Here is a 57,671-nt window from a genome sequence, read left to right as displayed (position 1 = left end):
GGCATTCGCGATCGCCTGCAACACGCTGGTCTTACCGGCCTTGGGCGGGCTCACGATGAGGGCGCGCTGGCCCTTACCGATGGGCATCACCAGGTCGATGACACGCGTGGTGAGAATGTGCTGCTCGGTCTCGAGGCGCAGACGCTGGTTCGGGTACAGCGGCGTGAGCTTGTTGAACTCGGGGCGCTTCTTCGCGGCCTCGACGTCGCCGCCGTTGACCGTGTCGATACGGACCAGCGGGTTGAACTTCTGACGCTGGCTGCCCTGCTCACCGTCACGCGAGACGCGGACGGCACCGGTGATGGCGTCGCCACGGCGAAGGCCGTTCTTGCGGATCAGGTTCATGGAGACGTAGACGTCGTTGGGACCGGCGAGGTACCCGGACGTACGCACGAAGGCGTAATTGTCGAGGACGTCGAGGATGCCGGCGACCGGCTGCAGGACGTCGTCCTCACGAATCTCGGTCTCGCGTGAATCGTTGGGTGCGCCACCCTCACCGCGATCGCGACCACGGCCACGGCGCTCGCGGAAACGGCGTCCGCGGCGTCCGCGTCCACCCTCTTCGTCGTCGTCCGGTCCGTTGTTGCGGTTGTCCGTACGCGGACCGGCGTTGTTCTGGCCGGCGTTGTTCTGATTGCCGCGATCCTGGCGATCCTGGCGATCCTGGTTGCCCCGGTTGCCCTGGTTCTCGCGCTGGCCCTGGTTGTCCCGCTGGCCCTGGTTGTCCCGGTTTCGCTCGCGGCGGGGACGCTCGTTGCCCTGCTCGGCGGGAGCCTGATCAGCGTCGGACTTGCCCTCGGTGCGCGCAGGACGCTCGGCCGGAGCCTCGGCCTTGGCGGTCTCGGCGACCTTCGAAGAATCGGCGGCCTTCGCGGTGTCCGCGTCGGACTTCGCCGAAGGAGCTTCCTGCTCGATGCTCAGTTCACCCTGGTCGGGTGAACCTGCACGACGAGCGGCGCCACGACGCTGACGTCCGCGACGGGGTGCGCTCTGATCGGAATCCTCGGCGGATTCCGTACGCGCAGGCGCGGCCTCGGCAGGAGCCGACTCAGCTGCCGGAGCTGTTTCGGCTGCGGGGGTTTCGGTGCGTGCGGCGCGAGTGCTCTTGGCACGAGTGCGCGCAACGGGTGCGTCGTCGAGAGTGAGTTCACTCTGTGCGGGTGCAGCCTTCGCGCTGCCGCCCTGGCGCTCCTTGATGGCTGCGATCAGGTCACCCTTGCGCATGCCGGAAGTGCCTTTGATGCCCAGTTCTCCCGCAAGAGTGCGGAGTTCGGTGAGCACCATGCCGGAGAGTCCGGCACCACGGCGCGTTTCGGCACGCTTCGTGGAGGTCGCCACCGCACCGTTCGATGCTGAAGATGACGCCTGAGAATTGTCGCCTGATTCCGACCCGGCGGGTGCAGAAGTGGCGATGAGGTCCGTATCGGTCACGGAGGTCCTTTCCTTCCCTCACTCGCACTGCGCAAAGTCGAGGGTTCGTCCCGCAGTTCGATTGAATACCGAACTCGGTGGTGCCGTACGTGGTTGCTGTCCAGAACTGCCGGCTTGTCCGCCGTCACATGATTGTCGGAAACTCTCGCCTCAAACTTTTCATGCGCTCGCAAACCTGCCCAACGCGCCTTCGTCGACGATTCACTCCCCCGTGTGTTGAACCCCAGAGTGATGGAACCTCTGAGTGTTCGATCCGCGGAGGATTCAAACCTTCGGAGAAGGTACAAGCGTGAGGATCATGCCTGCGAGAATCATGCCAAGGACTGTGGACCCCGATTGGGAAGGAGTTTTGCCCCCTGGTGATGCACCGGCGACTGACGCGCACGATGTACGGACATAGCCCAGGATAGCGCCCAAACCTGAGTCCGGCAAGAATTTGGACGACTGGGTGTGTCAGTTCACTACCGATCGGTAGTGGGCGATCACCTGGACCAAGGCAGGGATCAGACCGTCGTCGTGGATACTTCGACGCCGTCGGCGATGTCCAATTCGAGCACACGTAGTCCGTCTGCCCGCGCCGCTTCCGCGAGTTCGACGGGGAAAGGTTCTGTGCTGAGCGCCAACACGGTGGGGCCGGCTCCGGAAACGGTCGCAGCAATACCCGCCTCGCGCAGGATCCCGATCCATCGCGTCGTGAGCGGAAGCGCGGGTGCGCGCTGTGCCTGATGCAGGCGATCCTCGGTGGCCGCCATCAACAGATCGGGCCGAGCAGTGAGCGCAACGACGGCGAGCGCGCTGCGGCTCGCGTTGAACGAGGCATCCTGGTGCGGAACCAATTCGGGCAGGAGCCCGCGAGTGTGTGCGGTGGACGACCGCTCCTCGGGAACCAGTGCCACAGCACGGATGTCGGGATGGACGTCGAGTTTGGCCGCGGAGTAGATCGGCTCGTCGCCTTCGACGGCCGGTGGGCAACTCCACGAGACGACTGCGCCACCGAGAACACTGGCAGACGCGTTGTCCGGGTGACCTTCGAACTCGGACGAGAGTTGAACCAACTGCTCTTCCGTCAAGCCGATCTCGGCATCGAGAGCGCGCGCCAGACCGTTGGCTGCTGCCAATCCACCGACAGCCGCGGAAGCCGAGGATCCCAACCCGCGCGAATGCGGAATCGCGTTGCGGCACAACACGTCCAGGCCACTGGCCCACACTCCGGCCGCCTCGAGACCACGCTCGATGGCGCGGACCACGAGATGCGAAGGACCCCAGGGCACGTCGGCAGCGCCTTCACCTTCGACGCGAATCTGAAGGCCTGAATCCGTTGTGGTGACCACGATTTCGTCGTACAACCCCAACGCCAGACCGAGGGTGTCGAACCCCGGCCCCAAGTTTGCACTCGAGGCCGGGACGCGAGCAGTCACCGAAAGGCCGATAGGCAGGGTTATAGTCATGTCAGACACCGGATTCCGCGGAGTGGTCGATGAATCCACGGACACTATGCAAGCTCGAGGGCAGCCGCGACGGCAACGGGATCGACACCGATCGGCTCGACGTTCGGCATACCCTTCAAAGCCGTGTCAGGATCCTTGAGACCGTTACCGGTCACCGTGCACACGACGGTCAGGCCCGGCTCGAGCCAGCCCTCTGCACGTGCGGCGAGCAGGCCGGCGACACTGGCTGCCGACGCCGGTTCGACGAAGACGCCCTCGGTGGCGGCGATCAGACGGTAAGCCTCGAGGATCTTCTCGTCGGTGGCGGCACGGAATGCACCGTTCGACTCTTCCTTCGCGGCGACAGCGCCGTTCCAGGACGCGGGAGAACCGATTCGGATTGCGGTGGCGATGGTTTCGGGATCCTTGACGGGTGCACCGTTGACCAGCGGAGCCGCTCCGGCTGCCTGGACACCGAGCATGCGGGGCTTGACCGTGGTCAGACCGTCCGCGTAGTACTCGGAGTATCCGCGCCAGTACGCGGTGATGTTACCGGCGTTTCCGACCGGGAGTGCGTGCACGTCGGGAGCCTTGCCGAGGACGTCCATGATCTCGAATGCCGCGGTCTTCTGGCCTTCGATGCGCACTGGGTTGACCGAGTTGACGAGACCGATGGTGGGGAATTCGGCCGTGGTCTTGCGTGCCAGCTCGAGGCAGTCGTCGAAGTTGCCCTGGACCTGAATGATCTTGGCGCCGTGCATGACTGCCTGCGCAAGCTTGCCCATGGCGATCTTGCCCTGCGGGATGAGCACGGCGCAGGTCATGCCGGCCTTGGCTGCATACGCAGCGGCCGAGGCGGAGGTGTTGCCGGTGGACGCGCACAGAACTGCGCGCTGGCCACGGGCCAAGGCGTCGGTGACGGCCATCGTCATGCCGCGGTCCTTGAAGGAACCGGTGGGGTTGAGGCCCTCGACCTTGAGGTAGACGTCGCAGCCGGTGATCTCGGAGAGGTGGCCGGCCGGCAGGAGCGGGGTGCCGCCTTCGCGCAGGGTGACGGTCTTCCAGTTGTCACCGATCGCGAGACGGTCCCGGTATGCCTCGATGAGACCCGGCCATGCCTTGTGGACGGGGTTGACGATGCCGGTCATTGTTCAGTGCCTTCCAGTCGCAGCACGCTGGTCACAGCGGTGACGAATTCGAGTTCGTTGAGGGCCGCCACGGTCTCGGAGAGAGCCGCGTCGGTTGCTACATGAGTGACGACCACCAGACGCGCGCCGGCGCCGGCGCCCTCCTGGCGGACGACGGAGATGCTCACGCCGTGCTTGGCGAACTCGGCGGCGACTGCGGACAGCACACCTTCCTTGTCCGCGACCTCCATGTTCACGTAGTAGCGCGTGAGGATGTCGCCCATCGGGGCGACCTTCAGCTTGGCGTACTTGGACTCGCGGGGGCCGCGGCCGCCGTGAACCTTGTTGCGCGCAGCCATCACCAGGTCACCCATCACCGCGGAAGCGGTGGGGGCGCCGCCTGCGCCCTGGCCGTAGAACATGAGCCGGCCGGCGTTCTCTGCTTCCACGACAACGGCGTTGAACGCGCCGTTGACCGAGGCCAGCGGATGGCTGAGCGGAACCAGCGCCGGGTACACGCGAGCGGAAATCCGCTCCTTGCCCTTGGGCGTGACGATGCGCTCGCAGATCGAGAGCAACTTGATCGTGCACTCGAGTGCCTTCGCCGACGCCAGGTCGGCGGAGGTGATCGTGGAGATTCCTTCGCGGTACACGTCCGCGGCAGTGACGCGGGTGTGGAACGCGATCGACGCGAGGATCGCTGCCTTCGCCGCGGCGTCGTAGCCTTCGACGTCCGCGGTCGGGTCGGCTTCCGCGTATCCGAGGCGTCCGGCTTCGGCCAAGGTCTCTTCGTAGTCGGCGCCGGTCTCGTCCATCGCCGAAAGGATGAAATTGGTGGTGCCGTTCACGATTCCGGCGACCTTGTTGACACGGTCTCCGGCCAACGACTGTGTGAGCGGGCGGATCACGGGGATCGCGCCGGCAACAGCGGCCTCGAAGTACAGGTCGACAGAGTTGGCCTCTGCAGCCTCCGCCAATTCACCGGTGTGGTCCGCGAGCAGCGCCTTGTTGGCGGTCACGACCGACTTGCCGGAGTTGAGCGAAGAGAGAATCAGCTTGCGAGGGAGCTCGATTCCGCCGATCACCTCGACCACGATGTCGACGTCGTCACGACCGACCAGGGACTCGGCGTCCGTCGTCTGCAGTTCCTCGGGAATTCCGCGGTCCGAGCCGATACGGCGGACGGCAACCCCCCGCAGTTCCAACGGGGCGCCGACGCGAGCTTCGAGTTCCTCGGCCTGCTCACGAATGATCCGGACGACCTCGCTCCCGACGTTGCCGAGGCCGAGAACGGCCACACCGATAGCGCGATGCGCCGATTCGCTCGTCACTGCGATACCTCCAAGCTGAGCAGATCTTCCACTGTTTCCCTCCGCAGAATCACGCGTGAGACTCCGTCACGCACCGCCACCACGGCTGGGCGGGTGAGCAGGTTGTACCTGCTCGACATCGAATAGCAGTATGCACCGGTCGCTGCTACCGCTAGTAAATCACCGGGCCCGACGTCCTCGGGCATCCAGGTGTCCCGAATGACCACGTCACCGGACTCGCAGTGCTTACCGACGATACGTGCAACGACGGGATCAGCCTCGGAAGTTCGCGAAACCAACTTGGCTTCGTACTCCGCACCGTAGAGGGACGTGCGGATGTTGTCGCTCATCCCGCCGTCGACGCTGATGTAGCGGCGTGTCAGCGAGCTACCCACCGTGACGTCCTTGATGGTGCCGACCTCGTAGAGCGTCACCGTGCCAGGTCCGGCGATGGCGCGGCCGGGTTCGACGGCAAGCGTCGGCTCCGGCAATCCGGCCAGTGCGGACTCGTTGCGCACGATGTGGCCGAGCTTCGCTGCCAGTTCGTCGACGGGCGGCGGGTCGTCGGAGGGGATGTACGAGATCCCCATGCCGCCGCCGAGGTCGATGATCGAAATCTGCTTGGTCTTCTCGACTCCGAACTCGGTGACGACGTCGCGGAGCAAACCGATCACGCGGTGCGCTGCCACCTCGAAACCGTCGACGTCGAAGATCTGCGAACCGATGTGGCTGTGCAGGCCGACCAGTCGCAAGTTGTCGGCAGCGAAGACGCGACGGACTGCGTCGATCGCCGCTCCCCCGGCCAGCGAGAAACCGAACTTCTGGTCCTCGTGTGCGGTGGAGATGAATTCGTGGGTATGCGCTTCGACGCCGACGGTCAGTCGGATCAACACGTCCTGAACGACACCGGCCTCACCGGCGACACGATCGAGTCGGTCGATCTCGATCGACGAGTCGAGCACGACGTGTCCGACGCCCGCGGCGACACCAGCGGCCAGTTCGGCGACTGACTTGTTGTTGCCGTGCATGGCAATTCGCTCGGCCGGGAAGTCCGCGTGCAACGCGATCGCCAGTTCGCCGCCGGAGCAGACGTCGAGCGAGAGGCCTTCGTCGGCGACCCAGCGTGCGATCTCGCCACAGAGGAATGCCTTGGATGCGTAGTGCACCTTGGCATCCGGGCCGAAGGCGCGGGCCATGTCACGGCAGCGCGAGCGGAAGTCGTCCTCGTCGATGACGAACAGCGGAGTGCCGTACTTCTCGGCAAGTTCACCGACCTTGACACCCGCGAGGGTCACTTCACCGTCGTCGCCACGAGAAGCGTTGCGCGGCCACACCTGCGGTGAGAGTTCGCCGAAGGCTTCGGGGCTGGTCGGACGGTCGGGCAAGCCGGGGGCCTGCAACTGCTCGGCGTGCTTGGGGCCGGCGGGGTGCGCGTTCACATTTGCTCCGGTGCGGTGACGCCGAGCAGTTCGAGACCGTTGGCCAGGACCTGTCGGGTGGCGGCGCAGAGAGCCAGACGCGCGCGGTGCACGTCGGTGGCGTCTTCGTCGCCTTGCGGAAGGATGCGGCACGCGCCGTAGAAGCGGTGGTACGCACCCGCGAGTTCTTCGAGGTAGCGGGCAATACGGTGCGGCTCACGCAGATTCGCAGCGCTCGACACGACGCGTGGATACTCGCCGATTGTGCGAATGAGGTCACCCTCCTGCTCGACGGTGAGCAGGGCGAGGTTGCTCGCGTCGGCGGACAGACCGAGGTCTGCGGCGTTGCGGGCGATCGCCGAGAGGCGTGCGTGCGCGTACTGCACGTAGTAGACGGGGTTCTCGCTGCTGGTCTTGGTCCACAGGTCGAGGTCGATGTCGATGCTCGAGTCGACCGACGAGCGGATCATGACGTAACGCGAGGCGTCGACGCCGATTGCCTCGACCAGGTCGTCGAGGGTGATGACGGTGCCTGCACGCTTGCTCATCTTGACGGCAGTGCCGTCCTTGACGAGGTTGACCATCTGGCCGATCAGCACCTCGACGGTGTCCGGATCGTCGCCGAATGCGGCAGCGGCAGCCTTGAGACGGCCGATGTAACCGTGATGGTCGGCGCCGAGCATGTAGATACAGAGGTCGAACCCACGGGCGCGCTTGTTCTGGAAGTAGGCGATGTCACCGGCGATGTAGGCGGCGTTGCCATCGCTCTTGATGACGACGCGGTCCTTGTCGTCGCCGTAGTCGGTGCTCTTGAGCCACCACGCACCGTCTTCGTGGAAGAGGTTGCCCGAACCCTTGAGGGATTCGACGGCCTTCTCGACCGCACCGGATTCGAAGAGCGAGTTCTCGTGGAAGTAGACGTCGAAGTCGACGCCGAAGTCGTGCAGGGTCTGCTTGATGTGCGTGAACATCAATTCGACGCCGATGGCGCGGAAGGTTTCCTGCTGCTCGTCGGCAGGCAGATCCATGACGTCGGGACGCTGCTTCAGAACCGAGGCGGCGATGTCGGCGATGTACGCGCCGGCGTAACCGTCTTCGGGAGCAGGTTCACCCTTCGCTGCAGCGATCAGCGAACGCGAGAAGCGGTCGATCTGGGCACCGTGATCGTTGAAGTAGTACTCACGTGTTACCAAACCACCCTGCGCGGACAGAATGCGTCCGAGCGCGTCTCCGACTGCGGCCCAACGGGTTCCACCGAGGTGAATCGGTCCGGTGGGGTTGGCGGAGACGAATTCGAGGTTGATCTTCTTGCCGGCGAGGGAGTCACCCGAGCCGTACGACGCACCGGCTTCGAGAACCGACACGACGATCGCGCCCTGGGCGTCCTTGTCCAACCGAATGTTGAGGAAGCCGGGCCCGGCGATCTCGGCGGATTCGATTCCGTCGGCAGCGGTGAGGGCTTCGGCGATCCAGCCCGCCAGCTCGCCGGGATTCGTGCCGACCTTCTTGGCTACCTGCATGGCAATGTTGGTGGCGTAATCGCCGTGCTCGGGGTTGCGTGGTCGCTCGACGGTGAGGGTTTCGGGTAGCACGGATACGTCGAGGCCACGATCGGCAAGGACGCTCGCTGCGGTTCCGCGGAGCAGTTCGGCAAGGTCAGCTGGAGTCACAGGTATTCATCCTATTGCCTGCACACCGGAAGTGGAGACTCGCCTCACGCCTCGCTCTCCGTGAACGTGCGCGGGGCCGCTGTGGCGTGTCGCACGCCACTCTCAAAGTTTGCCCTCAGACTCGGAAAGTACAGTGGTAATGCCCGAGCTACCACCGCGTACCTTCATGCGCGGGCGCGCCACACCTCAAGCCCACACACCGAAAGAGCCCAATCGATGCCAAGCGGTTCCGATAGTCGCGGTCCCAACAAGAACTCCGGGGCCAAATCAGCCAAGGCCATCAAGGCCGCCAACAAGAACAGTCGGCCGGCCAAGAAGGGCAAGGGCGGCGTCCCCGCTCCCCGCCAGATCCCCTGGCTGTCGATCGGCGCCGGTGTGGCTGTGCTCGCACTCATCGCCGTGCTCGGTATCAATCTGTGGCCCAAGGTCGAGGAGCGGCAGGCCCTCGAGCCGTACAAGTACAGCTCCGAGAACAAGGATCCGTCCGACAAGATCGACGGCGTCCTCAAGATCGAGTACCCGGCCGGCCAGCACGTCGATTCCACTCAGCGCGTGGCGTACGACCAGACCCCGCCGTTCGGTGGCCCACACGACGCCACCTGGGCTAACTGCACCGGAACCGTGTACGCCGACCCGATTCGCACCGAGAACGCCGTCCACTCGCTCGAGCACGGCGCCATCTGGATCACGTACAACCCCGATCTCGTCGACCAGGACCAGATCGACAGTCTCGCCGGACGCGTGAACGGCAAGTCCTACATGCTGATGTCGCCGTACCCCGGTCAGAGCAGCCCCATTTCTCTGCAGTCGTGGGGCCATCGCCTCGAGATCGACAAGGCCGACGACGATCGCATCGATCAGTTCATCACTGCGCTGAACCAGAACCCGAACGTCTACCCCGAGGTCGGCGCGAGCTGCACCAACCCGCTGTTCACTCCGTCGACGTCGCCGTTCGATCCGACACCTCCGGGCACCGACGCCATCCAGATGGACGGCACGGGCGCTACCCCGGCCACCGACGAACAGATTCCCGCCGGTGGATAGTTCGACGAACACCGATCAGTCTTCGAAGCCGAGTCAGCGCACCGCACTGCTGATCATCGGTCTGATCGGCGCGATCGCCGTCGGTTTTGCGCTCGGCGCACTGACCAACCTCCTCGGACCCGATGCGAAGTCGTCACTGACCGTTCCGGCTTCGGATTCGGTGGACGTGGGCTTCGCGCAGGACATGAGCGTGCATCACAGCCAGGCCGTCGACATGGCGTCCATCGCCCTGACGAAGTCCACGGACAACGACGTACGCACGCTGGCGTTCGACATCTTGACCACGCAGCAGAACCAGCTCGGTCAGATGCAGGCGTGGCTGACCATGTGGGATCAGCCGCTGTCCAAGGTGGGCCCGTACATGGAGTGGATGTCGTCGGATTCGGGCTCCGGCCATGGATCGCACGGGACTTCGGCCACGATGGACATGAGTCATTCCGGGCCGGTCGACACCATGCCCGGCATGGCGTCCCCCGAGGACCTTGCGGCTCTCCGCGCAGCGGAAGGTCTGCAACTCGACACCTTGTTCCTGCAGCTGATGCTTCGTCACCACGAAGGTGGGCTTCCGATGATGGAGTACGCAGCAGCCGACGCCACCGAGGGGCCGGTGCGCAGCCTGGCGCAGACGATGGTCAACACGCAGCAGAGCGAGTCCAAGCTGATGACCGACATGTTGGCAGCTCGCGGCGCAATGCCACTGCCCATGAACTGAGCAGAACTGAACTGAGCCGAGAATGTTCAGACCCAACTGGGCCTGGTCCTGAATTTCAGGACCAGGTCCAGTTTTCTACTTCCGGCATGTCTTCGAGGTGCTCGACGATGTAACGCGAGTGCTTTTCGAGTTGTGTGCGGCAGAACTCCGCCAACTCGGACGCCCCGGCCGGCCGACGCTTGGAGCGTCGTAGCGCCTCGATCACCAGGTGGTAGCGGCTCATCTTGTTGAGGACAACCATGTCGAACGGTGTTGTGGTTGTTCCCTGTTCACTGAATCCGCGAACGTGGAAGCGCTCGGGACTCGGACGCCCGTGAATCAGTTCGTGCACGGCACGCGAGTATCCGTGGAATGCGAACACGACGTCGGTCTGCGCAGAGAACAGATCGAGGAAGACCCGCTCCCCGAATCCGTGGGGATGCTCGGTTGGCGTCAGCAAGGCCATCAGATCGACGACGTTGACGACGCGGGTGATCAGTTCGGGTGTGTGATCGCGCAGCAACTGTGCAGCAGCCAGGATCTCCTGCGTCGGCACATCTCCCGCGGCGGCCAGGACCACGTCCGGTTCCTGTCCGCGAGCCTCGGTTCCGGCCCATTCCCAGACCGAAGCGCCCGCCGCGCAGTGCTCGTGCGCTTGCTCGAGCGTGAGGTACTGCAGGTGCGGTTGCTTGTCCACGACTATCAGGTTGACGTGGTCGGTACTACGCAGGCAGTGATCCGAGATCGAGAGCAACGTGTTGGAATCCGGCGGCAGCCACACGCGGATCACACTGGGTGCCAAGGGAATAACGGCGTCGATCATGCCGGGGCCCTGATGACTGAATCCGTTGTGGTCGTTGCGCCAGCACGTACTGGTCAACAGCACGTTGAGCGAAGCAACAGACGCCCGCCACGGCAGGTCGACGGCATGTTGGAGCCACTTGGCGTGCTGGATGAGCATCGACACGCTCACCATCGCAAATGCTTCGTAGCTCGCGAACATCCCGTGTCGGCCCGACAGCAGATAGCCCTCGAGCCATCCCTCGCAGAGGTGCTCGCTGAGGACCTCCATGACACGACCGTCCGCGGACAGCCCGTCGTCGTAGTCGGTGATCGGCAGTTGCCAGCAGCGATCGGTTGTCTCGAATACGGCGCCGAGGCGATTGCTCGACGTCTCGTCCGGACAGAAGAGTCGGAAGATCCCGCCGCTGTCCTCGGTTTCCGTGGCGGCGTAGATGTCGCGCAGAAGCTCGCCGAGAACTCGCGTCGTCTCGTGGAAGGTCGAACCCGGGGATTGGATGGGAAGCGCATACTTTTCGAGCGGCGGCATCGGGAGATCGACGCGAAGTCGTCCACCGTTCGCGTAGGGAGTGCTCCCCATGCGCTTGTCCCCCGTCGGCGACAGCGCCGCCAGTTCCGCGACGAGTGATCCGTTGGCGTCGAACAACTCGTCCGGACGGTACGACCGCATCCACTCTTCGAGTTGCCGCAGATGTGATTCGTTGCTTCGCACGCCGGACAACGGCACCTGGTGCGCACGATGTGTGCCCTCGACCAAGATTCCGTCGACGGTGTGTGGACCGGTCCATCCTTTCGGCGTCCGCAACACGATTGCCGGCCACGAACCCGTCCACTCCTCTCCGCGGCGTGCGGCACCCTGCATCTCGCGGATCTTCTCGTGCGCCTGCGAGATCGCTTGATACAGCTGAGGAAACACCGCGTCGGGGTCGTCACCGGAGACGACGATCGGCGCCCACCCCTGTCCACCAAGATAGGCCTGGATGTCTTCGTCGCTGCTGCGTCCGTAGACCGTCGGCCCGGCGATCTTGGCACCGTTCACGTGCAGGATCGGCAGCACCGCGCCGTCGCGTCGTGGATTCAGGAACGCCGGGAGCTTCCACGAGCCGGACAACGGCCCGGTCTCCGCTTCGCCGTCGCCGATCACACAGGCCACCACGAGGTTCGGATGATCGAAGGCAGCGCCGGCCGCATGGGCAAGGGCGTAGCCGAGCTCGCCGCCTTCGTGGATGCTTCCGGGTGTCTGCACACTCACATGGCTGGGCACTCCGCCGGGAGCGGAGAATCGCCGACACATCCGGTGGATGCCCTCGGCGTCGTCCGAGACTTCCGGATAGATCTCCGAGTACGTTCCCTCGAGATACGTCGACGCGACCAGCGCCGGACCGCCGTGCCCGGGACCGGTCACGTAAAGCCAGTCTGCGCCGGTGGCGACGATGTGCCGATTGAGGAGCGTGTAGATCATCGACAAGCCGGGGCTGGTCCCCCAGTGCCCGAGCAGTCGGGGCTTGATGTGCTCGGCACGCAACGGTTCCCGCAGAAGCGTGTTGTCCTTCAGATAGATCTGCGCGACGGTCAGGTAGTTGGCCGCTGCCCACCACTTCAGGTCGAGCGCGAGCTGGTCTTCGGAATAGTGGTGATCGGTCATCAACGACTCCCGTACCTCACGAGGGTGCCCGAGCAGTCCGCCCGAGCCTGTGCTCAGAGCCGAGCCTAGGCGTAAAAAGCATCCGAGTCAGTCGGTACAGATGATTCGACGACCATGGTCCCCGGCCGCATCCTCGACTACCTCACGCGAGGACGCCATGCCGAGACGGGTGCCGGTTTGGTCTTGTCCCCCCGTGATGCGCTACGCTAACGCAGCCCAATCGGCACACCGAAAGTTCGGTGCGCCCCCGTAGCTCAGGGGATAGAGCGTTCGCCTCCGGAGCGAAAGGTCGCAGGTTCGAATCCTGCCGGGGGCACCACGAAGACGCAGGTCAGCGATTGATCGTCGACCTCTTCACGGTGCCACACCAAAATATTCAGGGCAATCTACCCGACTACTGTCGATCTCATGCCTCGCATCGATCCTGCTCCCACGTACACGATGCGTCAGCTTGCTGCGTTTGTCGCGGTAGCCGAGACCGGAACGATCAGTGCCGCGGCCGAGCGCCTGCACCTCTCTCCTTCCGCCCTGTCCGCGGCGCTCACCGAACTCGAACGCGCGCTCAAAGTTCAACTGTGCGTTCGCCGTCGCTCATTCGGCATTCAACTGACCCGCACCGGTGAATCCGTTCTGGTGCGCGCCCGGGCGCTACTTCAGCAAGCCGGGGAACTCGAATCCGATGCGCTCGGAACCGGCGGAAGCGTGTCGGGGCCCATCGCGATCGGCTGTTATCCCGCTCTGGGGCCGACGGTGTTGCCGTCGATGATCGCCGTGTTCACCCGTGAGAATCCTGACGCGCAGGTGGAGTTCCGCGAGGACACTCAGAATCGGCTCCAGACACATCTCGAGAACGGCGAGTTGGACCTCGCAATCGCTTACGACCTGGACCTGTCTCCACAATTGCGCACAGTTCCGTTGGCCATCCGCGAACCCTTGATCGTCCTGGGTGCAGAACACCCACTCGCGCGGTCCGAGCGACCGATCCATCTTCCGGACCTGGCGGAACACCCGATGGTTCTCCTCGACGCGCCGCCGAGCACCAAACACGCGCTCGACGTCTGTCGCGCAGGCGGATTCGCCCCGAAGGTTGCCTACAGAACTGCGAACTTCGAGACGGCGAGGGCATTTGTCGGCCGTGGCCTCGGCTGGACGCTGCTACTCCAGCGGCCCAAGATCGACGTCACGTACGAGGGGCTCGAGGTGGTCGTCAAGACCATCGCTTCCCCCGCCGTGCCGTCGGTGCACGTAGTTCTCGCTTGGCACCAGAACACTCGCCTCAGCCGCGTCGCACGCGCTTTCATAGAATTCGTTTCACCCTCAGAACCTGCCCAATAGTCCCGCTACCAGGCAGCGGAGCTGGTTCCACGTATTTTCCGTGCAAGAACCTCCAATTCTTTCGCTTTTCAATTGTTGTGGCGCACGTCATTGTTTCTTCAAGCCACATTCATCTCGAAAGGCACTTCATGACCTCCATCGCCTCACCGACCGCAACGCGCGCCGCCGCGACGGTCAAGGCGCGTAAGGCCGCCCTCGGCAGCTTTGTCGGCACCGCCATCGAGTGGTACGACTTCTTCATCTACGGCACCGCCGCCGCACTCGTGCTCGGCAAGCAGTTCTTCCCCGGCACGTCCGATCTGGCCGGCACCCTCGCCGCCTTCGCCACCCTCGCCGTCGGATTCGTCGCGCGTCCCATCGGCGGAATCGTGATGGGCCACTTCGGCGACCGCATCGGACGCAAATCCATGTTGGTCACCTCGTTGATGCTGATGGGCTGCGCCACCGTTGCCATCGGGCTGCTACCCAACTACGCCGCTATCGGCGTCTTTGCCCCCATACTCCTGGTGACCTTGCGATTCGTTCAGGGACTCGGTGTCGGCGGCGAGTGGGGCGGCGCAGTTCTGGTCGCCACCGAAAACGCACCGGAGGGCAGGAAGGGGCTGTACGGCAGCGCACCACAAATCGGTGTTCCCGCAGGCGTACTGGTGGCCAATCTCGTCTATCTCCCCCTCGCCGCCTTCATGGACGACGATGCATTCAACTCCTGGGGATGGCGAATCCCGTTCCTGCTCAGCGCAGTTCTGGTGGGCGTTGCGATGTGGATCCGACTCGGCCTCGAGGAAAGTGACGAGTTCACCGCGTCGAAGTCCGAAGCACCGGCGGAGTCCATGCCGATTCTCGAGGTTCTCACCAGACACTGGAAGACAGTGCTCCTCGCCGGTGGAACCTTCATCGCCACCAACGGAATTGCCTACGCGTACATGGTCTACGTCCTCAAGTACGGCGAGACCGAACTCGGCTTCAGCAAGACCACGATGCTCTTCCTTCTCATCGCATCCTGCCCGTTCTGGATGGCGGGAATGGCTTTCAGCGCTCACAAGTCGGACACTCTCGGACGCCGGACCGTCTACATCCGCAGTTCGATCACCCTGGTAGTGGCGGCAGCGGTGTTCTTTCCGCTGATCGACACAGCGATCGTTCCGGTGATGCTCGTATCGATGATCGCCCTCGGCTTCACGCTCGGCTGCTGCGCCGGCCCACAAGCGGCACTGTTCGCCGAATTGTTTCCCGCACACATCCGCTACAGCGGAGCGTCACTCGGCTACCAGATCGGCGCAATCCTCGGCGGCGGTCTGGCCCCGATGATCGCCACCGCGCTCTACGCCGCCTTCGACACCTCGTTCGCCATCACCGTGTACTTCGTGATCATTGCCGTGATCAGCCTGGTTTCCATCCTGCTGCTCCCGGAACCTCAATTGATCCCGAAAAACACTGCCGCACAGAAAGCCTCGTGACCATGTCGACCTACTTTCATCCGAAGAAGTACGCACCCGAGGACTTCGCTTCCCTGGCGCCTTCGGCCGACGCACTTCCCGTCGTGATCGTCGGAGCCGGCCCCGTCGGCATGGGCGTAGCCATGGGCTTGGCGCAGCGCGGCATTGCCGTCACGATTCTCGAAGCAGCCGATCAGGTCTCGTTCGGCAGTCGCGCGATCTGCGTGTCACGCCACAGCCTCGAAGTTGCCGAACGCCTCGGCTTCGGTGCCGAGCTCGAAGACATCGTTCTGCCGTGGGTGGGTGGTCGGAGTTACTACCGCGATCAGGAAGTACTGCAGTTCCGCATGGCATCCGCCGAGCACGACGCGCGTGGACCCATGGTCAACGTCTCGCAATCCGAGTTCGAGCAGATCATGACCGACAAGCTGCTCGCTTACCCACTGGTGAACTTCCACTGGTCGTCGTCGATCGCCGGCATCTCCGTCGGTGACGACGAGGTGACTCTGACCGTCGACACCGCGTTCGGAACCCGCGAACTGCGCGCGGCGTGGGTCGTTGCCGCCGATGGTGGACGCAGCAAGATGCGCGAACTCAGCGGAATCCGCTTGCAGGGCAACAGCTACGAGGGCAACTACGTCATTGCCGACATTCATTGGGAATCGGAACTCCCGGCCGAGCGTCTGGTGTGGTTCGACGCACCCAGCAACCCGGGGTCCACGATCATCATGCATCGCCAACCACGGGACATCTGGCGCATCGACTACCAGCTCGACGCCTCGGACGATCCGGAAGCGGAGACGCAAGAAGATCGCATCCGTGACCGCATCACGCGTCACCTCGAATGGCTCCAGAGCGACATCCCCTGGACCCTGGAATGGTTCGGCTTCTACCGCGCCCACGCACTCGCTCTGGAAGATTTCACTCACGGCCGTGTGCTTTTTGCCGGCGACGCCGCGCATCTCGTTCCGATCTTCGGTGTGCGCGGCCTGAACTCGGGCATGGAAGACGCCGAGACCCTGGTGTGGCAACTAGCCGCCGTCATCAACGGAGCTGCCGATTCCACCATCCTCGACGCGTATTCGAAGGAACGTCGCAGCGCGTGGCAGCAGAACGTCGACAACGCAGGCAAGTCGACGCTCATCATGTCGCCGGGAAGTCACGGCTACCGGACCACCCGCGATGCCGTACTCGAACTCGCCACCAAGCGAAGCGAATTCGCGCACCTCATCAACCCGCGCCAGTCGAGTGCGACGCACGCCCGGCTCTCCCCGCTGACGTGGCCGACAGCTGCGGGCGCCGAGGGCGTACTACCCGGCGATCCGTTGGAAGACAGGGTCGTCCAGGTCTCGGCGGACGGTTCATCTACCTCCTTGAACAGTCTGCGCGGTACTGGATTCGGCCTGCTGGCTTTCGGACTGTCAGCTGAGCTGGTATCCGAACTCGACACGCAAGCCGAAATCCTTGCTCAGGCCCTTGCACCGGAAACCGTACGCGTGATCACCGTGGGAACTACCGACTCCACGGTTCCCGATGCCGAAGGCAATCTCGCATCTGCCCTCGGCGCTCGTGTCGGCGAAATCTTCGTGATTCGGCCCGACGGATTGGTGCTGTGCCGCATCAGCGATCCCACGCAATTGAACGACGTGGCCAAACACCTCACCGCCGGCACTGCGCCGACGCACTTCGATACGGCACAGTCGGCGACAACTGCGGTGGTCGACGACGAGGGCCACCGCGAACACGTCTGGTTGGCACTGTCGAATGCACTGGATCAGGCTGATCCGTCCGACCGCGAAGCCATGTTGGCGCGCCTTGCCTTGATTCTCGGTTCGCAAGCTACGTCGACGACCTTCGACGTAGCACTGAAAGACGCTGCCCTGAAATCTGCCACGCGATAGTTCAGACACAGCAACTCGGCCGCGCAGGATTGTCCCCTACGCGGCCGAGCGCATTCGCGGATGAAGCGAGTATTCAGTTGACCTCGGCCAATTCCTTTTCTTCCTCAGCGCGCATTTCACGCACGGATCTTCCCCGCTGCGACCTTCCACGTACCAGCGGCGAGACGGTGATCGCCAAGCCCACCAGCGCGACCCCGGTGACCAGGATCAGTCCGGGATGGAACTGCTCGAATCCGGCGGTACCGGCGCCGGACGCGGTGTGCGATCCAGCGGTTACGAGGGCAGTGGTCAGAGCGAGCACGAGCGCCGCACCGACCTGAGCGGAGGTGTTCACCAGCCCGGACGCCAAACCCTGCTCCGAGTCGTCGACACCCGAGGTGGCCTGGGCCATGATCGAGGTGTACCCCAGCGCGAATCCGAGTCCGAGCAGGATGACGCTCGGCAGAATCGCCACGACGTACGACGGTGAATCGCTGCCCGCGAAGAGGAACCAGAGGTACCCGACGCTGAGCGACGTCAGTGCCGCGATGATGAGCTTGGCACTGCCGTACAGGTCGACCAGCCGTCCGACGAACGGTGATCCGAAGGCGACGATGATGCCCGCGGGCAGCAGTGCCATCGCCATCTTCAGGGGCGACCAGCCGAGGGCCGACTGCAGGAAGATCGTCATCATGAACTGGAAGCTCAGGTAGGAACCGAAGAGCGCGATGATGGCCAGATTCGCACGAACGATGGTGCCGACGCGCAGAAGCCCAAGTCGCACAAGCGGATGCGCCACCTTCTTCTCCACGAAGAAGAACGTCGCCAGAAGCACGGCTGCGACGGCGAACGAACCCAGCGTCATCGGGTGTGCCCATCCACGGGTCGGAGCCGAAACCATCGTGTACACCGTGAGAAGCATTCCCGTCACCAGGGTGACGGCGCCGACGAGATCGTGTCCCCCGGTATCTGCGGGACGGTCCCGCGGAATGAGGAAGTACCCACCGATCAGCGCGATGACGGCAAACGGAACCGGCATCAGGAACGTGAATCGCCAACCGGCACTGGTCAACAGCCCACCGAGGATCAGACCGGACGAGTAACCACTGGCGCCGAACACGGAGAACACCGACAGCGCACGGTTACGGGCCGGACCTTCCTTGAACGTCGTGGTGAGAATGGACATTGCGGTCGGAGCGGTGAAGGCCGCGGCCAATCCCTTCACGAATCGTGATGCGATCAGCAGTGTTCCGTTGTCGACAAGGCCACCGACCAGCGAGGCGATTGCGAACACGGTCAGTGCGATCAGGAAGACCTTCCTGCGCCCGAGAAGATCGGCGGTACGTCCACCGAGTAGCAACAGGCCGCCGAATCCGAGGACGTAGCCGTTGATGATCCACTGCAGCGAGGTAGTGGACAGGCCCAGTTCATTGCCGATGGACGGAAGCGCGACGCCCACCATCGACACATCGAGACCGTCGAGGAACAACACGAGGCAGAGCACCGCGAGGATGCCCCACAGCTTGAGGGACCAGCCCTCCCCTGTGGCCGGATCCGAGGATTCCGTAGAAACCGGGGCTTCCGGCGAATCGAATGGTTTGAGTGTCGAGTCTGTGCAAGTCACGTCAGCGAGAATAGATGCACATGCACATAATGCACAAGCATTTAATGCAATTGCACGTAATCGAGTCTTCAACTAGAATGCGGTCGTGACGTCGGAATCCGAATTGCGCAACACCTGGCGCTCGCTGTCGACCAGCTACAACGACATCGCGTGCGAACTCGATCGCCAGATGCAGTCGGCGCATGGGCTGAGCATGAGCGACTTCGAGGCTCTCGACCGACTCATGGACGCCACGTGCGAACGTCCACGCATGCAGGAGCTTGCCTCGGAGATGTACCTGAGCCCCAGCGCGCTCTCCCGTAGCGTGGCCCGTCTCGAGAAGGCCGGACTGGTTCAGCGAGCACTGTGCGAGGCCGACCGGCGCGGAGTCTTCGTCGACGTCACCGACAAAGGACGTCAGGTACACGCGGACGCCAGCAAAATCCAACTGGCCGTACTGGATTCACGCCTGCGCGAGCAGTAGCCACACGTCAGCGGAGCACGACACAGCGCCCGGCCACCGGGCGAGGGCCGTTCCGGACTAGACTGAGCACATACCGACGCGCCTTTCTGTTGTCGTCGGCGATCGACAGCAGCGCAGCCAGCACGCTTTCACGCGGTCCTGGCCGAGGCAATCTGCCAGCGTTCCTGCGGCTTCTGCTAGTCCCTCAGGCTCCTGCCTGACATCTCTACCTGCTCCTATCGAGAGATACACAATTGAACAACGCACGCACCCTTGGAGTCATCGGACAGTCGAGCAAACCGGCAGAACGCCGGTTGCCGATCCATCCTGCGCATTTCGATCGCATCGATGCCGAACTACGTTCTCGGATCTACCTCGAAGAAGGCTACGGCCACCCCTTCGGCTACTCCGACGACTACCTCTCGCGCCTCGTTGCCGGAATCCGCACGCGCAAGCAGATTTTGGCGGAAACCGATGTGGTTCTGCTACCGAAGCCGTTGGTGCGTGACCTCGCCGAACTACGGTCAGGTCAGGTTCTCTGGGGCTGGCCGCACTGTGTCCAGGACACCGAACTGACACAGATCGCGATCGACAAGAAACTGACTCTCATCGCCTTCGAGGCCATGAACTTCTGGCACAGCGACGGATCGTTCAATCTGCATGTGTTCCACAAGAACAACGAGCTCGCCGGTTATTGCTCGGTACTGCACGCCCTGCAGTTGATCGGTTCCACCGGTGATTACGGCCGGCGTCTCACCGCTGCCGTGATCGGTTTCGGAGCCACTGCACGCGGCGCGGTCACAGCACTCAAGGCGCACGGTATCCACGAAGTGGACGTCCTCACCCAGCGTGGAGTCACCGCGGTCAGCTCCCCCATCCACTCGGCGCGCATGGTCTCGTTCGACAACAACAACGGTGACGTCCGTGGCAGCCACGTCATGCTCGACAACCACAGCGTGCCGGTGCCCGGCTTCTTGGCCGAGCACGACATCGTCGTCAACTGCGTACTGCAGAACACGGACGCCCCACTGACGTTCCTGACCGAGGAAGATCTCATGGACTTCCAACCGGGAAGCCTCATCGTCGACGTCTCGTGCGACGAAGGTATGGGGTTCAGCTGGGCTCGTCCCACCTCGTTCGCGGATCCGACCTTCATCGTCGGCGACAACATCACTTACTACGGCGTCGATCACAGCCCGTCGTACCTGTGGAACTCCGCGTCGTGGGAGATCAGCGAATCACTTCTTCCCTACCTGCCCACTGTGATGGCAGGAGAAACGGCCTGGAAGGCAGACGAGACGGTCGATCGGGCCATCGAAATCCGGGACGGCGTCATCGTGAATCCCGCCATCACACGTTTCCAGCACCGCTCGTCGGACTACCCGCACGCTTTCATCGCGGAGTAGGCGCCCCGATCAGGCCTGGCCGGCTGCCGCATTGATCGGTGCCATGTCGAAATAGTCGCGCCAGGCTTTGATCTTTCCGTCCTCGACTTCGAACACCCCCATGACCGGGAGCGCTACCTCGGCGCCGTTGATGGTGAAAACGTCGACGCGCTCGTTCATGACGGTGTTGCCGTCCGCGACCTGACGCTTGATCTGAAAGTCGATGTTGCCGAAGGCACCGACAAACTGCTCGATGAACGCCCGGACGGCCTCGCGACCGACCACGGGCTCCATCGGGATGTTGTGATAAACGACGTCATCGGTGAAGTACTCGACGATTTTCGCGACATCGGCATTTGCCCACAGTGCGCAGAATTCGGTGACCAGCTTGTCCGGTGTCATTGTGTGCCAGCCTCTTTCGAATCGTCTCCGTGGGGTTCGATGATTGCCATGATGCTTTCGATCTCACCTGCCGGTATCCCGAAGTACTCGGTCACGAAAACCGTGACGGCCGGTGCCTGGCCAGGTGTTCCGAGGTCGAGCAGATACCGGGCTACGACGCTCTCGCCCCACTCACGCAGCGCGAGTTCACGTATCGCCACGATTCCGCGATATTGCTGGCCTTGTTCGAGCTCGTTGCTGATGAATGCGCCGCTGTCACCGGTTCGCTGACCGTTCTCGACCCGCCAGGCGTCGGCGGCGAAGCGGACCTTCGTTGCGTCATGAGTGAGCAATGCGTTCACGTATTCACGCGCCATGGCGACGCGTCCGCTGACCGCAGACTCCGTGGAGTGCTTGGCAATTGCGCCCAGGATCGACTCCGACAACTCCGGTCGGCAGATCACGAGATCCGGCAGGTACGGATGAGATTCGTTGTAGAGCAGCGGCGAACCGTCGATGCGGCTGCAATGCAGTCCCGCCGCCTGTGCGACGCCGACGGGTGCAGCCGAATCCCATTCCCACTGCCCACCGGCGTGCAGGTACGCGTCGACCTCGCCGCGCACCACCGCCATCGCCTTGGCGCCGGCCGATCCCATGTGCACCACGTCGGCGCCGAGTTCGGCTGCCACCGCTTCGGTGAATGCGGGTGGTCGCGATCCGCTGACTACTACGCGGAGCGGCGAGTTGGCGGCAACCGAAGCTGCCTCGTCGCCACTGGAGTACACCGCTCCGAGCGCCGGCTGAGCAACCGCGGCTGCGGTAATTCCGCGACCGCGCTCCCAAAGCGCCACGTGCACTGCCCAATCCGCATGATTCGGCAAGCCGTATTCCTTGGAGCCGTCCAGCGGATCGATGATCCAGACCCGAGCTGCATCCAGACGACTGCGATCGTCGGCAGATTCCTCAGAGAGCACGGCATCGCCCGGCCGCTCGGCAGCCAACCGGTCGAGGATGTAGGAATCGGCGGCCTTGTCGCCCCGGCGACCCAGTTCACGACCGCCGTCGACACCAAGACCCTCGGCTCGGATCCCCAGGAGGATCGCACCGGCGGCCTGCGCCAATTCCGCCGCGAGTGCCTCGTCGGCGATTCTGCTGTGTGTGGATTCGCTCACCGGTCCAACACTTCCATAATTCGCAGCGCAAGTTCGGTAGGCGTTCCGTCTTCGGGTCTGATCACCAACTCGGGACTTGTCGGAGCTTCGTAGGGATCGTCGACTCCGGTGAATCCCGTGATTTCCCCGGCCCTGGCCTTGGCGTACATGCCCTTGGGGTCTCGGGCTTCACATTGCTCGATCGGGGTGTCGACGTAGACCTCGACGAACTTCAGCCCGGCGGCCTCGTGCGCCGCCCGCACTCGATCACGATCTTCGCGGTACGGGCTGATCAGGCAGGCCACTGCCACTGCACCTGAATCAGCGAACAACTGCGCCACCGAGCCGACTCGGCGGACGTTCTCGGCGCGGTCATCGGCACTGAATCCCAGATCCGCGTTCAATCCGTGCCGGAGGTTGTCGCCGTCGAGGCGGTACGCCGGGATACCCGCGGCCACCAACCGCCGCTCGAGTTCCACCGCGATCGTCGACTTACCCGAGGCCGAGAGACCGGTGAGCCAGACGGTGGCGCCGGCAGTCGCACGTTCCTCGCGAGAAACCTCCGAACTGTGCCAGACGACGCGCGATTCCTTGAGTGTCGGACCGTTGATCATTCCGGCGGCGACGGTATTGCCCGTGGTCTCGTCCACGAGAATGAAGCTGCCCGTCACGCGGTTGCGGCGGTAGGGATCGAACATCAACGGCTGCTGCGTCTTGATCGAGATGCGGCCGATCTCGTTGAGGGACAAAGATTCTGCCTTCTCGTCGCGGTGCAGAGAATTGACGTCCAGCCGGTAGTCGAGCTTGACGATCTGCGCTTTCGTGGAGCGCGTGGTGTGCAGCAACGAGTAGCGATTGTTCTCCGACAGAGTTGTCTGTTCGGTCAACCAACAGACCATCGCATCGATTTCCTGCCCGACCTGCGGCCGGTTGTTGAGCCGACACAATTGATCCCCGCGGCTGACGTCGAGATCGTCGGTCAGCTCGATGCATACGGCCGAGGGCGCAAACGCTTCGTCGATCACGTCACCGCCCGGCCCGTGGACTGCCTTCACCGTCGAGGTGAATCCTGAAGGCAAAGCCACGATTTCGTCGCCGGGCTTGAAGACGCCACTGGCCACCGTTCCGGCGTATCCACGGAAATCGTGGAGGTCGGCGTCGGTCTGCTTCTGCGGACGGATCACGTACTGCACCGGGAAACGCGCGTCGATCAAATTACGATCCGACGCGATGTGCACCTGCTCGAGATGGTGCAGCAGAGAAGGCCCGTCGTACCAGGACATGTTCTCGGTCCGGGCAACGATGTTGTCCCCCAACAGCGCCGAGACCGGAATGAACGTCAGGTCGTGGACGTCCAGTTTGATCGCGAACTGTCGGAATTCTTCCTTGATCTCCTCGAACCGTTCCTGAGACCAGCCCACGAGGTCCATTTTGTTCACACACAGCACGAGGTGGGGTATCCCCAGGAGAGTGGACAAGAAGGCGTGCCGCCGCGTCTGTTCGAGCACCCCTTTGCGAGCATCCACCAGGATCAGGGCAAGGTCGGCCGTCGACGCGCCGGTCACCATGTTGCGGGTGTACTGCTCGTGCCCGGGAGTGTCCGCAATGATGAACTTCCGATGAGGGGTCGCGAAATACCGGTGGGCCACGTCGATCGTGATGCCCTGTTCACGCTCGGCGCGCAATCCGTCGGTCAGTAGCGCGAGGTTGGCGTACTCGTCGCCGCGTTCTCGACTGCTCCGTTCCACGGCCTCGAGTTGGTCCTCGAAGATCGACTTGGAGTCGTAGAGCAACCGGCCGATGAGTGTCGATTTTCCGTCGTCGACACTGCCCGCTGTAGCGACTCTCAGCAGTTGCGGCATCAGAAGTACCCCTCTTTCTTACGATCTTCCATGCCAGCTTCGGAAATCCGGTCATCAGCCCTGGTTGCGCCACGCTCCGTGATACGGCTCGCCGCAACTTCTTCCACGACAGCGCCCGGTGTTTCGGCCGACGATTCGACGCATCCGGTACACGTTGCGTCGCCGACCGTACGGAAGCGCACCAACGCCTCGTAGGACTCTTCGCCGGCGCGAAGCTCGAGGAAACGGGTGCGTGCCAACAACATTCCGTCGCGTGGAACCACCTCGCGACGATGGGCGTAGTAGATGCCGGGGAGGTCGATCTGCTCGCTCTCGATGTACTGCCAGATGTCGAGCTCTGTCCAGTTGGAGAGCGGGAAGATCCGAATATGTTCGCCCTTACGGTGTTTGCCGTTGTACAGGTTCCACAGTTCAGGTCGCTGCACCTTCGGATCCCATTGCCCGAACTCGTCCCGGAAGCTGAACACCCTCTCTTTGGCGCGCGCCTTCTCCTCGTCTCGGCGAGCACCACCGAACACGGCGTCGAACTTGTTGTCGCGAATTCCGCGCAGCAACGCGTGCGTCTGCAGGCGATTGCGACTGGAACCGACTCCGGTGTCCTCGATGACGCGTCCGGCGTCGATGTCGTCCTGCACGCTGGAGACGACAAGACGCAGGTTGAAGCGATCGACCGTCTGGTCGCGGAATTCGATCACCTCGTCGAAATTGTGACCGGTGTCGACGTGCATCACAGCGAACGGCAGTGGGGCAGGCCAGAATGCCTTGGCCGCTACGTGCAGCATCACGACGGAATCCTTACCTCCGGAGAACAGGAGGACCGGCTTTTCGAAAGTCGCTGCGACTTCGCGGAAAATATGGACCGCCTCCGCTTCGAGTGCTCGCAGATGCGACAACTCGTAGGCGGGCGGGGTCTGGAGTGTTGCCATGTCTTTCGCTCCTGAGCATCACGTACTCCGTGCGGAACACCATTTCCGCATCGGTACATTTATGTACCGGACTGGTTCTAAATTGAACGCAATCACAGAATAGAACTCGTTCTACCCAAAGGTCAATGACCGGCAATAAGACGTCACAGACCGCGAACCGGACTCCTGCCACCAACTTCCGCCGTCACCGCATCCGCCGCCGCAACCAGCACCGCGGCGCGGCGCTCGATCTCGGCGCCCGTGATCGCCCCACCCACATAAAGTGTCAGCACAAGGGCCTGATGCCCCTCGGCGTCGTAGGTCGGGGCCGCGATGAGACTGACGGGATGCTCGTCGTCAGAGCTGATGTCGCGTCCGAGATACACCCTCTCGCCCAGGCTCGACACCATCTCACCGAGCAGTTCACGCACCTCCGGCGGAAGATCGTGCGTCGCAACGCCCGCCATCAGCGTGTGCAGTCGCTGCCCGACGGGATCCAGACTCTCGACCAGATACCCCGCAGCCCGACACTCGCGGACCACGTTCCACAGACGCTCGCGATCCAAGCGCACCGGCAGGCTCGGCTCTTTGCTCAGCCAACTGTCCATGTCGTGATCCGAACCCCAGAGGACGTACATCAGCCCGACCGGCGGAGCGAACGGGTACACCTGACCGACCTTGGCAGCGCGACGCGCGCCGATCGGTCCGGTCACTTCGAGAACGCTGATCTGATCACCGATCACACCGGACGCCGTGCACGTCGTCCCGAACTCCGTGCTCACTTTCTCCAGATGGGTGCGGGCAATGGGTCCGACGGCAAATCCTCGCTGAGCTGCACGTCCGGCCGCGATCAAGGCCGGACCGAGCCCATAGGTCTTCGACACCTCGTCCCGAGTCAGGTATCCACGATCAGCCAGCGCCGTGAGGATTCCCAAGCAGGTGGGCTTGCTGATCTCGAGCGCGCGGGCCAGTTCCGACAGCCCGAACCGCTGATCAGGGCGGCCGACGAGGTAGTCGAGCACCTGAACCACCCGTTCGGTGGGAGGCGATTGTCTCCCCTTCGGGCGTCCCTCTTCAGGCGTCTTCTCCGGTCCACCCATTGACCACTCCCTAGAACGCGTTCTATTGTCGAAATACCCAACATCTACCAAATAGGTACATATTTGTACCACGACGCTCTGGACCGGCGACATAGTCGGAACTGTGAGGAGCCAGCGTGCTGACGGACCCGTTTGCCGAGGCGATCGCCGAAGCCGAGAAATTGATCGAGACTGCGCCGCACATCAGATCCGAACAGGATCTACTGGAGGGATACCAATATCTGGCCGGCGGAATCATCGCGACGACGCATGCCGCCTGGGCCGGCGAAAAGACCCATCCGAGTTTCATCCAGGGCACCGGACCATTCACCAAGATGGGCCTCGACAACCCCGACACTCTGTACTTCGGCGCCCGAATCAACGACGACAAGGAATACAAGGTCACCGGAAAGCGCGGCACCACAGCCGATCTCAGCTTCCAAGTGTTGAGTGGGAACTACACCAACTCGAACGTTCCCGGAAGCGAAATTGCCTTCGACGACCGCGAGCTGGAGATAGACGACGACGGCAACTTCGTCGCTTGGTTCGGCCCCGGCCCCGCTGACGGACGAGCCAACTACTACACCCTGGCGCCCGGATCCTCGCAGCTGGTTGTTCGCGAGGTCTACAGCGACTGGAGTCAGCAGCGCGGCGTGATCCGCATCGAGCGCACCGATTCGATCGGGATCGCGCCGCCACCTCTCACCGCCGAAGAGACCGAGAAGCGTTACGCCCGGGCTGGGAAGGCACTGGTCACGCGGGTCAAGACGTGGCTCCAGTTCCCGGAGTGGTTCTACCTCAAGCTCGCGGTCAACACCATGACCGAACCACGCCTGACACCGGGCGGGCTGGCAACGCAGTACTCGTCGGTGGGACATTACGAACTCACCGACGAGCAGGCGATGATCATCACCGTTCCCGCCTCCGACGCACCGTATCTCGGCTTCCAACTGGGGAGCCTCTGGTACATCTCACTGGACTACGTCAATCATCAGACCTCCCTCAACAACGGCCAGGCACAGGTCGATCCGGACGGGATGGTTCGAATGGTGGTCAGCGAGAAGAACCCCGGTGTCACCAACTGGATCGAAACCGTCGGACATCCGCGCGGCATTCTGCAGTTCCGTTGGCAGCGCGTGTCCCGCGAGCTGACGCCGCAGGACGGTCCCACCGTCGAAATCGTCGCCGTCGCAGATATTGCGAAGCACCTGCCGCATTTCGACACCAACGCCATCACCGCCGAGGACTGGGCAGCACGCATTGCCCAGCGCCAGGCCGCCATCGACAACCGAATGCTGGGGTAATCATGACCGCCTTGCTCGAAGACCGTGTAGTAGTCATCTCCGGAGTCGGCCCGGCACTCGGCCGCGCTCTGGCCCTTCGATGTGCGTCGGCCGGCGCGAGTCTTGTTCTCGCAGCACGTACGCAATCGCGACTCGACGACGTTGCGAAAGAAATAGTCGATGCCGGTGGGCGCGCCGTCACCGTTGCCACCGACATCACCGACCAGGCTTCCGCCGAGAATCTGGTGGCCGAGTCCATTGCCGCCTACGGCAAAGTGGACACTCTGATCAACAATGCATTCTCGATTCCGTCGATGAAACCGTTGGCTCGCACCGATTACCAGCACATCCGCGACAGCATCGAACTGACCGTACTGGGTGCGTTGCGCCTGACTCAGCTGTTCACGCCGGCACTTGCCGAGTCGGACGGCTCCGTGGTGAACATCAATTCGATGGTGTTGCGGCATTCGCAAGAGCGTTACGGCAGCTACAAGATGGCGAAGTCGGCCCTGCTCGCCATGTCGCAGTCCCTGGCCACCGAACTCGGCCCGCAGGGAATTCGTGTCAATTCGATTGCACCCGGCTATATCTGGGGCGACACCCTCAAGGGATACTTCGCGCACCAGGCGGAGAAGTTCGGCATGACCGTCGAGCAGATCTACGAGCACACTGCGTCGAACACCGACCTCAAGCGCCTGCCGACGACGGATGAAGTATCCGATGCGGCGATCTTCCTGGCGTCCCCGATGGCCAGCGCGATCACCGGCCAATGCATCGACGTCAACTGCGGCGAATTCCATCACTAGGAGCACCATGACTGAACGCACTCACGTCGGCACCGTCGAGGATCTCCATGCCTCGGCGACGCGGATGACCGGCCTGACGGACTTCGGCGCCGACGATTACACCGAGGCTCTGTCGGTCCTCCTCGAGTCCTACGACCGCGACGAGGATCTGACGCCCTTCGGCAGCAAGATCTCTCGGGTATTCCTTCGCGGCGCCCTGGTGGCCCGTCTGCTCAGCGAATCGGCGTGGAAGGAGCATCCGGAACACGCCGACGTCAAGATCGAGCGGCCGATCTTCGTCACCGGATTGCCACGGACGGGCACCACTGCCTTACACCGCCTCCTCACGGTCGACCCGGCTCACCAGGGCCTCGAGATGTGGCTGACCGAGTTCCCTCAGCCTCGCCCGCCTCGCGATACGTGGGAATCGAACCCGGTCTTCGCCAAGATCGAGGAGACATTCGGTCAACACCACGTCGAGCATCCCGAATTCATGGGCGTGCACTACATGTCGGCCAGCGAAGTCGAAGAATGTTGGCAACTCTTGCGTCAGACGTTCAAGTCCGTGTCGTACGAGTGCCTGGCAAATCTACCCACGTACTCCGCATGGCTGAAGGACCAGGAGTGGTCGAACGCCTATGCACGACACAAGAAGAACCTGCAGCTGATCGGTCTGCCCGATCAGGATCGACGGTGGGTCCTCAAGAACCCGAGCCACCTGTTTGCGCTCGACGAATTGATGGAGGCGTACCCCGACGCGCTTGTCATCCAGACTCACCGCTCCCCTACGACGATCATTCCGTCGGTGTGCAGCCTGGCCGCCCAGGCGACAGAGGGTTGGTCGAACACGTTCACCGACAAGGTGATCGGCGAAAGTCAGCTCGAATTGTGGGCCAGGGGGCTCGAGCAGTTCGACAGTGCACGCGCACACCACAATCCCGCGCAGTTCATCGACGTCGACTATCAGGACTTCGTCACCGATCCACTGGGAACCGTCGAGAACATCTACACGCACTTCGACATCCCGTTGACATCTACCGCCCAGCAGTCGATGGAGGCCATGCACGAGGAAAGCCGCTCGGGTGCTCGCAAACCGTCGCACAAGTACACGCTCGAGGAGTTCGGCCTGACGAAGGAGCAGGTGGAAGAGCGATTCGGAACTCGCTGACCACCGCTGGCCGACGACATTGCTGACAACTGAAGCCCCGCCGATCGGCGGGGCTTCAGTGATCAAAACGCGGTCAGTTGCTGAGATGCTCACCCAGCAGTCGGTCCAACTCGACCGGCGCCTCGTCCGGAATCCAGTGGCTCACGCCGCTGAGAACCTCGAACCGGTACGGACCGTCGACAAACGCGGGGGTGAGCGCAGAACCCTTGGGCCCGATGGCGGCGTCGCCGTCGCTCCAGACGTGCAGGGTCGGCACGGTGACCCTGGCAGTTGCGGGGTTCGGCTTGGTCATCCACATCGCGCGATACCAGTTCAGACCACCGCGCAGGCGGCCGGGAGCCAGCATGGCGTTCAGATCGCGCCGCGCGTTCTCCGGCGTCTGCCCGCTCGAAATCAGGAACTTTTCACCTGCCGACGTGGAGGACAGAATCTTCTCGGGGACGAAGGGCAATTGGAACGCCCCCATGTACCACGACTTCAGTCCCTGTGTGCTGGTCACCATCGCCTTGATGAACGCCAGTGGATGCGGAACCGACACCGCGGTCACGGTATCGAGCAAGTCCGGCCGTTCGGCGGCCACCTGCCATGCGACTGCGGCACCCCAGTCGTGGCCGACCAGGTGCACTTTGCCCACCCCGAGTGCGTCGATCAGTGCGACAGTGTCAGCAGCTAGTTCGGACCCGCGGTACGCCCAGCGCGCTTTCGGCCGCGCGCCGGGTGAGTACCCTCGCTGATCCGGTGCGACGGTCCGGAAGCCGCGGGCGTGTAGTAGCGGTGCGAGCTGATCCCACGAGCTCGAATCCTGCGGAAATCCGTGCAGGAGAACCACGACCGGACCGTCGGCGGGTCCTTCGTCGCGTACGTCGAAGGTCAGCCCGGACCGGGAGTACGAGGTGAGGCGATCCGCCGGTGTAGTCATAGCGCCACGCTAGTCTTCGCGGCCCGCGTAATCGGAGCCTTTTCACCGGCGCGCAGGAACTGGCCTGTCTTTTCGATGCCGAATCCGGGGGCGAATTCGCCGTCGCGGTAGACGAGTCGGCCGTTGATCACTGTCGCGACGGCCGCATCGTCGCTGCGGTTGACCATTCGACTGATCCCGCCGTACTCGGGCACCTTTGCCTCGAACAACCCGTCCACCGACTCGTCGAGCCCGGCCGGATCGATGACAACGAAGTCCGCTCGGTCACCCTGGCGTAGATGCCCCGCGTCGATGCCGTACCAGTCCGCCAATTCGCCCGTCAGGCGGTGGATTGCGCGCTCGATGGTCAGGAACGGCTTACGGTCACTCTGAGCGTCCTTGACGCGCTTGAGGAGTCGCACGGGGTAGTTGTAGAACGCCATGTTGCGCAGATGCGCGCCGGCATCGCCGAAGCCCATCTGCACACCGGAACTCGCGGCGAGCTTCTTCGCGAACTTGGGCCTGTGATTGGCAATGGTGGTGCACCAGCGAAGATCTCGCCCGTACTTCACCACCAGATCGAGGTACGCATCAACCGGGTGCACTCCGCGGATGTCACCGACCTGACCGAAGTTCTTGCCGATCAACGTCTCGTCCGGGCATCCCACGATGACGGCGTCGTAGAAATTGCGGTGCCAGATGCGCGGTGAGAACTTGTTGTCGTAGTCCTTACGGAATGCGCGACGGTACGACTCGTCCTGGAGCAGTTCGTTGCGCTCCACCTGGTCCTTGAGGTGCAAAGCGGCGGCGCCGGCACCGAACTCCTCGAACACGACGAGGTCGATTCCATCCGCGTAGACCGTGAAGGGAACCGGAAGGTGCTGCCACTTGAAATCGGTCTTGGCGAAGCGATTGAGCAGTGGGGCCGCAGCGAGCATGAAGTACACGATCACCGGGTAGGCCTTCGAATCCGCACCAGAGAGCAGCGACGTCTTGAGCGGCTTCTTACGTCCGATCGCGGAGCTTTCGGCGAAGAACGCCGCGACGTTCGGATGCAGGTTGATGGTCGGAGCGCTCTGCAAGATCTTGCCGCGATCGCGAAGGATGCGGTTGAGGAATCGGAACTCTTTCCACCGTGCATACGTCGACGGCAAAGAGCGAGAACGGTATTCGTCGCCGTCGATCTTGTCGAGGGCATTGGTCATCGACGACAGGCCCAGCATCCCAGCATCGATGGCGTCCTCGAGCATCGAGCCCATCCGGCCGAGTTCCGAGCGAGTCGGCTTGACCTTCTTGTCGGTACCGCGCCCCAGTCCGAGTACGTGCGTGCGGATGTCGGAGTGGCCGATGAAGGCCGCGACATTGGGTCCGAGGGGAAGGGCTTCGAGGGCGGCGGTGTACGCCGCGGGACCGGTCCAGGTCTTGTTCGCTTCGAGGATGCGCAGCACCGCGTCGTGGGGAACTGCTTCGACCCGGCTGAACAGATCCGCGATCTCGCGCGGCGTCGAATACACCGTCGACAGCGAGCAATTGCCGAGCACGACCGTCGTGACGCCGTGGCGAACCGATTCCGGAAGGCCTGGACTGACCAAGGCTTCGGCGTCGTAGTGCGTGTGGACGTCGACAAAACCCGGGAGAACCCACTTGCCGGCCGCGTCGATCACCTCGGTGTCCGGCCCGATCTCCAGGCTCGTGGTGGACACCTCCGCGACCACGCCGTCTCGAATTCCGAGATTACGACGCAGACCTGGAGCCCCCGTCCCGTCGAACCACAACCCGTCGTTGACCACGATGTCGAAAGCAGACACTGTCGGACTCCTCGCCTCACGTATGTGTTACCTCACGTTATAGACAGCGTTGAGTAAAAGTCAATGAACCTTCCGAACCAATACATAAGATGACGGAATGGCTGCAGTCCCCCGCTCCCCCGAAGACCGTCAGAGGCAAATCCTCGAGGTGGCAGTACAGATGCTGCGGACCGAGCCTTTCGACCAACTGTCGATGGATCGCGTCTCAGCCGAGGCCGGTGTCTCGCCGCCACTGCTGTTCCACTACTTCAAGAACAAGAAGGGTTTCCAGAACGCCATCCTCGAGGCCGCCTCGGCCGATCTCGAAGATCGAATGCGACCGGATCCCGAGCTACCCATCACGTCCCAGCTGCGCTCAGGTATCGAGACATTCGTCGACGCCGTTATCGAGCACCCCACCATTTACCTCGCCGTGATGCGTATGGCCGGCAGTGGCGACGTTCGAATGCGCACGATCTACCGAGGCATGCGCCGCACTTTCACCACGTGGATCGTCGCTGCGCTGACGAATCTAGGCATCGAATCGAACGCGACCGTGGAGGCGACAATCGCCGGGTGGCAGGCATTCATGGAGGAAATCGTCGTCAACTGGATCGACGAGCCGACGCTCGAGCGAGGCGAAATGGTCGACCTTTGCGAACGAATCTTCTACCACTGCCTACCGGCAGCGGGCATCAGCGTGGAGCAAATAGTGGCAGCCACCGTTGCCGCGACGGCCAGTGAGTCCGGCGCAACACAACTGTGATCTTCGTGCCGGGGTTTCACAGGTGGTCACGATTGGGTATCTTGCTTGCAGTGGCACTGGACCACGACCCCAACACATGAAGGATCCAACATGGAGTCTGTCGAAAACGTATTGCCCGAGGGTGTCAAGCTCGAAGACGTCTTGAGTGTCCTCAAGGTCGCAGTTGCGGGCATCGGCCTCATCAGCGCACTTTCGGCATTCAGCTGATCGCAAAGCGTCATCGACAGGCCGGACTTCGGGGAGTCCGGCCTGTTTTTTGTTTACGTTCCTGAACAATCCGTGAACTTTTCAGCAACTTCAGCGCAAAGCGGTCATTTCGACCCAAACAAGCGTCCAGTTTGCTAACTTGTGTCTGCGACACAAGGTCGTACAGAAACACCACGCAGACACAACCTTGTACATACAAACCTGTACATACGACACGGAGGACCGAAACATGGGTTCCATCAACACCCTCAGCGCCGTCATCGACATCATCAAGGTCGTCCAGCCGTTGATCGCCAAGCTCAACCTCAGCTGATTCGCTTGGACCACACCCCTGCCAGGGCGTAACTCGAAATGGGGCCGACATCGTCGGCCCCATTTTCCGTAGGTGCCCTATCTCAGCCGAGTGCCTTCTTGATCTCTCCTGCCAGTACCGACGCCAGCTGCGGCGGCACCGCATTGCCGATCATCGTGCGCACCGCTCCCCACTTACCCTCGAAGACGTAGTCGTCGGGAAAGGTCTGGAGGCGAGCAGCTTCTCGAACGGTCAACGATCGCGTGTGTTTCGGATGCACGTTGCGTGAAGCCGAGATCATCCCGAAAGTGGTTCCGACCGTGGACGCCGGCTCGTCCCACCGGAGGCGCTTGTACGTCGTGTTGTATCCGGACGACGGTCGCATGGCCGGATCTTCGTTGTCGTGAGCCGACATTCCTTCCGGTACATCACGCAGCCACCGCAAGACGTGCTCGGGATGTTCGACGGCCCAGTGCAGCGGGTCCGTCTCGCAGGCCTGCCCGGATTCCAGCGGGGCCAGATCGACGGTGGCGTCGCGGAAAGTCCTCAGCGGCGCAACATCATTCACGCCGTGAGTCTTCGGCGGGAAACGCAGCGGCCCGATACCACTGTCGCGGCGGGTCGCCACGATGAACACTCGTTCCCGGAACTGCGGGACGCCGTAATCCTGCGCATTGACCGTGTTGACCGACGCGTCGTAACCGCATGCAGCCATCTCGCCGAGAATCCGGTCGACGACCATCCCACCGTCCGGGTCTTTCATGCTCAGCAGCAGCCGAACATTTTCCATCACCACGACCTTCGGCCTCACCAGATCGGCGAGCTCGAGTAGGTTCCGGAAGAGATGGTTACGCGGATCGTCGCGGTCTCGCCGGCCGGCGAGACTGAAACCCTGACACGGCGGCCCCCCGGCCAACACATCGATATTCACCTGTGCCAGAAGATCTTTCACCCGGGCTTCGTCGATCGCCCGGATGTCCTCACCGAGGCACTTCGCGCCGGGGAAGTTCCGATCGAAGGTCGCGCGCGCCTCCGGCACGACTTCGATGTATCCCTCCACCGAAAACCCCGCCATCCGAAAGCCTTCGGCCATACCGCCACAACCGGAGAACGCCGTCAATACGGTGGGGCCACCGTTTCCTGCCCCCGCGACCGCACGCCTGGCCACCGAGGCGGGGTCGTTGACCGGTGTCGCTCGACGCGCACGGGTACTACCGCTCGATCGCTTCCGGGGGGCCGCGTACGTGCCCTCACGCTTGGCTGCTTCCAACGCGGAGAGGGCCGTGAGGACTGCTCGCTCAACCGGTGGCTTCGGATATGCCTTGTCGAGTTCCCACGCGGAGACGACTGCTGACGAGACTCCCGCCTGGCGGGCGAACTGGAACTGACTGATCCCCACGTGCAAGCGCCGCGATCGCAGGTCCTGTCCCGAAATCAATTCAGTGCCTCACTCATGTGGTCCGCTCGCTCCGGCAGCCCAGACTATCGCAGCCGACCCCGCGAACCGGGACCACACAAGAGAGACCGGCAGGCGATATGCCTGCCGGTCTCCGACACGAGCGGATGACGGGACTCGAACCCGTGTGAACGGCTTTGCAGGCCGGTGCCTAGCCACTCAGCCACACCCGCGTCAGTGAGTAACTCTGCCCTGAGTGACGATCTCGAACCACAGTTCCGCTCAGCATGATTCGAGTGCGTTCTCGCCAAGCGTTCCAGTCTCTGGGAAAAGTGCGGGCCTTTCGGGAACAAATCGGTCAGTCTCGATGCTGACTCCCTCGGTGGGCGCAGGTCATTCGATTGCGGCCCGAATTTCGCCCGAACGACCGAGCAGTTCGCCAGACCCAGACAACCCAGAAGGTTTCATGAGTGCCGAGAACACCGCCATCGCCCCGCTTGTGAAGGCAGCCCCGCCCGTGAAGGCAGCCCCGCTGGAAACGAGCAGTATCGACCGTAAGCCGAGCGTCGGGAAGATTCTTGCCCTCGGTTCCATGACTGCACTCGGGCCCTTCACCATCGACATGTACCTGCCCGCGCTGCCGGATATCGGTGCCGATCTCGGGGTCTCGTCGTCAACGGTTCAGCTGACCATCACCGGAACTCTCATCGGCCTCGCACTCGGCCAGCTGTTGGTCGGGCCGCTCTCGGACACTCTCGGCCGCAAAAAGCCGCTGCTTGCCGGAATCGGCGTCCATATCCTGGCTTCGCTGCTGGCGGTCTTCGCACCGAGCATCGCGGTCCTCGGCATCCTGCGGGTTTTCCAGGGCATGGGCGCGGCGGCCGCGGCAGTGGTGACCATGGCGATCGTCCGCGACCTCTACAGCGGTAACACCGTTGCCGTTGTGATGAGCCGGCTGATGCTCGTGCTCGGCGTTGCGCCGATCCTGGCGCCCAGCATCGGTGGCGCCCTCCTCGTCGCCCTCGACTGGCGCGGGATCTTCGTCGTACTGGCACTGATCGGCGTCGGCACAGCGATGATCGGTGCGTTCGGACTGTCCGAAACATTGCCGAAGGAAAAGCGTCGCCCGAGCGGATTGACGTCGGTTCTCCGTACCTACGGTTCGCTGCTCGGCGACCGCACGTTCATGGTCCTCACGCTCGTCTCCAGCGTCGGCATGGCGTCGTTGTTCGCGTATGTCTCCGGCGCGTCGTTTGTCTATCAGGATCAGTACGGCCTCAATCAGCAGGAGTTCGCACTGCTCTTCAGTGCGGGCGCTATCGCGTTGATCGGCGCTTCGCAGGTCAACGTTCGACTGCTCGATCGCTGGACTCCTCAGCAGATCACCAAGTGGGCCCTCGTGGCTGCGGTTGTCTCCGGGGCCGTCGTCATTGCTGTCGCGGTCCTGGAACTCGGCGGACTCGCCGGATTCGTGATCGCACTGTGGGTCATGGCCGGCGCCATCGGGTTCGTTCTGCCCAACGCCCCGGCACTGGCCCTCGCTCGTCACGGCGAAGCGGCCGGTACTGCCGCGGCAATGCTCGGTGCATTCCAGTTCGGCGTCGGTGCGGCCATCGCGCCGGCAGTCGGTCTACTGGGAAACACGAGCACAGCCCTGGCCGTCACGATGACGGCGTGTGTGTCGCTCGGTCTGATCGCTCTTCTGGCTACGACCCGAAAGAGTGAATCGGTCTAACCGGCAGCGGAGAACCACTCGCTGTAGAAGGTGGCAAGTCCCAGGACGCACGAGATCGCGACGAAGATCCAGAATCTTGCGATCACGACGGTTTCCGGCCAACCGAGTAACTCGAAGTGATGATGGATCGGGGCCATCTTGAATACGCGTCGACCGGACGATCGGAAGACCAGAACCTGGATGATCACCGACAGGATCTCAGCGACGAACAGGGCGCCGATGATGACCATCAGCAGCTCGGTGTGCGTCGTGACGGACAGGCCGACAACCAGGCCGCCGAGTGCCAAGGAGCCGGTGTCGCCCATGAAGATCTGAGCCGGGGCGGCATTCCACCAGAGGAAGCCGAGGCACGCCCCGCCTGCGGCGGCAGCGACGATCGCTAGATCGAGAGGGTCACGAACGTCGTAGCAACCGGCGGCAGGCTCGAGGACACACGAGTTCCGGTACTGCCAACCGGCGATGACGACGTAGGTCCCCAGGATCATGCCCATCGAACCGGCCGCGAGACCGTCGAGGCCGTCGGTGAAATTGACGGCGTTGGACCAGGCGAACACCAGAATGCAGAAGAAGACCACAAAGCCGATGGCACCCATGGAGAACACCGAGATGTCACGAACATGGGACAGGTACTGGCTTCCGGGAGTGACTCCGTTGTTGTTGGAGAACTGCAGGAACAAAATGCCGAAGATGATGGCACTCGCCAGCTGACCGACGGTCTTCGCTGTCTTGTTGAGCCCGAGATTGCGCTTCTTACGGATCTTGATGAAGTCGTCGAGAAAGCCGACGATTCCCAGTGACGTGGCGAGCGCGAGAACCAGCCAACCGGATGCAGACAGCCGCGGTAGCCGCGAGCCGAAACCGATGATGTGTGCCGCCAGGTAGCCCGCCCACATGCCTGCGATGATCGCGATGCCGCCCATCGACGGGGTGCCGCGCTTGCCCTGATGACTCTGCGGACCCTCGATCCGAATCTCGTGCCCGAGCCCCTGCCGCGAAAGCACACGAATGAGAAACGGAGTCAGGAAGAGCGCGACGAACAACGAGACGCCACCCGCTACGAGGATTGAAATCACCCGTGGGACTCTACAGACGTAAGCGGCTGCGACACACAATCAGACAACGCACCCGACCGCTTCGCAGCATGGGATGATCGAACCTATGTCTCCCCCCGCGCCGCTCCCCCTCGACCCCATCGAAGAGGCGCATCGTCAGTGGACGGAGCACGGGTGGAGCGACGTCGCCGACGGTATGGCTGCGGTCACGTCGGTGATGCGTGCGCAGCAGATCATGATGGCGCGGGTCGAAGAGGTACTCAAGCCGCTCGGGTTGACCTTCGCTCGCTACGAACTGCTGACGCTTCTCACCTTCACCAGGTCGGGCGCACTCCCGATGGCCAAGGCGAGCGCCCGACTCCAGGTTCACCCCACCAGCGTCACCAATGCCGTCGACCGTTTGGAGAAAGCGGAGTTGGTCAGGCGGGTCCCGCATCCCAGCGATCGCCGTGCAACGCTCATCGAGATCTCGGACGCCGGTCGCGCACTGGCCCTCGAAGCGACCGAAATGCTCAACAGCAAGGTGTTCGCTCACCCCGGACTCCAGCAGGACAAGCTCGAGCAATTGGTGACGATCCTCACTGAACTTCGCAAGACTGCGGGTGACTTCGACACCGGCGGCGCACCGACCAAGTGGTGAACCGACCACCCGTACACACAAACAAACTGCCCTCACACTCTCGACGAGTGTGAGGGCAGTTTCAGCGCTGTTGAAATTCAGCGGTGCTTGAATTCTGCCGACCGCTTCTCCACGAACGCGGTCATGCCTTCCTTCTGATCCTCCGTCGCGAAGGTCGAGTGGAACACCCGACGCTCGAAGCGGACGCCCTCGGCGAGGGTGGTCTCGAAGGAGCGGTTGACTGCTTCCTTGGCCATCATCGCAATCGGCAGCGACATCTCGGCGATGGTGGTTGCGGTCTTCAAGGCATCGTCGAGCAGATCGGCGGCCGGAACGATCCGGGCAACCAGGCCTGCACGTTCGGCTTCTTCTGCGTCCATGTTGCGGCCGGTGAGGCACAGCTCCATGGCCTTGGCCTTGCCCACGGCGCGCGTAAGGCGCTGCGAGCCACCGATACCCGGAATGACACCGAGCTTGATCTCGGGCTGGCCGAACTTCGCGGTATCCGAAGCGATGATGAAATCGCAGAGCATCGCAAGCTCGCAGCCACCACCGAGCGCGTATCCGGAGACGGCGGCGATCAGCGGCTTACGAGCTGCTGCGACGCGATCCCACGGGGTGAAGAAATCCTCGACGTATGCGTCCATGTACGTCTTGGACTGCATTTCCTTGATGTCGGCACCGGCGGCGAAGGCGCGCTCGGAACCGGTGATCAGGATGGCTCCGATGCCGTTGTCCGCTTCGAGGTCGGCAACCGCGGCGACGACCTCGTTCATCAGCTCGGAGTTCAGCGCGTTGAGAGCCTTCGGGCGGTTGAGCGTGATGACGCCGACGCGACCCTTACGCTCGAGGATGATGGTGTTGAAGTCGGTCACTACTGTCCTTCGGTCGAACGGTCACGGATGTCGTTGATGATGGCAGAGAAGTCCTGACCGCCACCGCCCGCGGCATGGAAGCGACTGTAGAGTTCGGCGGCCTTGAGTCCGATCTCTGCATCGACGCCGTTGTTGCGCAACGCATTTGCTGCCAGACCCAGGTCCTTGTCCATCAGTGCAACAGCAAAGCCGGGCTGGTAGTCGTTGTTGGCCGGGCTGGTGGGCACAGGTCCCGGAACCGGGCAGTTGGTGGTCAGTGCCCAGCACTGTCCCGAGGCGTTGGACGCCACGTCGAATAGCGCCTGGTTGCTCAGGCCGAGCTTTTCGCCCAACACGAACGCCTCGCTGATCGCGATCATCGAAATGCCGAGGATCATGTTGTTGCAGATCTTGGCTGCCTGGCCGACACCGGCGTCGCCGCAGTGAACGACCTTGCGGCCCATCACGTCCAGCAACGGTGACGCGGCTTGGAAGTCAGCCTCGGAACCGCCGACCATGAATGCCAGCGTGCCTGCGGTAGCTCCGACGACTCCACCGGAGACCGGTGCGTCGACGCTGCGGTGACCGGCTGCTTCGGCCTTGTCGTGCGCCTCGCGGGCGTCGGCAACGTCGATGGTGGAACAGTCGATGAACAGCGTGCCCGGTGTTGCCACCGGCAGCAGCTCTTCGTACAGACCCAGAACGTGCTTACCGCTCGGCAGCATCGTGATCACGACGTCGGCACCGCGAACGGCGTCGACCGCCGAATCCGCCACCGATGCACCGTCTTTGACTGCCTGCTCCAGCGCCGCAGGTGCCAGGTCGAAACCGACGACCTTGTGTCCGGCCTTGACGAGATTGGCCGCCATCGGGCCACCCATGTGACCGAGTCCGATAAATCCAATGGTGCTCATTAGTGATGCTCCTTCGGCGGTGATCAGTTGCCTTGCGGTTGAGGGGCGAGTCCGAGCTCGTTGTCGCCCAGCGGGGCGAAGTAGGCGTCGACGGATTCTGCCGTGACGTCGTCGAGAGTTGCCGGCAACCACTTCGGGTTTCGGTCCTTCTCCACGACCTGGGCGCGAATGCCCTCGACCAGATCGTGTGAGGCGAGCGCAGCGGTCGAGACCCGGAACTCCTCGTTGAGGACTTCTTCCAAGCTTGCTGCTTCCTTGGCATGCCGCAGAGATCGCAGGGTCACCGACAGTGCAATCGGGGACTTGCCGAGAATCTGCTCCGCTGCCTTCTCCGCTTCGGGGATTCCACTTGCGCGAAGACGCTCGACGATGGTGGATACGTCGTCGGCGGAGTACGCGGCGTCGATCCAGCTCTGCTGGGCCAACAGTTCCGACACCGGAGCCGGCTCCGCGTACTGCGCCACGGCGTCGGCAACCGAAGACGACGCGAGTGCGGCGATGAACGTCTCGATGTTCTCCGACGGGATGAAGTGGTCAGCGAAACCTGCTGCGATGGCATCGCCGGCGCTCAGTCGCGCCGTGGTGAGCGCGATGTGCGTCCCGAGTTCACCGGGAGCACGCGAGAGCAGGTAAGTTCCGCCCACGTCTGGAATGAAACCGATTCCGGTCTCGGGCATTCCGATCATCGAGCGCTCGGTCACGATGCGAATGTCGCCGTGTGCGGACACTCCGACGCCACCGCCCATGACGATCCCGTCCATGATCGCGACGTACGGCTTCGGGTAGTTCGCGATCTCGGAGTTGAGGATGTACTCCTCACGCCAGAAGTCGAGCGAACCGGTCTTGCCGTCCTTGGCGTCATGGTAGATCGAGACGATGTCGCCGCCGGCGCACAGACCACGCTCGCCGGCGCCCGTGAGTACGACTGCCTTGACGTCGTCGTCGGACTTCCATTCCTCGAGGGCCTTGGCCATCGCCTTGACCATCGAGTGGTTGAGGGCATTGATCGCCTTGGGACGGTTGAGAGTGATGAGCCCCAGCCCGTCACGCTTTTCGATCAATACCTCGAGCTCGTCGCTCATGCTGCTCCCTGCTTTCCCTGACCTGATGCGACCACGCTGCGGGCGATGACCACCCTCATGATCTCGTTGCTGCCTTCGAGGATCTGATGAACCCGAAGATCGCGGACGATCTTCTCGATCCCGTACTCAGCAAGATAGCCGTACCCGCCGTGAAGCTGGAGGGCCTTGTTGGCTACGTCGAATCCGGTGTCGGTGGCAAAGCGCTTGGCCATCGCACACAACTCCACGACGTCGGACGCACCGTCTTCGAGTGCGGCAGCGGCGCGCCACAGCAACGTCCTGGCCGCTTCGAGTTCGGTACGCATGTCGGCGAGCTGGAACTGCAGGGCCTGCGACTCGATCAGTGCCGAACCGAAAGCTTTGCGGTCCACCAGATATGCGACTGCCTTCTCCAGCGCTGCCTGGGCCCCACCGACCGAACAGGCGGCGATGTTCAGCCGGCCGCCGTTGAGACCTTTCATGGCGATGCGGAATCCGCTGCCCTCTTCACCGAGCATATTGGCGGCAGGAACTCGCACGTCTTCGAAGATCACCTGACGGGTGGGCTGCGCGTTCCAGCCCATCTTGATCTCGTTGGCACCGAACGACAGTCCGGGCGAATCCTTGGGCACGATGAACGCCGAGATCCCCTTGGCACCGGCAGATCCGGTGCGTGCCATCACGACGTACACGTCGGAAGTGCCTGCGCCGGAAATGAACTGCTTGACGCCATTGAGGATGTAGTCGTCGCCGTCACGAACGGCCTTGGTGCTCAGGCCCGCAGCATCGGAGCCAGCGCCGGGTTCGGTGAGGCAGTAGCTGCCCAGTTGATCCATCGAGCAGAGTCCGGGAACCCACTTGTGGCGCTGTTCGTCGTTGCCGAACTGGTCGATCATCCACGTGACCATGTTGTGGATGGAGATGTACGCGGCGATCGACGGATCGCCCTTGGCCAGCTCTTCGAAGATCCGGGCAGCGTCGACGCGACTCAGCTCACTGCCACCCACGTCTTCACGAATGTAGATACCGCCCATTCCCAGGGACGCCGCCTTACGGAGGACGTCCACCGGGAAATGCTTGGTCTGATCCCACTCCACTGCGTTGGGCGCCAGATGCTCGGCCGCGAAGTCGCGGGCAGTGTCACGAATCGCCCGCTCGTCATCGGTCAGAGTAAACATGGAAAGTGTTCCGATCAGTTCATCGTGGGGATGACGAAGTGGTTGGTCTCTTCCTTCTTGCCGGAAGGCCAGCGCTGCGTCACGGTCTTGGTCTTGGTGTAGAAGCGGAAGGAGTCGGGACCGTGCTGGTTCAGGTCACCGAATCCGGAGCGCTTCCAGCCACCGAAGGTGTGGTACGCGATCGGGACCGGGATCGGCACGTTCACGCCGACCATGCCGACGTTGACGCGAGCGGTGAAGTCACGCGCGGTGTCGCCGTCGCGGGTGAAGATGGAGACGCCGTTGCCGTACTCGTGTTCGGTCGGAAGACGCAGTGCCTCTTCGTAATCGGCAGCGCGGACCACCTGAAGGACGGGTCCGAAGATCTCTTCCTTGTAGATGCGCATGTCCGAGGTGACGTTGTCGAACAGGGTTGCGCCGGCGAAGAACCCACCTTCGTGGCCTTCGAGGGTGAAGCCGCGGCCGTCGACGACTGCCGTTGCGCCCTCGTCGATGCCGATCTGCACGTAGTTGTTGACGCGGTCGAGGGCATCCTGGCAAACGAGCGGTCCGAAATCGACGCCTTCGTCGTCACTGCGACCGATCTTGAGCTTCGCGACGCGCTCCTTCAGCTTCGCGACAAGAGCGTCCGCGGTCTCCTCGCCGACGGGAACGGCAACCGAGATGGCCATGCAACGCTCGCCGGCGCTGCCGTAGCCCGCACCGATCAGGGCGTCGGCAACCTCGTCGAGGTCGGCGTCCGGCATGACGATCGCGTGGTTCTTGGCGCCACCGAAGCACTGTGCGCGCTTGCCGTGAGCTGCGGCCGTCTCGTAGATGTACTGGGCGATCGGCGTGGAGCCGACGAAGCCGACAGCCTTGATGCGATCGTCGGTGAGCAGGACGTCGACAACTTCCTTGTCACCGTTGACCACGTTGAACACACCTGCGGGCAGTCCGGCCTCGAGGAACAGTTCAGCCAGGCGCAGCGGGACGGAGGGGTCACGCTCGGAGGGCTTGAGAATGAAGGCGTTACCGGCGGCGAGGGCGGGGCCGGCCTTCCACAGCGGGATCATCGCGGGGAAGTTGAAGGGCGTGATGCCTGCAACGACGCCGAGCGGCTGGCGCATGGAGTACACGTCGATGCCGGTGCCGGCACTCTCGGTGAATTCGCCCTTGAGCAGGTGCGGAGCGCCGACGGCGAACTCGATGACCTCGAGGCCACGCTGGATGTCACCCTTGGCGTCGGCGACGGTCTTGCCGTGCTCGGACGAGAGGAGGCGGGCCAGAGAATCCATCTCGGCCTGGGCGAGCTGCAGGAACTTCATCAGCACGCGGGCACGCTTCTGCGGGTTGAACGCTGCCCACACCTGCTGCGCCTCTTCGGCATTGGCGATGATGGCTTCGGTCTCGGCCTTGCTCGCGAGGGGAACGCGGGCCTGCACCTTGCCGGTGTTGGGATCGAACACGTCCGCAAATCGATCAGATGTCCCGGGAACACGCTTGCCACCGACGAAGTGCGTCAACTCGTGAACCGTCGCATTTTCAACCATTGTGCTAACCCGTTCCTTGCTCGTATGGACCGCCCAGGAGGCAGCAGTGAATATGTCTACCATCCTATAGTTGGATGTCCATGTATGTCTAGAGCCCAAGGGCTGTGCGCCTTTATTAACCGCGGGGGGTTAATAAAGGCGCACAGCGCGGAGCGCGGCTGCCGCTTCCTGCGCGACTACTGCATCGGTGACGTCGTATCCGTCCGATCCCCCACCAGGTCCGCCGGAAACTGCGACAACCTTGCGTGCCGAGAGATGCACCGCATCGACGCCGACGGCAGCGATTGCCGGGATGTCGTCGACGGTTATTCCGCCACCGGCCATGATCTGGATCCGGCCCGCGGCATGTTCGACCATTCGACCGATCTCGTCGAGTCCCTCATTGCAAGTGTCCGCACCCCCGGACGTCAGCACGCGGGTCACGCCCAGGTCGATCAGTTCGTCCAGCGCGGTCAGACGGTCGGTCACCACGTCCATCGCACGATGTACTGTCACCTCGACCCGCGCACGGTCCACGCATCCGATGATGCGGCGCAGCACGACGGTGTCGATCGAATAATCTTCTGTCAGCGCGCCGATCACGATGCCGGAAGCTCCACCGGCCACAGCAGCATGTACGTCGTGCTCCATCACCCACACTTCGTCGGGTGAGAACACAAAACCTCCGGCGCGCGGACGGATCAGCGGGTGAACCGCGATCCCCACTTCCGACGCAGCCTCGATCACTCCGATGCTGGGCGTCAATCCCCCCGTCGGGCCGAGTGCCGCACACAACTCGACTCGAGTCGCTCCCACCGAACGCGCGATCCTCGCCCCCCGCACGTCCTGCACTGCCAGCTCCAGAACCGTCATGTCAGAAGGGCTGCCACGACGGCTTGTGTTCGAGCGCATACCGGTAGTAGTCGGCAAGTTTGAGTGAACTGGCCGCAGCTTCGTCGATGACGACGGTGACATGGCGATGCAATTGCATCACCGAAGCCGGGCAGAAAGCAGACAACGGACCTTCGACGGCAGCGGCGATCGCATCAGCCTTGCCTTCTCCGGTCGCGATCATCACCAGATGCCTTGCATCGCTGATGGTTCCGAGGCCCTGGGTGAGCACGTGATGTGGGACGTCGTCCACACCGTCGAAGAAGCGTGCGTTGTCGATCCGGGTCTGCTCGGTCAGCGTCTTCACGCGAGTTCTCGAGGTCAACGACGATCCGGGCTCGTTGAAGCCGATGTGGCCGTCGGTACCGATGCCGAGCAACTGCACGTCCACTCCCCCGGCCGCCGCGATGCTCTGGTCGTACCGGGCGATCTCCTGCTCCGGGCACGGCGCTTCACCGTTGGGACTGGACACCATCGCGGGATCCAGGTTGACGTGATCGACGAACTCCGACCGAATCACCGAGTAGTACGACTGCGGATGGCGTTTCGGCAATCCCAGGTACTCGTCGAGCAGGAATGCCCGAGCCAGCGAGAAGTCGAGTTCGGCGTCGCGATGCCTCGCTGCCAGTTCACGATAGGTTCCGATCGGCGACGACCCCGTTGCGAGACCGAGCGTCGTCGCCCCGGCTCTGACGTAGCCTTCGACGATGTCCGCGACGGTCGAGTCGACCTCCGCGGGTGTCGGCTGAATTACGATTTCCATGATTTTTCCTTTCCGGCGGCTTTTCCGCCGAGTAGTACACGCCCCAGGCGCAATTGACGATCGGTGACCACGATGTCGGCTCGGCAGCCCACGGCCAGCGATCCGATCAGGTCGCCAAGTCCCAGCAGACGCGCTGGGCTCCGAGTTGCCGCTGCGACAGCATCTTCCAGCGCGACGCCGCCGCCGAAGACGGTGCTGCGCAGGACGTCGAGCAACCTCGCGGTCCCTCCGGCGATCGCGCCGACCGAGCCGTCGGTCGTCGCGAGCCGTGCGACGCCCGCCTGTACGGTGACGTCGAGCGCACCGAGTTGGTAGTCGCCGTCGTCCATTCCCGCCGCGGCCATCGAATCACTGACCAAGGCGATCTGGTCCGGTCCGACAGCGTCGAAGACCATCGACACGGTCTCGGGCGCAAGATGCACACCGTCTGCGATCAGTTCCACCACCATCTCGCCTCTCGCGGCAGCCGCCAGGCACGCCGCGACGGGACCCGGAGATCGATGGTGCAGGGGCGGCATCCCGTTGAAGAGGTGGGTCGCGCTGATCTGTCCGGCCCAATCCCCGTGCACCGCAGCATCGATGCGCGCCGACGTCGTTGCCGCGTCGGCATCGGTGTGACCGAAACTCGGCACGATGTTGCGATGACGCATGATCGCGAGCAACTCTTCGAAATTCTCGGTCTCGGGCGCCAAGGTCATGGACCGCACGGTCCCCCGCGCAGCGTCACACACGGCTTCGAGCAGATCCGGATCACCGGGAATGATCGCTGCCGGATCCTGGGCACCGCAGCGGACGCCGTTGATGAACGGCCCCTCGAGGTGGATACCCAGAAGTTCTCCGCGTTCGACCAGATCGGCGAGCATCGTTGCTTGTCGCACCAGATCTGCGCGCGGTGCGGAGACCAGGCTGGCCAGCATTCCGGTCGTGCCGTGCTCACAATGGTGCGCCGCCGCGCGGCTCGCTCCATCGGCGTCGGTGTTCGGGAAACCAGCACCCGCGGCGCCGTGGCTGTGGACATCGATCAAGCCGGGCATGATCACCGTGTCGGTGCGTTCCGGAATGACGACGACGGGTGCGGAAGCCACGTAGTCCGCAGCCGAGCCGACCCAACTGATCTTTTCGCCGTCCACGACGACGACTCCGTCGTGAATCTTCCCGGCCGGAGATCCGATCACCGTTCCCCGCAATACGATCGGATCGCCGACAGCAGCAGCCGAGCCTGATGTACTCATGCCGACTCGCGAATCCGCGCGACGGCCGCTCTACCCTCGATCGGGTTTCGCGCGCCCCGCGCCGCCGCGGCCATGTCCTTGCACACCGCCAGATCGAGAGAGGCCAGTTGCGCGCGAACTGCGCCCAATGCCGGGACCGACATCGACAGACTCGTCACGCCCAAACCGACCAGAACCGGAGCCAACAGCGGGTCAGACGCGGATTCTCCGCACACACCAACAGGTTTTCCGGCATCGGCGCCCGCCTGACCGACCATCGCGATCAGATCGAGGACCGCCGGCTGCCACGGATCGAGCAGTTGCGCCAGGCCTCCGGCCATACGATCCACGGCGCAGGTGTACTGGCTCAGATCATTGGTACCGATACTGACAAAATCGAGGTGCTCGAGGATATCCTTCGCCCGCAACGCTGCAGCTGGAACCTCGATCATCGCTCCGACCTTGCCGATCCCCCGCGAACGCGCAAGTTCTGCAAAGTCTTTCGCCTCGTCGGCCGTAGCTACCATCGGCGCCATGACCCACAGATCGGCACCCGTCGCATTGCCTGCCGCCGCGAGGGCGTCGAGCTGGCTGATGAGCGTGTCGGGATAAACCGTGCCGACACGGAGCCCGCGGATACCAAGGGCCGGATTCTCCTCGACCCCGAGATCGAGAAACGGCAACGGCTTGTCCGAACCCGAATCGAGAGTGCGGACCACCACCTTCTGTCCGGCGAAGTGCCCGAGCACCGACGCGTACGTCTGTGCTTGCTCCTCCACCGACGGCGCGTCGTGACGCCCGAGATACGAGAATTCGGTACGGAACAGTCCGACGCCCTCGCAATCCGCCGCTCCGGCCCGCGCGGCGTCCTCGAGGGTTCCGATGTTGGCCGACAACCTCACCGCGAACCCGTCACGCGTGCGTCCTGGACCCTGTGCCGAAGCCGACTGCTCTGCCACGAACGATGCTTCGAGGACAGCGCGCTCGCGCATTTCTGCCGGGGGATCGATGGTGACCGTCCCGGTGGTGCCGTCGAGGATGAGAAGTTTTCCCTCCGCCAGCAGATCGGTTCCCGAGCAGTTGACCACGGCCGGGATTCCGAGCGACTTCGCCAAGATTGCGGTGTGGCTGGTCGGACCTCCTTCGGCAGTCAACAATCCGACCACGTCACTGGTGCCCAACGTCGCTGTATCCGCCGGAGCGAGGTCGCGCGCCACCAGGATGTACGGATGACCGGGAGCGGGGATTCCGGGCATCGGTTCCCCGCGAAGAACGGCCACGGCTCGCTGCCCGAGATCGCGCAAATCCGTTGCCCGCTCGGCCATGTACCCACCGAGCGCCGTGAGCTTTTCACAGAATGCGTCGAAGGCAACTGCGACGGCGTGTGCGGTCGGCAGCCCCGATTCCAGGTTCGCCTTGGCCGCCTTCACGATGCCCGCGTCGCGCGCCATCGCAGCCGACGTCGTCAGGATCTCCGCGGAGACGCCCTCGACTGTCTTTGCACGCGAGAGCAGTTCCTCCGCGACGGCGTCCAGTGCCTCACGGATCCTGATCAGCTCCGCCTCGGGACTGCCCGTGATCGGGTCCGCCGCCGAGGTTGGCTCAGGCGTGGAGAATCGCAACCACGGCGCGCAGACCGAACCCGCGCTCACTCCGATACCCGCGATGCGGTTGTCCACACTCGCCGTCATCAGGCTTCGTCCAGTTCGGATGCGAGAAGCTCTGCGAGCGAACCGACCGCAGCGTCGGCGCCGTCACCGTCAGCACGCAAGGTCACCGAATCCCCGAATGCTGCACCGAGAGTCATGACAGACAACATGCTGGAGGCATCGACGGGTTCGCCGTCGCCGAGCGCGATGGTGACGTCTACCGGTAGATCGGCTGCGGCGCGCGCGAAGAGCGCTGCGGGTCGTGCGTGGAGTCCGACGCGGGATCCGATTGTCGTGGTTGCGATCGCCATGTTCAGCGTCCTTCCAGTTCCTTGTCGAGCTTGTTTTCCAGTTCGGCGACGAGCGGGGCGTCGGTGCGGCTGTCACCTTCGGCAGCCAGTGCCAGTTCGGCCTCGAGCAGCGCTGGGTCGGGCTCACCTGCGGCCACCTCGACCTCTTCTTCTCGTCCTGGCGTGCGCAGATTCCACTTCTTGATGACGAAGCTGAAAAGGAAGTAGTAGATCACGGCGTAGCCGAGTCCGATCGGGATCAACATCCATGCGTTGGTTGCCTTGCCGAAGTTCAACACGTAGTCGAAGAAGCCTGCGGAGAACGTGAATCCGTCGTGAATCCCGAGCGCATTGACCAAGGCCATCGACGTTCCGGTCAGGAGCGAGTGGATGACGTACAGGGGCCACGCGACGAACATGAAGGAGAATTCGAGCGGCTCGGTGATACCGGTGAGGAATGCGGTCAGGCCGGTGGAGAGCATGATGCCGCCGACGAGCTTCTTCTGAGAAGGCTTGGCGTTGCGCCAGATTGCGAAGGCTGCAGCGGGGAGGGCGAACATCATGATCGGGAAGAAGCCGGTCATGAACGTACCGGCGGAGGGGTCGCCGGCGAAGAACCGGTTGAGGTCACCGCGAACGATCTGACCGCTCGCGTCCTGGTAGTCGCCGATCAGAAACCACACGGCGGAGTTCAAGATGTGGTGCAGGCCCGTGGGGATCAGGAGGCGGTTCGCTGCGCCGTAAATGCCGCCGCCCACAACGGTATTGGAAGCAACTGCTTCACCGACCCAGTTGAGGCCGGAGTTGAACAAGGGGTACACGAATGCCATCAGGACACCGACCACAAGACCGGTGATCGCTGTCAGGATGGGAACGAGCCTGCGCCCGTTGAAGAACCCGAGATAATCGGGAAGCTTCGTTCGATAGAACCGCTGCCACAAGATCGCCGACAGCAAGCCCATCACGATACCGGCGAGCACACCGTAGTTGATCAGGGATTGATCCCCGTTCGGGTCGGTCTTCCCTTCGAGGACGATCGGCGACATCGCCTTGAACACGCCGTCGATCACCATGTAGCCGACGACGGCTGCCAAGGCAGTCGATCCGTCGGCCTTCTTGGCCCAGCCGATCGCGATACCGACGGCGAAGATCAGCGGCAGCCACGTGAAGACTGCTTGTCCTGCCGCAGAGATCACTGCAGCAGCACTGTGCATCGAACTGAATCGCCCAAGCAGGTCGTCCTGGCCGAGGCGGAGCAAGATTCCCGCAGCCGGCAGAACGGCGATCGGAAGCATCAAGCTTCGGCCGAGGCGTTGAACCCCGGCGAACACTTTCGATTCCTTCTTCGGGGTGTCTTCGAGAGTCATCAAGGACCTTCTTCGTTCGCCGGGCCGCGTCGCGATCGGCCGCTGGTTCTGGAAATTCGGGTGTCGTACACGTGCAGGTTTCGTGAAAATGCAGGTCACGGTTCTTGCTCGGAAGTGAGGCCGAAACCGTTTTGTCGAAACTGTTGTGGAGCCGGACTTCCAACGGGTACTGTCCGGTCATAACCAGTTGTAGTTTTACCTGGTGGAGGCGAGTTGTCAACACCCAAATGTGACATACGTAACCGGGATAGCCTTGACCAGCAACTAGTCAGCCCACCTGTACGACCGTTCAACGATCACGACCAACCCGACAATCAGGAGCAGCAAATGTCGAAAGCGGAAGCAATCATCAAGGGCCTCGGCGGCGCAGAGAACATCGTCGAGATCGAGGCTTGCATCACCCGCCTGCGTACCGAGGTCAAGGACGGAGCGAAGGTGAACGAGTCCGCTCTCAAGGCTGCCGGCGCACACGGCGTGCTCAAAGCCGGAACGGTTGTCCAGGTCATCGTCGGGCCCGAGGCCGACACCCTTGCCGAGGACATCGAGGACATCCTGTGACGGTCGTCCTCGCCCCGCTGCCCGGCCGGGTCGTCGCACTCGCGGACGTCCCGGACCCGGTGTTCGCTCAGCAGATGGTCGGCTCGGGCGTCGCGATCGAACCCGCCCGCGGTCAAGGCCCGCTCACGGTCGTGGCGCCGATCAGCGGAAAGATCCTGAAACTGCACCCCCACGCGTTTGTGATCTTCGGCGAGAAGGCCACCGGCGTGCTGGTCCATATCGGCATCGACACGGTCAAGCTGGAAGGCGACGGATTCACGCTCATCGCCGCCGAGGGTGACACCGTCGATGCGGGTGATCCCGTTGTCAGCTTCGATCCAGCGCACATCGACACGACCGGCTACTCGGCGATCTGCCCGGTTGTCGTAATGGATTCCAAACCGGACACCGTCGAATCCCCTTCCGTCGGTAGGGACGTCACCACTGGCGACACTCTGTTCGACTGGTCGGCGTAGCGCAAAGGGCGAGCACACCGGAAGGTGTGCTCGCCCTTTCGCTTCGAACGATGACTATTGGTCGCCGCGCGTTTTGGGCCGCGCTTGGCCCTGGACTTCCATCTGCAACTGGTAGCGGTCGGATCGGTACCAACTGCGAGTGTGCTCGACCGGTGCGATCTCGCTGAACGACACTCGATCGAAGTACAGAACCGGAGCGCCTTTACGAGTGCCCAGGAGAGTCGCGATCTCCGTACTGGCACCATCTGCACTGACTGTCTGCTCTGCCCGATCGATCGGCTTGTCGTACTTGTCGGCGGTTGCCCGATAGATCGAACCCGTCAAGTCCATGTCGAGTAAACCCGGCAACAGTTCGGGATTGAACCAGCCGTCGTCCACGCTCACCGGCTCGCCGTCGGCAAGGCGCAAGCGCTTGACGTGGTAACCGTCGGAACCCGGTCGCATATTCAGTGCGGCAGCAGTGTTTTCGGGGACCGGCCCCTGTTCGCTGACCAGGACCACCGTCGTGGGGTGATGCCCCTGGGCGCGCATTTCCTCGGTGAAGGATGCAAGGTGCAGCTTGGATTGGACAGCACGGTGCGCAACGAAGGTTCCCTTGCCACGCACGCGAACGAGGTGTCCGTCATTGACCAGTTGCCCGATTGCCTCGCGAACCGTGATCCGACTGACGCCGTAGTCCTGCATCAGGTTTCGCTCGCTGGTCATCAAGTCGCCAGGCTGGAGCTCTTGGGTGCACTTGCGCAGGAGAATGGTGCGCAACTGCTCGTGTTTGGGTATTGCGCTGTCGCGCAAATGAACGGGCATCACAGCGACTGTCCCTCCGAGAAATGAATAGTCGTCTATTCGCCGACGACAACGACCTGAAATCGCAGGCAGGTCCCGACCGGACCGGTCCAATTAACGATACTGGAATTTACGACAGGAAACTAGCACCAGTCCGGAGTTGTCCGATTTCAACCGTCCAACCGTCGGTAGATGGACCGTATTTCGTCCAAGGCGACGTTCTGCTGAGCCATGTCCAATCCCAATGCCGCAACCGCCTCGCGCAACCGCCTGATATCCAGATCGTCGATCGCCGCGCGAAAAGGCACCTTCGGTAGCGCAGGGAGGGCAGCCGCGATTCCGAACCAATTCTCGACGTCCACCGAAACAGTCAACTCGTCTTCTACTCCCCCGATCAACTGCTCCAGGTCGACCCCGCGAAGTCTCAGCAACCTGAGCGGATCGGTGTCGATTCGCTCCGCGGTCAAGAACGCCACGGCCGCAGCGTGTTTGCACGGCCAGCCGACATCGGGGCAGGTGCAGTCGAATCGGAAAGCCGACGGGCCGTCCGGTATCAGTTGGGCAGCAAGCATGTCCGGGACAGTGCCGGACACCAGCGCGGCAAGGCTTCCCGGCACTCGGCGGATCTTGGTGATGATGTCGTCGATATCCGATTGATCAAGAGTGTCGATCGACAGCGTGGAAACGAAAGGTTGAAGTTGGCTGCCCTGAACCTCGGCCGTCACCACTCCCGGTTCGATGTCGAGCGCCAAAACCTGACCCGAACGCGCATACGTTCGCCCACGCGTGACACGAGGTTTGTCGCCGATCTCTTCGACGACGCGGACAAAAGCCTTGCCCCAGAACGTTCTCCCGAAGGCTGGACGAGGCTTGACCGGCGCGGGTGCTCGCCGTCGGGAGCCGGTGTACTCGCTGAAATCGGGGCCCTTGCCGCGCGGACTCATTCGCCCACCGCGTCGTCGCCGAGTCGCAACAACTCGTCCAATTGCTCGACGCTCATCTCCGTCACCCAGTTCTCACCGGTCCCGACTGCAAGTTCGGCGAGTTCACTTTTACTCGCGATCATCGTGTCGATTCGCTCTTCCAAGGTTCCGACGCACACCATCTTGCGTACCTGAACGTTCTTTCTCTGACCGATGCGGAAGACACGGTCCGTCGCCTGGTTCTCTACCGCCGGGTTCCACCATCTGTCGAGGTGAACCACATGGTTGGCCGCCGTGAGATTCAGACCCGTGCCGCCGGCCTTGAGCGAGAGCACCATGATGGGCGGGCCGCCTTCACCTTGGAATGCCTCGACCATGGCGTCGCGCCCGGCTTTCGACACTCCGCCGTGGAGAAACGGAACTTCGGTGGTGAACCGGTCGGCCAGGTACGGCACCACCAATTCGCCGAACTCACGAAACTGTGTGAACAACAGAACCTTCTCGTCGTCGCCGATGACCGACTCGACGATGTCCTCGACCAGTCCGAGCTTTCCCGAACGGTGTTGCCCGCGGCGCATCACCGGCGAACCGTCGCGCAGGAAGTGCGCGGGATGATTGCACACCTGTTTGAGTTTGGTCAGCGCAGACAGGACGGCGCCCTTGCGCTTCATCCCTTCCGTCCCCTTGATCTGCGCCATCATCTCGTCCACCACGGCGCGGTACAACGCGGCCTGCTCTTCGCTGAGATTCGCTCGAACCGTCATCTCCAACTTCTCCGGGAGATCCGCGATCACGGCGGGATCGGTCTTCACGCGCCGCAGCACAAAGGGGGACGTGACGGCTCGCAGTCGCGAGACGGCAAGCTGATCTTTTTCCCGCTCGATCGGTACGACAAACCTTTTGCGGAACATCTGCTCCGAGCCGAGTACACCGCGATTGGCAAAATCGAGGATTGACCGCAGCTCGTCCAGTCGGTTCTCCACCGGCGTTCCGGTCAGAGCAACGCGATGATCCGCGGGGATGCTGCGAGCAGCGCGGGCCTGAGATGTCTTGGCGTTCTTGATGTGTTGAGCTTCGTCGAGCACTACGCGCCGCCAGTCGAGATCCTTGAGCGCCGCGACGTCGCGGGTCATGAGCGCGTAGGTGGTGATCACCAGATCGCTCTCACGAACTGCCTGTTCCAACTCCGCCCCGGTAGCGCGATCCGAACCGTGATGAACGTAGACGCGCAAGCTCGGTACAAATCGCGCCGCTTCACGCTGCCAGTTTCCCACGACCGACATCGGGCACACCAAAAGTGTTGCTGTCTTGGACTTCTCGTGCGCAAGTAACGCCAACAGTTGCAGCGTCTTACCCAGACCCATGTCGTCGGCCAGAACGGCGCCGAGCCCGAGGGCACTCATGTACGCCAACCAGTCGAGACCGCGTCGTTGATACGGACGCAAAGTCGCGTTGACCGTCGACGGTACCGCGACCTGCCGCGGAGCCACCGACTGGTCGAGCAGTGCCGAGGCCCATCCGGTTGCTTTCACTTCATCGACCGGCAGGTCTTTGAGGTCGTCGGCGATCAAGTCCTTGATCAGATCGACGATCGCTCGGTCCCCGCTCGAGTGCCGCTGACTGACAAAACGAGCCGCGCGGGCCAGGACGTCTTTGTCCGCCTGAACCCACTCGCCGCGCAACTGGACCAGATCGGACTTCGCATCGACGAGTCGGGTCATTTCCTCGGCGGTGAGTACCTTGTCTCCGAGCGCCAATTCCCAATCGTATTCCAGCAATTGGTCCATACCGACCGTACGATTCTCCGCAACGATCGGAGATGCTGCCGAGGTCACGCGCACACGCAGGGATGGAGACACCACGTTCCATGCGCGAGGAAGCAGCAGCGTGATCCCTCGCTCTCGCAGGACAATCGCGCCGTGTCCGACCAGGTCCATCACGACAGGTGTGGGCAGCAACAGGTCGAGGCTGTCCTCGTCACGCGGCACGTCGCGAAAACGTGGGTAAGCCTTGATTGCGTCTTCGAGCTTGCGGCTGCCGAGCTGGATACGTTTGGGATCTGCCCGGTGCAGTCGAACACGTTCGGGCGCTTCACCTTCAGGACGCAAACACACTTGCAGACGCCACAGCGCATCGTCGTCGGGATCGGAATTGTCGTCGAGTTCAGGCTCGATCAGCCGCAGAACCAAGTCCGGCTCTCCGGCGGTGAACGTCGACCCCCATTCGGCGAGTCCCTCGGCCGCTCGTACCGACACGTCGTCGAAAGCGTCCCCGGACAACACGGCCTGCCACAGCGGGGTCTGCACCACCGGATGTGAGTCCCCGAGAGCACGACGAACGATCGGGTCCGTGAGTTCGTTCGTGATGTCTTCGATCGTCGCCCTCGGCGAACCGACCGCCCGCTGCACCGGCGGCATCGCCACGACCAGTTCGCCGATCCAGGCGCGCTGGCGTTCCCCCACCGACAACTGCCAGCGTGGCCACCAACTTCCTTCAGCCCGCGTCAGTGCGGGGACCACCCGTCCGGCGCGCACCCACCGGTCTATTCCTCGCGCCACATGTACGAGAAAGTGCAGGTCTCCCGCAATTCGCTGATCGTCGGCCTTGAACCGCAGCAGGAGATCGACTGCGTCCGGCGGCGCCAACGCAACAGCTGCGTACTCACTCTGCAAAGGCCCGCCAGGTACGGGCGGCATAGCGACATTCACACGATGACGGAACTTGCGATGCAGGACAGCACTGACCGGATCACGGGGATCGTCGGTCCCGGCACCCTCGTGCCCGTCGACCCACAGTTTGAGCCCCGATCCCGGTGACCAGAGTCCATGCAGCATCCGACCATCCAATCAGGTGCCACCGACACCACTTCCCGCCTACCGGGCAATAGGCTGGCAGGCATGACGACGGCATACGGCTTCACCGAGTACGGCGGACCCGACACACAGTCCTACTTCGACGTCACCTTGCCCCCGCCCGGTGCCGGCCAACTGCTGGTGTCGGTCCGAGCGGCGGGCGTCAACCCCGCTGACTGGAAAGTTCGCGCGGGTACTCGAAAAGATACTGTCCCGGTGACGCTGCCTGCGGTTCTGGGCCGCGAAGTGTCCGGTGTTGTCATCGGAGTAGGTCCGCGGGTCACCGAGTTCGAGGTCGGCGACGAAGTGTTCGGCGCTACCGCGACCGGCTTCGGCGGCTACGCCGCGTCGACATTGCTCAACGTCTCCTCGACAGCACACAAGCCGCCTACCGTGTCCTGGGCCGATGCCGCAGTGCTGACGGTTGCGGCAGGAACGGCCTACGACGCACTCCACGATCTCGGTCTGAAACCCGGGGCGACACTCCTGCTGCTCGGCGCCGGCGGCGGCGTTGGTCGCAGCACGATCGCGCTTGCTCTGGCGCGGAGTATCAACGTGATCGGTGTCGCGAGCGAGTCCAAGAGAACCGCGATCGAGGAAGCGGGAGCACGTTGGGTTGCGTCGGGGGACGGCTTCGCAGACGACGTGTCCGCGTTGTCCCCAGTCGGAGTGGACGCGGTTTTCGACCTGGTCGGCGGGGACACTCTCACTCGCGGCGCTGAGCTCGCCCGACCGGACGCACCGATCCTGAGCATCGCCGATCCTCTGGCGGCGAGCCGACTCGGCGGCGGTGGTGTCGAACGCCGAAGAACGACAGCAGTATTCACGGAGATCGCGGCGCTCGTGGCCGACGGGATCCTCGACCCGTCCGTGTCCGGGCGGTACCCATTCTCCCGCGCTGGGGAAGCGCTCGCTGCAGTCGAAGACGGCCATGCCGCCGGCAAAGTGGTGATCGAGTTTGGCTGATTCCTGTCGGCCCCCGATGGTTCAATCACCGTCTACGACGGACGGCGTTGAATCACCGTCTACGACGGACGGGGGCACAGGTGGTTGCACGGTTATTTGCGATCCTGTCGACGCTCGCGCTCGTATGTCTCGTCGCGTCCTGCGGATGGTTCGGGGACGAGCGTCTCGAGTCGGCCCCTGGCAGCCCCACGCGATCGGAACTGGAAGAGTTGCTGTCCCGGACAGCGATTGTCGACACCCGACCACATCCGGGTGGATACCAGCGCGGCTGCGGTAACGGCGAGGCCCCGTTGACTGAACTAAATGCCGAATGGTGCAGGTCTGAAGGGGTGGGGTCGATGTGGGTCGGTAGCTTGCGGACATGAGCGAAGGGGAAAGTTCGAGAGATCTGTCGGGGCTTGTGGTGGCCCGAGTGGGTCGGTTGATAGCGACAGGTCAGGCGGCGGAGCCTTACGTCTTGCAGGGCAGCGACGATGAACGAGTGGAGTCCGTCGAGGTGTTCTTCCGGGAGCTGATCGCTTCCGGGAGGTCGGTGGCGACGGTGCGTTCATACGGTATGGATCTGCTCAGATGGTGGCGGTTCCTTCACGCTGTGGACGTGGCGTGGGATCGTGCCGATCGGGTCGATGCGCGCGATTTCAGTTGTTGGATCCAGTTGACGGCGAAGGCACGACAAGGATCAGTGGTGCCGGCCAGCGCCGAGGCGGCTGCTACTGCTGCGGCATCGCCGAATCCTGTCACCGGCAAACCGGCTCTGGGGGCCGGGTACTCGCCGGCGACAGTGGCGCACAGTGAGACGGTGCTGCGAAGTTTCTACGATTTTCATCGGGACGCAGGTACTGGCCCGCTCCTGAATCCGTTCCCTCTCGATCTCTCTCGCCGGTCGAGACGGGCTCATGCGCACCACAATCCGATGGATCATTGGGCACCTGAGCGTGTGGGACGCTACCGGCCTCGGGTCTCGCAGCGGATTCCCCGAGCGATTCCCGAGGATCTGTTCGATAAGTTGTTCGCGGCATTGTCGTCGGATCGGGACCGGGCGTTGGTGGCGTTCTGGATTTCGTCGGGGGTGCGAGCGTCGGAGTTGTTGGGAGTCCGCGAGTGCGATGTCGACCCGGGGCAGCAGTTGATTACTGTGGTGCGCAAGGGAACACGTGCGGTGGAGCAGGTACCCGCGTCGGCGGACGCGTTCGTCTGGTTGCGGTTGTATCAGGAGCAGGTGTGGGGCGAGGTGCCACTCGGACGGACGCAACCGTTGTGGTGGACACTGCGGAAACCTCGCCGCCCGTTGAATTACCATGCGGCGCATCGGATGTTCGAGCGTGCGAACGCCACTCTCGGTTCGGATTGGACTCTGCACGACTTACGTCACAGTGCAGCGAGGCGGATGGCCAACGACCCGCACTTGTCCTT

The 57,671-nt window shown here is 63.0% G+C and carries 49 protein-coding genes and 2 tRNA genes (1 of these 51 running past the window's edge); 19 read left to right on the top strand and 32 right to left on the bottom strand.

Features of this window, described 5'->3' with window-relative positions; all coding sequences use genetic code 11:
- From rho to argS, 6 genes are all read right to left on the bottom strand, one after another.
- On the bottom strand, window positions 1–1,431 hold the 5' portion of the coding sequence (gene rho, locus PCS43_RS30765; protein ID WP_058227676.1) for a transcription termination factor Rho. 699 nt of this gene lie to the left of the window's left edge; only the first 1,431 of its 2,130 coding nucleotides appear in the window; its start codon is at window positions 1,429–1,431; its stop codon lies off the left edge, out of view.
- Window positions 1,432–1,934: 503 nt separating this feature from the next.
- Window positions 1,935–2,879: a homoserine kinase gene (gene thrB / locus PCS43_RS30760; RefSeq protein WP_007726194.1), complete on the bottom strand. Its 945-nt coding sequence runs from the start codon at window positions 2,877–2,879 to the stop codon at window positions 1,935–1,937.
- A 44-nt stretch (window positions 2,880–2,923) separates the two neighbouring features.
- Window positions 2,924–4,006 (bottom strand): threonine synthase, encoded by a 1,083-nt coding sequence (gene thrC / locus PCS43_RS30755; RefSeq protein WP_003941280.1) that lies wholly within the window; start codon window positions 4,004–4,006, stop codon window positions 2,924–2,926.
- Complete coding sequence (locus PCS43_RS30750; RefSeq protein WP_030537332.1) at window positions 4,003–5,316, bottom strand: homoserine dehydrogenase; 1,314 nt, start codon at window positions 5,314–5,316, stop codon at window positions 4,003–4,005. The genes thrC and PCS43_RS30750 overlap by 4 nt, the downstream gene beginning before the upstream one ends.
- The gene (gene lysA, locus PCS43_RS30745; protein ID WP_003941384.1) at window positions 5,313–6,734 is read right to left on the bottom strand and encodes a diaminopimelate decarboxylase; all 1,422 of its coding nucleotides are present in this window, start codon (window positions 6,732–6,734) and stop codon (window positions 5,313–5,315) included. Before lysA ends, PCS43_RS30750 begins: the two co-directional genes overlap by 4 nt.
- Window positions 6,731–8,383, bottom strand: coding sequence for an arginine--tRNA ligase (argS, locus tag PCS43_RS30740; protein ID WP_209909199.1), 1,653 nt, complete (start codon window positions 8,381–8,383; stop codon window positions 6,731–6,733). The genes lysA and argS overlap by 4 nt, the downstream gene beginning before the upstream one ends.
- Window positions 8,384–8,599: 216 nt before the next feature.
- On the opposite strand from argS, the gene PCS43_RS30735 reads away from it, so the two are divergent.
- Both PCS43_RS30735 and PCS43_RS30730 read left to right on the top strand, forming a co-directional pair.
- Window positions 8,600–9,427 (top strand): DUF3105 domain-containing protein, encoded by an 828-nt coding sequence (locus tag PCS43_RS30735; RefSeq protein WP_209909202.1) that lies wholly within the window; start codon window positions 8,600–8,602, stop codon window positions 9,425–9,427.
- A complete protein-coding gene (locus PCS43_RS30730) occupies window positions 9,420–10,139 on the top strand; it encodes a DUF305 domain-containing protein (RefSeq protein ID WP_047270160.1) in 720 nt (239 codons plus the stop codon). Before PCS43_RS30735 ends, PCS43_RS30730 begins: the two co-directional genes overlap by 8 nt.
- Before the next feature lie 55 nt (window positions 10,140–10,194).
- Here the strand turns inward: PCS43_RS30730 and PCS43_RS30725 are convergent, their stop codons facing one another.
- Complete coding sequence (locus PCS43_RS30725; protein WP_003941371.1) at window positions 10,195–12,564, bottom strand: phosphoketolase family protein; 2,370 nt, start codon at window positions 12,562–12,564, stop codon at window positions 10,195–10,197.
- Between the two features lie 243 nt (window positions 12,565–12,807).
- On the opposite strand from PCS43_RS30725, the gene PCS43_RS30720 reads away from it, so the two are divergent.
- The 4 genes from PCS43_RS30720 (at window position 12,808) to PCS43_RS30705 (ending at window position 17,236) form a co-directional block, all read left to right on the top strand.
- Window positions 12,808–12,883: transfer RNA gene (locus tag PCS43_RS30720), tRNA-Arg, on the top strand.
- A gap of 89 nt (window positions 12,884–12,972) precedes the next feature.
- Window positions 12,973–13,899, top strand: coding sequence for a LysR substrate-binding domain-containing protein (locus PCS43_RS30715; protein WP_165639706.1), 927 nt, complete (start codon window positions 12,973–12,975; stop codon window positions 13,897–13,899).
- Between the two features lie 128 nt (window positions 13,900–14,027).
- On the top strand, window positions 14,028–15,356 hold the full coding sequence (locus tag PCS43_RS30710; protein ID WP_075833726.1) for an MFS transporter: 1,329 nt from the start codon (window positions 14,028–14,030) through the stop codon (window positions 15,354–15,356).
- Window positions 15,357–15,358: 2 nt separating this feature from the next.
- Window positions 15,359–17,236 carry an FAD-dependent monooxygenase gene (locus tag PCS43_RS30705; RefSeq protein ID WP_209911639.1) on the top strand — a complete coding sequence of 626 codons (1,878 nt, stop codon included), beginning with the start codon at window positions 15,359–15,361 and terminating at the stop codon, window positions 17,234–17,236.
- 73 nt (window positions 17,237–17,309) lie between these two features.
- Here the strand turns inward: PCS43_RS30705 and PCS43_RS30700 are convergent, their stop codons facing one another.
- A complete protein-coding gene (locus PCS43_RS30700; protein ID WP_007726177.1) occupies window positions 17,310–18,839 on the bottom strand; it encodes an MFS transporter in 1,530 nt (509 codons plus the stop codon).
- Window positions 18,840–18,924: 85 nt separating this feature from the next.
- Between PCS43_RS30700 and PCS43_RS30695 the strand changes: the two genes are divergently transcribed.
- On the top strand, window positions 18,925–19,302 hold the full coding sequence (locus PCS43_RS30695; protein ID WP_003941367.1) for a MarR family winged helix-turn-helix transcriptional regulator: 378 nt from the start codon (window positions 18,925–18,927) through the stop codon (window positions 19,300–19,302).
- Between the two features lie 233 nt (window positions 19,303–19,535).
- Window positions 19,536–20,687, top strand: a complete 1,152-nt coding sequence (locus PCS43_RS30690) for a N(5)-(carboxyethyl)ornithine synthase (RefSeq protein ID WP_042445537.1) — start codon at window positions 19,536–19,538, stop codon at window positions 20,685–20,687.
- A 9-nt stretch (window positions 20,688–20,696) separates the two neighbouring features.
- Here the strand turns inward: PCS43_RS30690 and PCS43_RS30685 are convergent, their stop codons facing one another.
- From PCS43_RS30685 to PCS43_RS30665, 5 genes are all read right to left on the bottom strand, one after another.
- Window positions 20,697–21,068 (bottom strand): nuclear transport factor 2 family protein, encoded by a 372-nt coding sequence (locus tag PCS43_RS30685; RefSeq protein ID WP_054186750.1) that lies wholly within the window; start codon window positions 21,066–21,068, stop codon window positions 20,697–20,699.
- Window positions 21,065–22,219 (bottom strand): 3'(2'),5'-bisphosphate nucleotidase CysQ, encoded by a 1,155-nt coding sequence (locus tag PCS43_RS30680; protein WP_209909206.1) that lies wholly within the window; start codon window positions 22,217–22,219, stop codon window positions 21,065–21,067. Before PCS43_RS30680 ends, PCS43_RS30685 begins: the two co-directional genes overlap by 4 nt.
- Window positions 22,216–24,060: an adenylyl-sulfate kinase gene (gene cysC, locus PCS43_RS30675; RefSeq protein WP_003941334.1), complete on the bottom strand. Its 1,845-nt coding sequence runs from the start codon at window positions 24,058–24,060 to the stop codon at window positions 22,216–22,218. Before cysC ends, PCS43_RS30680 begins: the two co-directional genes overlap by 4 nt.
- Window positions 24,060–24,986: a sulfate adenylyltransferase subunit CysD gene (cysD, locus tag PCS43_RS30670; RefSeq protein ID WP_003941285.1), complete on the bottom strand. Its 927-nt coding sequence runs from the start codon at window positions 24,984–24,986 to the stop codon at window positions 24,060–24,062. The genes cysC and cysD overlap by 1 nt, the downstream gene beginning before the upstream one ends.
- 143 nt (window positions 24,987–25,129) lie before the next feature.
- Window positions 25,130–26,065 carry a helix-turn-helix domain-containing protein gene (locus tag PCS43_RS30665; protein ID WP_063316881.1) on the bottom strand — a complete coding sequence of 312 codons (936 nt, stop codon included), beginning with the start codon at window positions 26,063–26,065 and terminating at the stop codon, window positions 25,130–25,132.
- A gap of 116 nt (window positions 26,066–26,181) precedes the next feature.
- Between PCS43_RS30665 and PCS43_RS30660 the strand changes: the two genes are divergently transcribed.
- From PCS43_RS30660 to PCS43_RS30650, 3 genes are read left to right on the top strand one after another with little or no spacing between them, the layout of a single operon-like run.
- Window positions 26,182–27,348 carry a hypothetical protein gene (locus PCS43_RS30660; RefSeq protein WP_030537322.1) on the top strand — a complete coding sequence of 389 codons (1,167 nt, stop codon included), beginning with the start codon at window positions 26,182–26,184 and terminating at the stop codon, window positions 27,346–27,348.
- 2 nt (window positions 27,349–27,350) lie between these two features.
- The gene (locus tag PCS43_RS30655; RefSeq protein ID WP_007726165.1) at window positions 27,351–28,133 is read left to right on the top strand and encodes an SDR family oxidoreductase; all 783 of its coding nucleotides are present in this window, start codon (window positions 27,351–27,353) and stop codon (window positions 28,131–28,133) included.
- A 7-nt stretch (window positions 28,134–28,140) separates the two neighbouring features.
- Window positions 28,141–29,280, top strand: coding sequence for a sulfotransferase family protein (locus tag PCS43_RS30650; protein ID WP_209909209.1), 1,140 nt, complete (start codon window positions 28,141–28,143; stop codon window positions 29,278–29,280).
- Window positions 29,281–29,353: 73 nt separating this feature from the next.
- On the opposite strand, the gene PCS43_RS30645 is transcribed toward PCS43_RS30650, so the two are convergent.
- Entirely contained in the window at window positions 29,354–30,199 is an 846-nt protein-coding gene (locus tag PCS43_RS30645; RefSeq protein WP_209909212.1) for an alpha/beta fold hydrolase, read from the bottom strand.
- A complete protein-coding gene (locus PCS43_RS30640; RefSeq protein WP_209909213.1) occupies window positions 30,196–31,986 on the bottom strand; it encodes an N-acyl-D-amino-acid deacylase family protein in 1,791 nt (596 codons plus the stop codon). Before PCS43_RS30640 ends, PCS43_RS30645 begins: the two co-directional genes overlap by 4 nt.
- A gap of 97 nt (window positions 31,987–32,083) precedes the next feature.
- On the opposite strand from PCS43_RS30640, the gene PCS43_RS30635 reads away from it, so the two are divergent.
- Window positions 32,084–32,731: a TetR/AcrR family transcriptional regulator gene (locus tag PCS43_RS30635; protein WP_209909214.1), complete on the top strand. Its 648-nt coding sequence runs from the start codon at window positions 32,084–32,086 to the stop codon at window positions 32,729–32,731.
- A 394-nt stretch (window positions 32,732–33,125) separates the two neighbouring features.
- Entirely contained in the window at window positions 33,126–33,251 is a 126-nt protein-coding gene (locus tag PCS43_RS30630; protein WP_255246884.1) for a hypothetical protein, read from the top strand.
- 82 nt (window positions 33,252–33,333) lie between these two features.
- Here the strand turns inward: PCS43_RS30630 and dcm are convergent, their stop codons facing one another.
- Window positions 33,334–34,629: a DNA (cytosine-5-)-methyltransferase gene (gene dcm, locus PCS43_RS30625; RefSeq protein WP_063316884.1), complete on the bottom strand. Its 1,296-nt coding sequence runs from the start codon at window positions 34,627–34,629 to the stop codon at window positions 33,334–33,336.
- A 159-nt stretch (window positions 34,630–34,788) separates the two neighbouring features.
- A tRNA-Cys gene (locus PCS43_RS30620) sits at window positions 34,789–34,859 on the bottom strand.
- Between the two features lie 233 nt (window positions 34,860–35,092).
- Between PCS43_RS30620 and PCS43_RS30615 the strand changes: the two genes are divergently transcribed.
- Window positions 35,093–36,361 (top strand): multidrug effflux MFS transporter, encoded by a 1,269-nt coding sequence (locus tag PCS43_RS30615; RefSeq protein WP_042445586.1) that lies wholly within the window; start codon window positions 35,093–35,095, stop codon window positions 36,359–36,361.
- On the opposite strand, the gene mraY is transcribed toward PCS43_RS30615, so the two are convergent.
- Entirely contained in the window at window positions 36,358–37,434 is a 1,077-nt protein-coding gene (mraY, locus tag PCS43_RS30610) for a phospho-N-acetylmuramoyl-pentapeptide-transferase (RefSeq protein WP_003941316.1), read from the bottom strand. The two genes, PCS43_RS30615 and mraY, sit on opposite strands and share 4 nt — an antisense overlap.
- 85 nt (window positions 37,435–37,519) lie before the next feature.
- On the opposite strand from mraY, the gene PCS43_RS30605 reads away from it, so the two are divergent.
- Entirely contained in the window at window positions 37,520–38,053 is a 534-nt protein-coding gene (locus PCS43_RS30605) for a MarR family winged helix-turn-helix transcriptional regulator (RefSeq protein WP_054825961.1), read from the top strand.
- 77 nt (window positions 38,054–38,130) lie between these two features.
- Here the strand turns inward: PCS43_RS30605 and PCS43_RS30600 are convergent, their stop codons facing one another.
- The 11 genes from PCS43_RS30600 to PCS43_RS30550 form a co-directional block, all read right to left on the bottom strand.
- Window positions 38,131–38,907: an enoyl-CoA hydratase gene (locus PCS43_RS30600; protein WP_003941374.1), complete on the bottom strand. Its 777-nt coding sequence runs from the start codon at window positions 38,905–38,907 to the stop codon at window positions 38,131–38,133.
- A complete protein-coding gene (mmsB, locus tag PCS43_RS30595; RefSeq protein WP_003941308.1) occupies window positions 38,907–39,800 on the bottom strand; it encodes a 3-hydroxyisobutyrate dehydrogenase in 894 nt (297 codons plus the stop codon). The genes PCS43_RS30600 and mmsB overlap by 1 nt, the downstream gene beginning before the upstream one ends.
- Window positions 39,801–39,823: 23 nt before the next feature.
- Entirely contained in the window at window positions 39,824–40,882 is a 1,059-nt protein-coding gene (locus tag PCS43_RS30590) for an enoyl-CoA hydratase/isomerase family protein (RefSeq protein ID WP_042923165.1), read from the bottom strand.
- Window positions 40,879–42,039, bottom strand: coding sequence for an isobutyryl-CoA dehydrogenase (locus PCS43_RS30585; RefSeq protein ID WP_064075262.1), 1,161 nt, complete (start codon window positions 42,037–42,039; stop codon window positions 40,879–40,881). Before PCS43_RS30585 ends, PCS43_RS30590 begins: the two co-directional genes overlap by 4 nt.
- A gap of 14 nt (window positions 42,040–42,053) precedes the next feature.
- Window positions 42,054–43,571 carry a CoA-acylating methylmalonate-semialdehyde dehydrogenase gene (locus PCS43_RS30580; protein ID WP_003941275.1) on the bottom strand — a complete coding sequence of 506 codons (1,518 nt, stop codon included), beginning with the start codon at window positions 43,569–43,571 and terminating at the stop codon, window positions 42,054–42,056.
- A 129-nt stretch (window positions 43,572–43,700) separates the two neighbouring features.
- The gene (locus PCS43_RS30575) at window positions 43,701–44,423 is read right to left on the bottom strand and encodes a copper homeostasis protein CutC (RefSeq protein WP_209909215.1); all 723 of its coding nucleotides are present in this window, start codon (window positions 44,421–44,423) and stop codon (window positions 43,701–43,703) included.
- A gap of 1 nt (window position 44,424) precedes the next feature.
- Window positions 44,425–45,204 carry a glucosamine-6-phosphate deaminase gene (gene nagB, locus PCS43_RS30570; RefSeq protein ID WP_070160849.1) on the bottom strand — a complete coding sequence of 260 codons (780 nt, stop codon included), beginning with the start codon at window positions 45,202–45,204 and terminating at the stop codon, window positions 44,425–44,427.
- On the bottom strand, window positions 45,192–46,436 hold the full coding sequence (locus PCS43_RS30565; RefSeq protein ID WP_070160847.1) for an N-acetylglucosamine-6-phosphate deacetylase: 1,245 nt from the start codon (window positions 46,434–46,436) through the stop codon (window positions 45,192–45,194). The genes nagB and PCS43_RS30565 overlap by 13 nt, the downstream gene beginning before the upstream one ends.
- Entirely contained in the window at window positions 46,433–48,106 is a 1,674-nt protein-coding gene (gene ptsP / locus PCS43_RS30560) for a phosphoenolpyruvate--protein phosphotransferase (RefSeq protein WP_209909216.1), read from the bottom strand. Before ptsP ends, PCS43_RS30565 begins: the two co-directional genes overlap by 4 nt.
- Entirely contained in the window at window positions 48,106–48,375 is a 270-nt protein-coding gene (locus PCS43_RS30555) for an HPr family phosphocarrier protein (RefSeq protein ID WP_003941322.1), read from the bottom strand. The genes ptsP and PCS43_RS30555 overlap by 1 nt, the downstream gene beginning before the upstream one ends.
- A gap of 2 nt (window positions 48,376–48,377) precedes the next feature.
- Window positions 48,378–49,721 carry a PTS transporter subunit EIIC gene (locus PCS43_RS30550; protein ID WP_003941307.1) on the bottom strand — a complete coding sequence of 448 codons (1,344 nt, stop codon included), beginning with the start codon at window positions 49,719–49,721 and terminating at the stop codon, window positions 48,378–48,380.
- Between the two features lie 327 nt (window positions 49,722–50,048).
- On the opposite strand from PCS43_RS30550, the gene PCS43_RS30545 reads away from it, so the two are divergent.
- Complete coding sequence (locus PCS43_RS30545) at window positions 50,049–50,279, top strand: glucose PTS transporter subunit EIIB (protein ID WP_003941324.1); 231 nt, start codon at window positions 50,049–50,051, stop codon at window positions 50,277–50,279.
- Window positions 50,276–50,734, top strand: a complete 459-nt coding sequence (locus tag PCS43_RS30540; protein ID WP_209909217.1) for a PTS sugar transporter subunit IIA — start codon at window positions 50,276–50,278, stop codon at window positions 50,732–50,734. Before PCS43_RS30545 ends, PCS43_RS30540 begins: the two co-directional genes overlap by 4 nt.
- Before the next feature lie 54 nt (window positions 50,735–50,788).
- On the opposite strand, the gene PCS43_RS30535 is transcribed toward PCS43_RS30540, so the two are convergent.
- From PCS43_RS30535 to PCS43_RS30525, 3 genes are all read right to left on the bottom strand, one after another.
- Complete coding sequence (locus tag PCS43_RS30535) at window positions 50,789–51,538, bottom strand: GntR family transcriptional regulator (RefSeq protein WP_007726130.1); 750 nt, start codon at window positions 51,536–51,538, stop codon at window positions 50,789–50,791.
- 149 nt (window positions 51,539–51,687) lie between these two features.
- The gene (locus PCS43_RS30530; protein ID WP_042445325.1) at window positions 51,688–52,461 is read right to left on the bottom strand and encodes an SWIM zinc finger family protein; all 774 of its coding nucleotides are present in this window, start codon (window positions 52,459–52,461) and stop codon (window positions 51,688–51,690) included.
- On the bottom strand, window positions 52,458–55,274 hold the full coding sequence (locus tag PCS43_RS30525) for a DEAD/DEAH box helicase (protein ID WP_042445328.1): 2,817 nt from the start codon (window positions 55,272–55,274) through the stop codon (window positions 52,458–52,460). Before PCS43_RS30525 ends, PCS43_RS30530 begins: the two co-directional genes overlap by 4 nt.
- 63 nt (window positions 55,275–55,337) lie before the next feature.
- Here PCS43_RS30525 and PCS43_RS30520 point away from each other — a divergent pair, with 63 nt between their 5' ends.
- A complete protein-coding gene (locus PCS43_RS30520) occupies window positions 55,338–56,258 on the top strand; it encodes an NADP-dependent oxidoreductase (RefSeq protein WP_042445331.1) in 921 nt (306 codons plus the stop codon).
- Between the two features lie 361 nt (window positions 56,259–56,619).
- A partial coding sequence (locus tag PCS43_RS30510) for a tyrosine-type recombinase/integrase (RefSeq protein ID WP_270923165.1) occupies window positions 56,620–57,671 on the top strand: 1,052 nt, incomplete at its 3' end.

Origin of the sequence: Rhodococcus sp. C-2 (assembly GCF_027854095.1) — a bacterium.
In the GTDB taxonomy this organism is placed as follows: domain Bacteria; phylum Actinomycetota; class Actinomycetes; order Mycobacteriales; family Mycobacteriaceae; genus Rhodococcus_F; species Rhodococcus_F qingshengii.
Note: the sequence above shows the minus strand (reverse complement) of the source record. Positions and strands in the feature narration are given on the sequence as shown.

Coding starts and splice junctions, on each gene's coding strand:
- thrB (WP_007726194.1), bottom strand. CDS start 2,879: ATGACTATAACCCTGCCTATCGGCCTTTCGGTGACTGCTCGCGTCCCG.
- thrC (WP_003941280.1), bottom strand. CDS start 4,006: ATGACCGGCATCGTCAACCCCGTCCACAAGGCATGGCCGGGTCTCATC.
- PCS43_RS30735 (WP_209909202.1), top strand. CDS start 8,600: ATGCCAAGCGGTTCCGATAGTCGCGGTCCCAACAAGAACTCCGGGGCC.
- PCS43_RS30725 (WP_003941371.1), bottom strand. CDS start 12,564: ATGACCGATCACCACTATTCCGAAGACCAGCTCGCGCTCGACCTGAAG.
- PCS43_RS30715 (WP_165639706.1), top strand. CDS start 12,973: ATGCCTCGCATCGATCCTGCTCCCACGTACACGATGCGTCAGCTTGCT.
- PCS43_RS30710 (WP_075833726.1), top strand. CDS start 14,028: ATGACCTCCATCGCCTCACCGACCGCAACGCGCGCCGCCGCGACGGTC.
- PCS43_RS30705 (WP_209911639.1), top strand. CDS start 15,359: ATGTCGACCTACTTTCATCCGAAGAAGTACGCACCCGAGGACTTCGCT.
- PCS43_RS30685 (WP_054186750.1), bottom strand. CDS start 21,068: ATGACACCGGACAAGCTGGTCACCGAATTCTGCGCACTGTGGGCAAAT.
- cysC (WP_003941334.1), bottom strand. CDS start 24,060: ATGCCGCAACTGCTGAGAGTCGCTACAGCGGGCAGTGTCGACGACGGA.
- cysD (WP_003941285.1), bottom strand. CDS start 24,986: ATGGCAACACTCCAGACCCCGCCCGCCTACGAGTTGTCGCATCTGCGA.
- PCS43_RS30665 (WP_063316881.1), bottom strand. CDS start 26,065: ATGGGTGGACCGGAGAAGACGCCTGAAGAGGGACGCCCGAAGGGGAGA.
- PCS43_RS30655 (WP_007726165.1), top strand. CDS start 27,351: ATGACCGCCTTGCTCGAAGACCGTGTAGTAGTCATCTCCGGAGTCGGC.
- PCS43_RS30650 (WP_209909209.1), top strand. CDS start 28,141: ATGACTGAACGCACTCACGTCGGCACCGTCGAGGATCTCCATGCCTCG.
- PCS43_RS30645 (WP_209909212.1), bottom strand. CDS start 30,199: ATGACTACACCGGCGGATCGCCTCACCTCGTACTCCCGGTCCGGGCTG.
- PCS43_RS30635 (WP_209909214.1), top strand. CDS start 32,084: ATGGCTGCAGTCCCCCGCTCCCCCGAAGACCGTCAGAGGCAAATCCTC.
- PCS43_RS30615 (WP_042445586.1), top strand. CDS start 35,093: ATGAGTGCCGAGAACACCGCCATCGCCCCGCTTGTGAAGGCAGCCCCG.
- PCS43_RS30605 (WP_054825961.1), top strand. CDS start 37,520: ATGTCTCCCCCCGCGCCGCTCCCCCTCGACCCCATCGAAGAGGCGCAT.
- mmsB (WP_003941308.1), bottom strand. CDS start 39,800: ATGAGCACCATTGGATTTATCGGACTCGGTCACATGGGTGGCCCGATG.
- PCS43_RS30590 (WP_042923165.1), bottom strand. CDS start 40,882: ATGAGCGACGAGCTCGAGGTATTGATCGAAAAGCGTGACGGGCTGGGG.
- PCS43_RS30585 (WP_064075262.1), bottom strand. CDS start 42,039: ATGTTTACTCTGACCGATGACGAGCGGGCGATTCGTGACACTGCCCGC.
- PCS43_RS30580 (WP_003941275.1), bottom strand. CDS start 43,571: ATGGTTGAAAATGCGACGGTTCACGAGTTGACGCACTTCGTCGGTGGC.
- PCS43_RS30575 (WP_209909215.1), bottom strand. CDS start 44,423: ATGACGGTTCTGGAGCTGGCAGTGCAGGACGTGCGGGGGGCGAGGATC.
- nagB (WP_070160849.1), bottom strand. CDS start 45,204: ATGGAAATCGTAATTCAGCCGACACCCGCGGAGGTCGACTCGACCGTC.
- PCS43_RS30565 (WP_070160847.1), bottom strand. CDS start 46,436: ATGAGTACATCAGGCTCGGCTGCTGCTGTCGGCGATCCGATCGTATTG.
- ptsP (WP_209909216.1), bottom strand. CDS start 48,106: ATGACGGCGAGTGTGGACAACCGCATCGCGGGTATCGGAGTGAGCGCG.
- PCS43_RS30555 (WP_003941322.1), bottom strand. CDS start 48,375: ATGGCGATCGCAACCACGACAATCGGATCCCGCGTCGGACTCCACGCA.
- PCS43_RS30550 (WP_003941307.1), bottom strand. CDS start 49,721: ATGACTCTCGAAGACACCCCGAAGAAGGAATCGAAAGTGTTCGCCGGG.
- PCS43_RS30545 (WP_003941324.1), top strand. CDS start 50,049: ATGTCGAAAGCGGAAGCAATCATCAAGGGCCTCGGCGGCGCAGAGAAC.
- PCS43_RS30535 (WP_007726130.1), bottom strand. CDS start 51,538: ATGCCCGTTCATTTGCGCGACAGCGCAATACCCAAACACGAGCAGTTG.
- PCS43_RS30530 (WP_042445325.1), bottom strand. CDS start 52,461: ATGAGTCCGCGCGGCAAGGGCCCCGATTTCAGCGAGTACACCGGCTCC.
- PCS43_RS30525 (WP_042445328.1), bottom strand. CDS start 55,274: ATGCTGCATGGACTCTGGTCACCGGGATCGGGGCTCAAACTGTGGGTC.
- PCS43_RS30520 (WP_042445331.1), top strand. CDS start 55,338: ATGACGACGGCATACGGCTTCACCGAGTACGGCGGACCCGACACACAG.